The organism is Larkinella punicea, from assembly GCF_003334855.1.
Taxonomy (GTDB): domain Bacteria; phylum Bacteroidota; class Bacteroidia; order Cytophagales; family Spirosomataceae; genus Larkinella; species Larkinella punicea.
The window spans coordinates 115,343-173,013 of sequence record NZ_QOWE01000019.1 but is presented as its reverse complement, the minus strand read 5'-3'; the positions used below and the strand labels follow the sequence as shown (position 1 = coordinate 173,013).

The 57,671-nt window shown below is 52.5% G+C and carries 41 protein-coding genes and 1 pseudogene (2 of these 42 running past the window's edge); 24 read left to right on the top strand and 18 right to left on the bottom strand.

Annotation, left to right across the window (positions count from 1 at the left end):
- From DUE52_RS22095 to DUE52_RS22015, 17 genes are all read left to right on the top strand, one after another.
- A protein-coding gene (locus DUE52_RS22095; RefSeq protein ID WP_114408231.1) for an outer membrane protein assembly factor BamB family protein crosses the window boundary here: on the top strand, positions 1-620 show its 3' end. 1,504 nt of this gene lie to the left of the window's left edge; 620 of the gene's 2,124 nt are visible here — the last part of the coding sequence; its start codon lies beyond the left edge, outside the window; its stop codon occupies positions 618-620.
- Between the two features lie 24 nt (positions 621-644).
- Positions 645-2,783 carry an outer membrane protein assembly factor BamB family protein gene (locus DUE52_RS22090; RefSeq protein WP_374755917.1) on the top strand — a complete coding sequence of 713 codons (2,139 nt, stop codon included), beginning with the start codon at positions 645-647 and terminating at the stop codon, positions 2,781-2,783.
- Between the two features lie 55 nt (positions 2,784-2,838).
- The gene (locus DUE52_RS22085) at positions 2,839-4,263 is read left to right on the top strand and encodes a sulfatase (protein WP_114408229.1); all 1,425 of its coding nucleotides are present in this window, start codon (positions 2,839-2,841) and stop codon (positions 4,261-4,263) included.
- A 247-nt stretch (positions 4,264-4,510) separates the two neighbouring features.
- Positions 4,511-5,182, top strand: a complete 672-nt coding sequence (locus DUE52_RS22080; protein ID WP_114408228.1) for an RNA polymerase sigma factor — start codon at positions 4,511-4,513, stop codon at positions 5,180-5,182.
- 47 nt (positions 5,183-5,229) lie between these two features.
- Positions 5,230-6,246 carry a FecR family protein gene (locus tag DUE52_RS22075; protein ID WP_114408227.1) on the top strand — a complete coding sequence of 339 codons (1,017 nt, stop codon included), beginning with the start codon at positions 5,230-5,232 and terminating at the stop codon, positions 6,244-6,246.
- 152 nt (positions 6,247-6,398) lie between these two features.
- A complete protein-coding gene (locus DUE52_RS22070; RefSeq protein WP_229312261.1) occupies positions 6,399-9,794 on the top strand; it encodes a SusC/RagA family TonB-linked outer membrane protein in 3,396 nt (1,131 codons plus the stop codon).
- A gap of 13 nt (positions 9,795-9,807) precedes the next feature.
- A complete protein-coding gene (locus DUE52_RS22065; protein WP_114408225.1) occupies positions 9,808-11,511 on the top strand; it encodes a RagB/SusD family nutrient uptake outer membrane protein in 1,704 nt (567 codons plus the stop codon).
- 219 nt (positions 11,512-11,730) lie between these two features.
- Positions 11,731-13,947 (top strand): alpha/beta hydrolase family protein, encoded by a 2,217-nt coding sequence (locus DUE52_RS22060; RefSeq protein ID WP_165840996.1) that lies wholly within the window; start codon positions 11,731-11,733, stop codon positions 13,945-13,947.
- A 650-nt stretch (positions 13,948-14,597) separates the two neighbouring features.
- Positions 14,598-16,574, top strand: coding sequence for a cellulose binding domain-containing protein (locus DUE52_RS22055; RefSeq protein WP_165840995.1), 1,977 nt, complete (start codon positions 14,598-14,600; stop codon positions 16,572-16,574).
- Positions 16,575-16,610: 36 nt separating this feature from the next.
- Complete coding sequence (locus DUE52_RS22050; protein WP_114408222.1) at positions 16,611-20,612, top strand: cellulose binding domain-containing protein; 4,002 nt, start codon at positions 16,611-16,613, stop codon at positions 20,610-20,612.
- An 81-nt stretch (positions 20,613-20,693) separates the two neighbouring features.
- The gene (locus tag DUE52_RS22045; protein WP_114408221.1) at positions 20,694-22,658 is read left to right on the top strand and encodes a heparinase II/III domain-containing protein; all 1,965 of its coding nucleotides are present in this window, start codon (positions 20,694-20,696) and stop codon (positions 22,656-22,658) included.
- Positions 22,659-22,736: 78 nt separating this feature from the next.
- Positions 22,737-24,167 carry a sialate O-acetylesterase gene (locus DUE52_RS22040; protein ID WP_114408220.1) on the top strand — a complete coding sequence of 477 codons (1,431 nt, stop codon included), beginning with the start codon at positions 22,737-22,739 and terminating at the stop codon, positions 24,165-24,167.
- A gap of 9 nt (positions 24,168-24,176) precedes the next feature.
- Positions 24,177-26,300, top strand: coding sequence for an alpha/beta hydrolase (locus tag DUE52_RS22035; protein ID WP_165840994.1), 2,124 nt, complete (start codon positions 24,177-24,179; stop codon positions 26,298-26,300).
- A gap of 36 nt (positions 26,301-26,336) precedes the next feature.
- Positions 26,337-27,809 carry a sulfatase family protein gene (locus tag DUE52_RS22030; RefSeq protein ID WP_222930311.1) on the top strand — a complete coding sequence of 491 codons (1,473 nt, stop codon included), beginning with the start codon at positions 26,337-26,339 and terminating at the stop codon, positions 27,807-27,809.
- Positions 27,810-27,836: 27 nt separating this feature from the next.
- Positions 27,837-29,156 (top strand): glycoside hydrolase family 28 protein, encoded by a 1,320-nt coding sequence (locus DUE52_RS22025; protein ID WP_114408218.1) that lies wholly within the window; start codon positions 27,837-27,839, stop codon positions 29,154-29,156.
- A gap of 11 nt (positions 29,157-29,167) precedes the next feature.
- Positions 29,168-30,547: an FAD-dependent oxidoreductase gene (locus DUE52_RS22020; protein WP_114408217.1), complete on the top strand. Its 1,380-nt coding sequence runs from the start codon at positions 29,168-29,170 to the stop codon at positions 30,545-30,547.
- A 285-nt stretch (positions 30,548-30,832) separates the two neighbouring features.
- Positions 30,833-31,324, top strand: coding sequence for a hypothetical protein (locus DUE52_RS22015; RefSeq protein ID WP_133299909.1), 492 nt, complete (start codon positions 30,833-30,835; stop codon positions 31,322-31,324).
- Between the two features lie 184 nt (positions 31,325-31,508).
- On the opposite strand, the gene DUE52_RS22010 is transcribed toward DUE52_RS22015, so the two are convergent.
- Together DUE52_RS22010 and DUE52_RS32165 are read right to left on the bottom strand one after the other, a co-directional pair.
- On the bottom strand, positions 31,509-31,709 hold the full coding sequence (locus tag DUE52_RS22010) for a T9SS type A sorting domain-containing protein (protein ID WP_114408215.1): 201 nt from the start codon (positions 31,707-31,709) through the stop codon (positions 31,509-31,511).
- The gene (locus tag DUE52_RS32165; protein ID WP_133299908.1) at positions 31,670-31,936 is read right to left on the bottom strand and encodes a hypothetical protein; all 267 of its coding nucleotides are present in this window, start codon (positions 31,934-31,936) and stop codon (positions 31,670-31,672) included. Before DUE52_RS32165 ends, DUE52_RS22010 begins: the two co-directional genes overlap by 40 nt.
- 238 nt (positions 31,937-32,174) lie before the next feature.
- On the opposite strand from DUE52_RS32165, the gene DUE52_RS22005 reads away from it, so the two are divergent.
- Both DUE52_RS22005 and DUE52_RS22000 read left to right on the top strand, forming a co-directional pair.
- A complete protein-coding gene (locus DUE52_RS22005; protein ID WP_114408214.1) occupies positions 32,175-32,690 on the top strand; it encodes a putative immunity protein in 516 nt (171 codons plus the stop codon).
- 217 nt (positions 32,691-32,907) lie between these two features.
- Positions 32,908-33,342 (top strand): DUF1810 domain-containing protein, encoded by a 435-nt coding sequence (locus DUE52_RS22000; RefSeq protein WP_114408213.1) that lies wholly within the window; start codon positions 32,908-32,910, stop codon positions 33,340-33,342.
- A gap of 490 nt (positions 33,343-33,832) precedes the next feature.
- Here DUE52_RS22000 and DUE52_RS33180 read toward each other — a convergent pair whose 3' ends face one another.
- From DUE52_RS33180 to DUE52_RS21950, 11 genes are all read right to left on the bottom strand, one after another.
- A complete protein-coding gene (locus DUE52_RS33180) occupies positions 33,833-34,312 on the bottom strand; it encodes a DUF2490 domain-containing protein (RefSeq protein WP_165840993.1) in 480 nt (159 codons plus the stop codon).
- A 208-nt stretch (positions 34,313-34,520) separates the two neighbouring features.
- Complete coding sequence (locus tag DUE52_RS21990) at positions 34,521-35,693, bottom strand: chromate transporter (protein ID WP_114408211.1); 1,173 nt, start codon at positions 35,691-35,693, stop codon at positions 34,521-34,523.
- Between the two features lie 19 nt (positions 35,694-35,712).
- Complete coding sequence (locus DUE52_RS21985) at positions 35,713-37,962, bottom strand: DUF5916 domain-containing protein (protein WP_165840992.1); 2,250 nt, start codon at positions 37,960-37,962, stop codon at positions 35,713-35,715.
- A 61-nt stretch (positions 37,963-38,023) separates the two neighbouring features.
- Positions 38,024-38,158: a hypothetical protein gene (locus DUE52_RS32965; RefSeq protein ID WP_262511004.1), complete on the bottom strand. Its 135-nt coding sequence runs from the start codon at positions 38,156-38,158 to the stop codon at positions 38,024-38,026.
- A gap of 187 nt (positions 38,159-38,345) precedes the next feature.
- A complete protein-coding gene (locus DUE52_RS21980; RefSeq protein ID WP_133299907.1) occupies positions 38,346-38,783 on the bottom strand; it encodes a hypothetical protein in 438 nt (145 codons plus the stop codon).
- A gap of 19 nt (positions 38,784-38,802) precedes the next feature.
- A complete protein-coding gene (locus DUE52_RS21975; RefSeq protein ID WP_114408208.1) occupies positions 38,803-39,801 on the bottom strand; it encodes a DUF1259 domain-containing protein in 999 nt (332 codons plus the stop codon).
- 92 nt (positions 39,802-39,893) lie between these two features.
- The gene (locus DUE52_RS21970) at positions 39,894-40,994 is read right to left on the bottom strand and encodes an efflux RND transporter periplasmic adaptor subunit (RefSeq protein ID WP_114408207.1); all 1,101 of its coding nucleotides are present in this window, start codon (positions 40,992-40,994) and stop codon (positions 39,894-39,896) included.
- A gap of 4 nt (positions 40,995-40,998) precedes the next feature.
- Positions 40,999-44,160 carry an efflux RND transporter permease subunit gene (locus DUE52_RS21965; protein WP_114408206.1) on the bottom strand — a complete coding sequence of 1,054 codons (3,162 nt, stop codon included), beginning with the start codon at positions 44,158-44,160 and terminating at the stop codon, positions 40,999-41,001.
- On the bottom strand, positions 44,161-45,525 hold the full coding sequence (locus tag DUE52_RS21960; RefSeq protein ID WP_165840991.1) for a TolC family protein: 1,365 nt from the start codon (positions 45,523-45,525) through the stop codon (positions 44,161-44,163).
- 65 nt (positions 45,526-45,590) lie between these two features.
- Positions 45,591-46,853, bottom strand: a complete 1,263-nt coding sequence (locus DUE52_RS21955; RefSeq protein WP_114408204.1) for a sensor histidine kinase — start codon at positions 46,851-46,853, stop codon at positions 45,591-45,593.
- Positions 46,850-47,530, bottom strand: coding sequence for a response regulator transcription factor (locus DUE52_RS21950; protein WP_114408203.1), 681 nt, complete (start codon positions 47,528-47,530; stop codon positions 46,850-46,852). Before DUE52_RS21950 ends, DUE52_RS21955 begins: the two co-directional genes overlap by 4 nt.
- A 322-nt stretch (positions 47,531-47,852) precedes the next feature.
- Here DUE52_RS21950 and DUE52_RS21945 point away from each other — a divergent pair, with 322 nt between their 5' ends.
- A complete protein-coding gene (locus tag DUE52_RS21945; protein WP_229312259.1) occupies positions 47,853-48,953 on the top strand; it encodes a cytochrome-c peroxidase in 1,101 nt (366 codons plus the stop codon).
- A gap of 26 nt (positions 48,954-48,979) precedes the next feature.
- On the opposite strand, the gene DUE52_RS21940 is transcribed toward DUE52_RS21945, so the two are convergent.
- The 5 genes from DUE52_RS21940 to DUE52_RS21920 are packed head-to-tail and all read right to left on the bottom strand — an operon-like array spanning position 48,980 to position 55,556.
- Positions 48,980-49,387 carry a hypothetical protein gene (locus tag DUE52_RS21940; RefSeq protein ID WP_114408202.1) on the bottom strand — a complete coding sequence of 136 codons (408 nt, stop codon included), beginning with the start codon at positions 49,385-49,387 and terminating at the stop codon, positions 48,980-48,982.
- 47 nt (positions 49,388-49,434) lie between these two features.
- Positions 49,435-50,637, bottom strand: a complete 1,203-nt coding sequence (locus tag DUE52_RS21935) for a TolC family protein (protein WP_114408201.1) — start codon at positions 50,635-50,637, stop codon at positions 49,435-49,437.
- 8 nt (positions 50,638-50,645) lie between these two features.
- Positions 50,646-53,753 (bottom strand): efflux RND transporter permease subunit, encoded by a 3,108-nt coding sequence (locus tag DUE52_RS21930; protein WP_114408200.1) that lies wholly within the window; start codon positions 53,751-53,753, stop codon positions 50,646-50,648.
- 11 nt (positions 53,754-53,764) lie between these two features.
- Positions 53,765-55,294, bottom strand: a complete 1,530-nt coding sequence (locus DUE52_RS21925) for an efflux RND transporter periplasmic adaptor subunit (protein WP_114408199.1) — start codon at positions 55,292-55,294, stop codon at positions 53,765-53,767.
- A gap of 10 nt (positions 55,295-55,304) precedes the next feature.
- Entirely contained in the window at positions 55,305-55,556 is a 252-nt protein-coding gene (locus DUE52_RS21920) for a hypothetical protein (RefSeq protein WP_114408198.1), read from the bottom strand.
- Between the two features lie 459 nt (positions 55,557-56,015).
- On the opposite strand from DUE52_RS21920, the gene DUE52_RS32470 reads away from it, so the two are divergent.
- The 4 genes and pseudogenes from DUE52_RS32470 to DUE52_RS21900 form a co-directional block, all read left to right on the top strand.
- Positions 56,016-56,153 (top strand): hypothetical protein, encoded by a 138-nt coding sequence (locus DUE52_RS32470; protein ID WP_165840990.1) that lies wholly within the window; start codon positions 56,016-56,018, stop codon positions 56,151-56,153.
- Between the two features lie 325 nt (positions 56,154-56,478).
- On the top strand, positions 56,479-56,748 hold the full coding sequence (locus DUE52_RS21910; RefSeq protein ID WP_133299906.1) for a hypothetical protein: 270 nt from the start codon (positions 56,479-56,481) through the stop codon (positions 56,746-56,748).
- A gap of 31 nt (positions 56,749-56,779) precedes the next feature.
- Positions 56,780-57,222: pseudogene (locus tag DUE52_RS33175) on the top strand (transposase); the annotation flags it as partial.
- Positions 57,202-57,671, top strand: partial view of an ISAs1 family transposase gene (locus DUE52_RS21900; protein ID WP_445475332.1) — the 5' portion only. Its footprint extends 382 nt past the window's final position; the window shows 470 of its 852 coding nt (coding positions 1-470); its start codon is at positions 57,202-57,204; its stop codon lies beyond the right edge, outside the window. The pseudogene DUE52_RS33175 and the gene DUE52_RS21900, both read left to right, overlap by 21 nt.

Sequence of the window (57,671 nt, the reverse complement as noted above, 5' to 3'; positions counted from 1 at the left end):
ATGGATCATACCCCTCGCTGGTGCAGGTGAGCAACCGGCTTTCGCGCGATCAGGTGGTGCAGGTGTTGTTGAAAGGGCGGGGTATGATGCCTTCCTTCTCGCATATTTCGCCAGCCGAGCGCGATGCTGTTGTCGATTTTCTGTTCAACAAAACCGCAGAGAAACCGGTCGTTTCAACGCAAAAAGCGGTGATTCCCTATCAGCACACGGGCTACAACCGCTGGTACGACCGCAACGGCTATCCGGTTAGCAGTCCGCCCTGGGGAACGTTGACGGCGGTTGACCTGAACACCGGCGAACATCGCTGGCAGGTGCCGCTGGGCGAATATCCTGAACTCACGAAAAAAGGCGTGCCGATTACCGGAACCGACAACTACGGAGGCCCCCTGGTTACGGCGGGTGGGCTGGTGTTCATTGCGGCCAGTCGGGATGAGAAATTTCGGGCGTTCGACAAACAGACCGGTCAGGTGGTTTGGGAAATGAAACTACCAGCCGCCGGGTATGCAACCCCCAGTACCTACGTGGTCAATGGTAAACAGTACATCGTGATTGCCTGTGGCGGGGGCAAACTCAACACACGCTCCGGTGATCGATACGTGGCGTTTTGCCTGAGCGATTAGGAGATGATTGACTAAGAAGTACCCATGAATAACCTTATAGTTATGTTTCGACCGATTCTGTTGATGGCAATCATCCTGGGTTGTCTTGCTTTCTATCCTCGTTTTCAGGAGAGTACGGATACCGACTGGCCTGAATACCTGGGTGGTCCCGATCGCAATCACTACTCCCCACTGACCCGGATCGATACCGGCAACGTCCAGAAATTGCAGGTAGCCTGGTCGTATTCGGCTCCCGACACGGGCCAGATGCAGATGAACCCCATCATCGTCAAAGGCGTGCTGTATGGCATTTCCTCGGCTCTCCAGGTCTTTGCCCTCGATGCCGCTACGGGCCGGGAATTATGGCGTTTTGGCGACCCTTTCAAATCGAACACCAGCACTAGCCGGGGCGTAACGTACTGGACCGATGGCAAAGACGACAGCCGTATTTTGTTTACCACAGGCCCGTGGCTTTATGCGCTTGATGAGCAGACCGGCAAACCTATATCCAGCTTCGGCGAAACCGGACGGATCAGTCTTCGTACGGGTCTGGGTGAGCAGGCGAAAAACAAGTTCGTGATATCCAATACGCCCGGAACCATTTTCGAAAACGTCATCATCATGCCGATGCGTTTGTCTGAAGGCTCGGATGCGGCCCCGGGGCATATTCAGGCATTTGATGTCCGGACGGGCAAACTGGCCTGGGTGTTTCATACCATTCCGCATCCCGGTGAATATGGATACGAAACCTGGCCCAAAGAGACCTGGAAAAATACCGACGTGGGGGCTGTCAATAATTGGGCAGGGATGGCCATCGACCGCCAGAGGGGGATTGTCTACGTACCCACGGGTTCGGCGGCTTTCGACTTTTACGGTGGGAACCGCAAAGGCACAAACCTGTTTGCCAATTGCCTGCTGGCCCTCGACGCCCGGACGGGCAGGCGGCTCTGGCATTATCAGTTTGTGCATCACGACATCTGGGATCGGGATTTTCCCTCTCCCCCTAACCTGCTCACGATTGAGCAAAAAGGGGCAGATGGTAAGCCCCGACGGATCGATGCGGTGGCATTGACGACCAAATCGGGGCATGTGCTGGTCTTTGACCGGGTGACGGGTAAATCGTTGTTTCCGATCAAAGAAGTAGCCGTCGAACAAAGCACACTCCCCGGTGAAGCTACCTGGCCTACGCAGCCCAAACCGCTTGGACCCTCACCATTTTCGCGTCAATCACTGACTGAATCGGATATGAACCCTTACAGCACCGATCGGGATTCGCTCACGGCCTTATTTCGGCGGATCAAAAAGGGGTATTACGCTCCACCCGATAAACGGGGCACGCTCGTGTTTCCAGGTATTGACGGAGGAGCCGAGTGGGGTGGCTCGGCCGTCGATCCGAGTGGTATTCTCTACGTCAATGCCAACGAAATGGCCTGGATATTGACCATGATCGACGCACCCAAACAGAGCGAACTGGCTCACCTGAGTGCGGGCGAGCAGGTGTATACGCTCAACTGTTCGGGTTGTCACGGGCGCGATCGCCAGGGCAATGCCCAAAGCGGCTATCCGTCGCTGGTGGAAATCGGGCAACGACGCGACCGCGATTACGTTCGGCAGATTGTGAACAACGGCAAAGGAATGATGCCCGGTTTTACGGCGCTAAAACCGGCTGAAAAACAGGCGCTCATTGCTTTTCTATTCGGTGACGAAAAACAGGAAGTGATGGGGGTAGCGAAAACCGGTTCGGCAACAAAACCGCCATTGCCGTATAAAATCACGGGATATACCAAATTCCTGGATAGCAAAGGCTATCCGGCTATTTCGCCCCCTTGGGGTACGCTGACGGCCATTGACCTGAATACGGGTAAGCGGGTGTGGCAGAATGTACTGGGCGAATATCCTGAACTGAAAGCAGCCGGGACTCCGCCCACAGGCAGCGAAAACTACGGTGGTCCGGTGGTTACGGCAGGTGGGTTGTTGTTCATTGCGGCTACACGGGATGGCATGTTTCGAGCTTACAACAAACGGAACGGCAAGTTACTTTGGGAATACAAACTTCCGGCGGCTGGTTTCGCTACACCCAGTACGTTTCAGCTCGGCGGAAAGCAATACGTCGTGATTGCGTGTGGGGGTACAAAATTAGGGACGAAAAAAGGGAATCAGGTTGTGGCATTCGCCCTGCCTTAACGATATATTGCAATGACTAATCCTTAAATAGTCAAATTATCAATCGGTTACAGCCATGCAAATACCTGTTCTGATTTTATTTTTTCTGGGGTTGTCGATGGTTGGCTTCGGTCAGCGAAGCGTTCAACCTAATATCGTTTTTATTCTGGCCGATGATCTGGGTTGGAAGGATTTGAGTTGTTACGGAAATTCGTTCCATGAAACGCCCTATCTGGATAAACTGGCTCAAAATGGCGTGCGGTTTACCCAGGCCTATGCCGCCTGTCCGGTTTGTTCACCCACCCGGGCTTCGATCATGACGGGGAAATATCCGGCCCGTTTGCGACTGACCAATTACATTGCCGGCAGTCGGGTCGATAAAGCATCGCCCGTCATTCCGCCGAAATGGGAAGCGCAACTGGAGGCCGGAGAGACAACGCTGGCGGAGTTGCTTAAAAGCAAAGGCTACGCTACCGGCATGGTGGGGAAATGGCACCTGCATTCGAAAGAAGCAGGAAAACTTCAGACACAAGGTCCTTGGAGTCAGGGTTTCGACTATAGCCGCATGATTGGCAAAAATGGGCTGGATTATTACAACTATTCTATCCTGAAAGATTCACCCCAACAGACGGATTACGAAGACAACGGGACTACGTACCTGACTGATAAGCTGACGGATTATGGTGTAGAATTTATTCGGCAGAATGCTCAACAGCCGTTCTTTCTCTACCTGGCCTACTCGGCCCCGCATATTTTGATGATTCCCCGCGCCGACAAACTGGGCAAGTACATGCAGAAGTATGATAAATTTGGCGGTAAGTATAACCCTAACTACGGAGCCATGCTGGAAAGTCTGGATGATGGCGTGGGGCGAATTATGCAGACGCTCAAAGAGCAGGGCCTTCTGGCGAATACAATCGTTATTTTTACCTCTGACAATGGCGGACTGGGTATGCCCGAACAGGGACCGACACCAACCAGCAATGAGCCGTTACGAAAATGGAAAGGGCATGTGTATGAAGGGGGAACGCGCGTCCCGGCCATCGTAAGCTGGGAGGGGAAAATCCCCAAAGGCGTCGTTTCGGACACCTATTACAGCAGCATCGATTATCTGCCAACGTTGTGCGAGCTGACGGGAATTACGTCCCTTCCGGCTAAGGTGGATGGCAAAAGCCAGTGGGCGTTGTTTAAAGAACCGGAAAAAGCCAGGATTTCGCAACGGCCGTTGTTCTGGCATTATCCACACTTCTCCAACCAGATGGGCCGTCCGGCAGGAGCCGTGAGGGTTGGCGATTACAAACTGGTCGAACTGTATGAGACCCACAAACTGGAACTCTACAACCTGAAAGAAGATATAGCCGAAGCCAGGGACCTATCGGACCTGATGCCCGAACGAACCCGGCAGATGCACCAATTGCTGGCCGATTGGCGTAACCAAATAAAGGCCCAGATGCCCTTACCCAATCCTGCGTATGGGCAGGCTAAATCCGAAAAGAATTAACGGGTAAGATAACAGTAAGCAAGCCGGGTATCAATACGACTTCTGAAGGCTGACAAGCTGTACAATATTACCTAAAGTGACTGACTATGGCCCGATGTTAAAAGGTGTCGGAAGAGACAAAAAACCATTTCGTACTAAAAAATAATAAAATTTTTCAATAGCCTGTAAGTAGTCGGTTGGGTCTAACTTGTCTTGCATGTGAAACGGGAAAGTATTTTTCCCGGAAGCACTTTTACATTTTTTAGTTATGGTGCAAACCACTTCTGCTTTTCAACAGCCCGACGAACCCAATCGAATCGAACCCAACGTGGATCAGGATTCCCATTCCCCGCGTTCGCCGTCCAATGATGACGAGTTGTTTATTCGAAAGACGTTGCTGGAGAACCCTCAATTGGGCGTAGAACTTTTATACAAGCGATATTACCAGCCGCTTTGCACCCATACCGTACGATTTGTGGGGTCGCGTCAGGTAGCAGAAGACCTGGTTTCCGAAATTTTCTATCAGTTTTATTCAGAGGGCGTATTCGATCAAATCACGACATCGTACCGGGCTTATCTGTTTAGAACCGCCCGAAACCGGGCTTATAACTACCTGCGCTGGGAACTGAGCCGCAAATCACCGCTGGAGGAAGCAACGCCCTTACCCATCCAGGAATTTCGGCAGCCTGACGCCATTACCCAATATGAGGAATTGTGTCAGGATGTCGAAAAAGCCATCAACACCTTGCCGCTGGAACGTCGAAAAATCTACCTGCTTTATCAGTTTGAGGGCCGGAAGTTGCGTGAGATTGCAGATGACCTGCAAATTTCGGTACGAACGGTAGAAGTTCAGGTGTATCGCGCCAGCCAGGCTATTCGAAAACTCCTGAAAGACAAGTGGTTATCGATAGCGCTCATCGCTTTGTTTTGGCCGGTCTAACGGTGGGGCTGCGTATCGTTTCGGTTAACTTAGAAATATGACCTATCATGAATATCCCCATTACGAAAACGCTCCTGTTCGATTACTTTAACGGGAATGCGTCGGCACTTCAAAAACAGACCATTGATGAATGGGCGAAGCAACCGGAAAACGAAGAGTTTTTTTACAAAACGCTGGCTGAATGGGAGCTTACGCATCCTCAGTACATGGTGGATGTTTCGTCAGCCATTGCGCGGTATCACGACTACCTGGCCCAGAAAGAGGGCGAGCAACCCGTGGTAGCGATGCCTACTGAGCCAACTCCCTTTCCAGTCCGGTTTTCGGGCTGGTATATAGCCGCTTCCGTTTCGATTTTACTGCTCATGGGCTGGTGGTTCCGGTCCGAACTGGTTAATCAAACCTATGCCACCGAACCGGGTCAGATCCGGAGCTGGGTGCTAGACGACGGGAGCCGGGTAACGCTCAATGCCAACTCCGTGCTGAAAGTCCCCCGGTTTGGGTTGAAATGGGTCCTTCCGGGCCAGAAAAACCGAGAAGTTTTCCTGACCGGCGAAGCGCAGTTTTCGGTAACGCATACGCAGGATAACCGACGCTTCATTGTAAAAACGCCCAACGGACTGGATGTGGTGGTGTTGGGCACAGAGTTTACCGTGTCGAGTCGGCAGAATCGGATGCAGGTGGTTTTGAATCAGGGCAAAGTGGTGCTGCAACGGGAGACCAACCAGACGATGGCTCCCATCGTTTTGACGCCCGGTGACGTTGTGACCCTGGTCGATGAAAAAATCCAGCGAAAACACGTAGCCGACCCGGAGCGGTTTTCGGCCTGGAAAGATGAGCTGTTTGTATTTGACTCAATGCCACTGAGCCAGGTTGCCCAACTCCTGCGCGACAATTATGGTCTGCACGTTTCCATTCCTGATCCGGCGCTGGCGCACGAAACGGTTTCGGGTTCGTTCAAAGCCACCAACGCGGATGAACTGTTGATTTCCATATCGAAAGCGTTGGACATTCAGGCTGTTCGTCGGGGTAAAAAAGTGATCTTCTCGGCCCGGGCCAACGATTAAATCTGCCTCCTTTAACATCCTAATACCTTTTTTCAATGAGAACATTGATATACCTTAAATCGCTACTGGTATTGACAAACCTGTCCTTTTCAGTTTGCCCGGCCCAGACATTAGCCACTTCCCGTATTCAGAAACGTGCTCATGAACAGACAGTGGCTACGGTAAAACTCAGTCAGTTGCTTCGGAATATAAAGAGCCACTACAGTGTCGATGTGCTCTACGCCGACCGGGTGGTACGGCACATTCAGGTGCTATCGTCAACCGTTAACTGGAGCCTGAGTCTGGAACAAAATCTGACGAAACTCCTACAGCCGCACAACCTGGCATTCTCCAAACAGGGAAGCGGATCTTACGTCATTTTTGCCCTGCCGAAAGAAGCCAAAACCGCTCCCGCTCTGAAGCTGCTACCCGAAATACCGGAGGCTGGTCGGCTGGAAATGCTTTCCGTACCTGCCAGCGATAACCACCCAGCGATTCACCGACCGCTGATTTCGGAAACCGCACCGAAAGACGTACCGATTTCGGGCAACGTTACGGATGAAAAAGGCGAAGGTTTACCAGGAGTTAGTGTCGTCGTGAAGGGAACCCAACGCGGAGCGACGACTGATGTGAACGGAAAATACAGCCTCAGCGTGCCTAATGCGCAGGCTACACTCGTGTTTTCGTTCGTCGGGTACGTATCCAAAGAAGTAACCGTAGGGAATCAAACCCAGATCAATGTTTCGCTGCAAACCGATACCAAAGCGTTGGAAGAGGTGGTGGTGGTGGGCTATGGCACCCAGAAGAAAGTGAATATGACCGGAGCCGTTTCAACGATCGATATGGCTAAAGTGGCTGAAAGCCGGCCGATTACCTCCGTTTCGTCCAGTCTGTATGGTCTGGCTCCCGGCTTGTCGGTCAATCAGGGCAATGGCCGGCCGGGTGGCGATGGTGCTTCGCTACTGATTCGGGGTTCGGGTACGCTGAACAATGCCAGCCCCCTGGTGATTGTCGATGGGGTCGAGTCGAACATGAATAACCTCAACCCGCAGGATATTGAAACGGTTTCCATTCTGAAAGACGCGGCATCGGCGGCTATCTACGGGTCGCGGGCGGCCAATGGCGTGATTCTAATTACGACCAAGAAGGGGAAGGAAGGAACGATGAAGATCAACTACAATGGTTATGTAGCGGCTCAAAAAGCCACGCGTCTGGTTGAAACGGTCAGCGATTATGCCCGGCATATGGAACTTTACAACGAGTCTCAGCAGAACACGACGCCCGGTGTTAGCCCCATTTTCCCGCAGTCGTCGATCGATCTGTGGAAAAACGATGCCGGAAAAAATCCGTTGATGTATCCCAATACCGACTGGCGTGACCTGTTTGGTCAAAATGTAATATCACAGAACCACAATGTATCGATCAACGGGGGCACCGAAAAGATTAAGTTTTTCAGTTCGTTCGGGTATCTGAACAATCCCGGTATCATCGAAAATACGGGCTTTCGGCGGTATTCGGGCCGGGTAAATTTGGAAGCCAAAGTAAAACCGTACCTAACGCTCGGTTTGCTGGCCAGCGGCACCAACTCCAGCACGGATATTGGAACGGATGCGCTCGACAACAACAGTGCCTTCCGCTGGAGTGCATCCACGTCGCCGGCGATGGTCTATCGCTCTCCCGACGGACGCTACGGGGCTTCCAACAGCCCCGATGGCAGTGGAGTCACAAACAACGCGCTGGCAACGGTCAACTCCCGGAAAGGCGACATTAACCAGAACCGGTTGGCGACCCGCTTTTTCGGTGTTTTCAATCCTGTAAAAGGACTTACGCTGGAAGGCTCTTTTAACTACGAGAAAACCGGCTACCTGAAAGAACAACAACCGGTATTTCTAGATCGCTGGAGCTTCCGCACCAACTCTATTGTGGTGGCCGGAACGGGTCGTACGTATGCACTGAACCGCAGCGAACAGACGGCTCGTAAGTACATGGATGGGATCATCCGTTACCAGACCACGATTGCCAATAGGCTAAATATCCATGCCATGGCCGGCGCAAGCCAGGAGTATTATAAATCGTCGTGGTTTGAGGCCCAAAAATTTGACCTGACCGATCCGTCACTGACCGTATTGAATGCCGCTACGGTTGATGCCGATGCATCGGGTACGGCCAGTGACTGGGGAATGAACTCCTATTTCGGCCGGCTGAATCTGGGTTGGAAAGAGAAGTATTTGCTCGAAGCAAACATCCGTTACGATGGTTCATCCCGCTTTAAAGCCGGGGATACCCGCTGGGGGATGTTCCCTTCGATTTCGGCCGGTTGGCGGATTTCGGAAGAACCTTTCATGAAAGGCATCAATTGGCTGGATAACCTCAAGTTTCGGGCATCCTACGGAGCCTTGGGCAATAACAGCATCGGAAACTACGATTACCAGGCCCTGTATGCTTCGTCGAACTACGTTCTAAACGGTACGTTGCAAACGGGATTTGCCCAAACGGCCATTGCCAATTCCATCATCACCTGGGAGAGTACCTACGTGACCAACCTCGGTTTCGACTTTGGTTTCTTCCGAAACCGGCTGTCAGGCTCGCTGGAACTTTTCGACAAGGACACCCGCAATATTCTGATCAACCTACCAGCCCCTAATGTGCGTGGTACAGCCTCGCTGCCGCAGCAGAATGCGGCCCGCGTGCGGAACCGTGGCGTCGAGCTTGCCCTCAACTGGAATGACCGGATCGGAGAGGTCAGGTACCAGATTGGCGGGAACATGGCCTTTATCAACAACGAAGTAACGAAGTTTAAGGGCGATGAACGCACCATTTCGAACGAAAATCTATTGCAGGAGGGACTACCGGCTAACGCCCTGTTCGTGCTGGCAACGGATCGGATTCTGCAAACGGAGTCGGATATGGCCCTGGTAAAGCAGATGATCGATAATGCACCCGTCAATGCTTCAGGTCAGAGAGTGAACCCGTTTGCTGCTTTTGGTACCCCACAACTGGGCGATTTGCTCTACAAAGACCTGAATGGCGATGGCATCATTAATAACGACGACAAATACGTGGTGGGGCATGGCACATCCCCCCGGTTTACGTACGGGATGAACTTCGGGCTTCAGTGGAAAGGTTTCGATTTCTCCTGCCTGCTACAAGGCATCGGTGGCTTTAAAGATTACTGGCTCGACGACTGGCGGACGCCTACCCCGGCTAATCTGTATTTAATCAATAAAGACGTGGCCGACGGTCGGTGGACACCGGGACGTACCGATGCCAGCTATCCACGGTTATTGTTGTCGACGTCTATGATTAACCGGGCCATCAGTGACTTCTGGATCGTCGATAAATCGTACCTGCGGGTGAAAAACCTCCAGCTTGGCTATCGCCTGCCGAAGTCGATTACGCAAAAAATGACCCTTGAAGGGCTTCGGGTCTATTGCAGCCTGGAAAACTTCCTGACGTTTACCAACTACAAAGGTTTTGACCCGGAGACCCGGGGGGGCAATTCGGGCATTGATAGCTTTAACTACCCGACCATGAAACAGTCTACTGTAGGCTTAAGCATTGATTTTTAAACCAGAACCAACTATGAAACGCTATACAAAATTCCTTTTAATCGTGCCACTGGCTCTGCTGATCGGTTGTGTTCAGTTGGATACCGTACCGTACGACCGGATCAGTTCCGAAACATTCTGGCAAACGCCCGAACACGCCAAACAAGCCATCATGGGGGTGTATGGGGGCCTTCGTCGTGATGATTTGTACGGCAAAAAGTACATGCACGATAACATGGGTGGCCTGGCCTTCGGATGGCAGGAAAATGGTTACCTGAGCTTCATGCTGGGTACGGCTACCGAACAAACGACGTATATCGGCAATTTCTGGCGGCATCAGTACGATGAAATTCAACGGTCGAATCAGGTAATTCGCCGGGTTCCGGACATGCCTGTCGATGATGCGGTTAAAAAGCCGGTTGTGGCCGAAGCGAAATTTCTGCGGGCGCTCCACTATGCCGAACTCCTCAGCTATTTTGGTGGGGTACCGGTCTACGACGAGTCGGTTGATTTGAACGCGGATTTCAACAATCTGAAAAACCCACGTAGTTCGGTTGAAGAGGTTCGTGCTTTTATTGTGAAAGACCTGACCGACGCCATTGTGGACTTGCCGGTTGCCTGGCCGCAGGCCGAATACGGACGGGCGACCAAAGGCGCTGCTTATGCATTACGGGGCAAAGTGTATTTATATGCCAAAGACTGGAAAAACGCCATTGCCGATTTTGAGGAAATCGTTTCTAACAAGTCGAACAATTACGGCTATGCGCTTTACCCCAGCTATGCCGACCTCTTTAAGCTGGCGGGTCATAAAAGCAGCGAGATGATTTTTGCCGTCCAGACGCTCGGTGGGGTAGGGCTGGAGTATGGCATCCCGTATGCCTACAACACCGGTTTCAGAGGTTCGTTTGGAGGGGGAAACTTTGGCATGCCCACCACAGAACTGGCCGATAGTTACGAAAACAAAGACGGTTCCCGGTTTAACTGGAATGACGTTATTCCCAAATTCAATGAAGACAATGCGGTTAAGCGGAAAACTTTTTGGGCTACGCATACCAACGGCAAGCTAACGTCCATACCCGATACGGCTTTGCTGGGCAAAATATACCGGGGTCGTGATCCGCGTATGAACGCTGCTCTGATTGTGCCGTATTCCTATCACCTTGGTTTTGTGGCCAATCAGGTCCGGATGTTGCAGTTTGTGGTAGCGGCTGGAGTGAGCGAAAACTTCGGGCAATGCCGTAATAATTCGGGCTGGTTTACCTACCTGTGGCGCAAGTTTACACCGGAAGGGAACGAAAATGGAGCCATGAGCGTCCGCGAACACACGCCTTTCAACTTCCCCATTATCCGGTATGCCGACGTCCTGCTGATGTTGTCGGAAGCCTACAACGAAGACGGGCAACTGGCGAAAGCCATTATTGAACTCAACAAAGTCCGGACCCGCGTCGGAATGCCGGGTCTGAATAGTGGACCTGCCGTGTTGGCGGTTACCACCAAAGCCCAGCTGTTCGACCGGATTGCCCACGAACGAAAAGTCGAACTGGCGGGCGAAGGCCATCAGTTCAGCGATGTTCGGCGGTGGGGAATTGCGAAGGCACAACTCGATGGTACGGTTATTCGAAACCTGTTTGGCGAACCGCATTTCGTTCGCAAATTCACCGATCGCGATTACCTGTGGCCGATTCCCCGCACCGAAATAGAAATGAACGCAGCGCTGACCCAGAACCCTGGCTGGTAAGATTGAAACTATTCATCATAGGTTGGTAAATAAGAAAGCCAGCATAGCACTGCTCGCTGGCTTTCTCCCGGTATTGAGTCGACGTTTATAGGTGAACGTTTGTTAGCGCGTTTTGTAGAGAAGGCGTATTGACCTGACAGCTATGTTGTGCCTTTCTGGGAAAGGAATTAGATAAAAAGCGTTTCCTGTTCTCGAAGTGGAAAAATGAATAGACTATGTATGGCTTATCGACAACTTCGATCCGTTCGATCTGGAACGACCTGGAAGCAACTCCTGGTACTTTGCAGCCTATGTCTGCTGTTGCCGGGCCGAATCGTGGCGCAGAAAGAATACAATGTCTTGCAAAACTGGTTTCTGCTCCGTTCCGACGACAACGCGTTGTTTCGGCATCTGCTCCGGCAATCCACGAATCACCTCGAAAAACGGACCGCAACCGTTGCTCGCATCAATACCCTGAACGACTGGAAAAAGCGCCAGCAATGGGCCCGGCAAACGTTACGGGATGCCATCGGCCCATTTCCCGAACGGACTCCGCTCAATGCCAAAACCGTACGGGTGCTGCATAAAAAAGGGTACCGGGTCGAACACCTGATCTATGAATCGCAGCCGGGTTTCTATGTGCCTGCTACCTTGTTTGTGCCGGAACCGTTGACCGGAAAAGCACCGGGCATCGTGTATTGCAGCGGTCACTCGCCCACGGGCTATAAGGCGCATCCCTACCAGCAGGTGTTGCTGAATCTGGTGCAGAAAGGCTTTGTGGTGCTGGCGTTCGAAGCCGTTGGGCAGGGGGAGCGATTGGAATATGGTGATGAAAAAACGGGTAAATCGTTCGTTGGGAGTCCAACCCGTGAACACGATATGCCAGGTGTGCAGACGTTCATTTCGGGGAGTTGCCAGGCGCGTTACATGCTATGGGATGGCATTCGGGCACTCGATTATTTGCTGACTCGCCCCGAGGTCGACCCGGCACGGATCGGCATGACGGGTCGTTCGGGCGGAGGTACGCAAACCGCCTTTATCGGTGCCCTCGACGACCGGATTCTGGCAACGGCCCCCGAATGTTACATCACCAATTTTACGCGTTTGTTGCAGGCCCTCGGCCCACCCGACGCCGAACAGAACCTGCCGAATATTATTGGCCGGGCGTTTGACGAACCCGACTTTCTGCTGGCTCGCGCGCCCAAACCGACGCTGATGATCACGACGCTGAACGACTATTTCAACCATCAGGGCTCGCGCGATACCCATGCCGAAGTGTCGCGCATCTATCAGGCCTATGGAAAACCGGAAAACTTCGGCATGGTCGAAGACATTGCGGCCCACGCATCGACCCGGAAGAACCGCGAAGCGATGTACGCGTTTTTTCAGAAAACACTCCGTAACCCCGGCAACGCGCAGGAAGATTCGGTCGAGTACCTGACGACGGAAGAAATTCAGGTAACACCCACCGGCCAGGTATCGACCTCGCAGAAAACCGAAACTATCTTTAGCCTGAATGCGCGTCAGGCGGATAAGCTATTGGCTGATTTGCAAAAGGCCCGGAAAAATCCGGGTGTGCATCTGCCCAACGTGGTTCGTGAGGCCCAAAAGCTGTCGGGCTATCTAGCACCCAATCCGGACGATAAACCCGTTTTTGTGGGTGTGCTTCCGAAAAAAGGGTTTCAGATTGAGAAACAGTTTATCAAAGGCGAAGGAGATTATGTCATTCCATACCTGCTCTATGTTCCATCGAAGCCCAACGGAAAGGCGGTTATTTACGTCTCGCCCAAAGGCAAAGCTAGCCTAACCAGTAATGAGGAAGTACTGACCCTGGTCAACGGCGGATGCCACGTCCTGCTTCCCGACCTAATTGGGACGGGTGAAACCGGGCCGGGTCAATGGGCGGGCAGCAACTATTTTCAACATGTGAAGATGGATGGTCTGGGGTATGATCTCTGGTACGGCTCGGTGCTGATTGGCCGTAGTTTAGTGGGATTAAGAGCAGGCGATGTGGTCAAACTGGTGAAGTTGCTGAAAAGAAAGGGAGCTACTGATGTGGGAGGCATTGCGGTTCGGGAACTTTCGCCGGTGCTTCTCCATGCGGCAGCGTTTGAGCCGGCCATTAGTCGTGTTGCCTTGCTTAATCCGTACGTATCGTACCATTCAATAACCGCTCATCAATTTTATAACCTCGATTTCATTGAAGGGACTGTTTCGGCGGCTCTCACGGCCTACGACCTGGCCGATCTGGCGGCCAGCCTGGCTCCCCGCAAACTATTGATGACCAATGTAACCGATGGGAAAGGCAGTGAGCAAACTCAGGACGTGCTTCAGAACGAGCTGTCGTTTGTGACATCGACCTACCAACACGCCGGGTTTCCCCGGGCCTTTCATTTGACGACCGGCGACGCGAACAACGAAATACTCAACGACTTTTTTGCTGATTGGATGAAATGAAACAACCCGTCTGACAACACTTTACTGTAGTCAATCGCACGTCCGTTACGAATCTGCGAGAAAAAAGCAGATTGACCGTGAGCAGCCATCCTGAAAACAGGTTGGACTGGCTTCTGCTACCCTTTTGAAATTCCTCAACCCTCCTTTATCATGTTATGAAAGCCTTGAAACTTACATCCATTTCACTTTTTTGTGTACTCCTGTCTTTCAATATTTTGACCTATGCACAATCCTTTACACCTACTCCTGCCGTGCTGACCCAGGCGCTCAGTTCCACCCTGGTTCGTTGGTCTGCGGATCCTGCGCCCGGCACAGAGTATACGGACTATAATGTGCTGGTTACGGGCCGGGCGATGAATTACCTGGCTTTAGTTGCGTATCATAATCCTTCCAATACCACTGCCGTCAATAAGGTACTTGCCCATATTCGTTACGTTATTGCCGGTGGGCATGAGCCGACCTGTCGGGGGTCGATTTCGGGCTGGGCCGATAATTCGCTGGCTCAGACACTAACACTTGCCAAGAATACTACGGCAGTCTGGAGCCAACTTACCTCCGCTGAAATTGATAAATGTAATTGGCTGATGCGTGCTCTAACCGTGGCTGGGAACTATAATCAGAACTTTCATAATAATCCAGCACGATGCATATTGGGAACCTGGCTGTATGGCGGTAAACGCAACGCCCCCAATATTCAGGAAGGCTATGTGGGTATCATGATCGCTGCCCACAAGTATTTTGGGGGGACAGCGGCCGTCAACCAGATACTAGCGGCTTTCGACTATGATGATTATTTGGCAGCATTCGCCAGCCGGGGGTTTACCAACATCATTTACGGATGGACATATGCCTTCGGGGACACATCGACTGGCCGGGCGCAGATGGAAAGCCGCATGGAAAATGGAGGAACGGATGCCGGGGGAGGTACCATTGCGACTCAGGGCGTTCGGCGTCCATTCACTTTTGCCGACTACTACAGTTCTCCAGCCGCAGAAATCGCCTATACACCCCTGACAATCTACGAAGCACTGGCCGAGCGGATGTTCCAGCATACTACGCACAATGTCTCAACGAGTGGTGACGCCTATGTGATGAACAACCGGATTTCGCCTATGACGGGGTTAAATGGCATGTGTGCTGAGTTGCAGTTTATCGATGCCAGTGGTGAACGTAGTTCGGTACGGTATGCCTACGATGGCTGGTGCAATAGTATCCTGACTTATGCAACGTTACGATCCTTAGGTCTGTGGGGTAACACATCAGTTCATCAGGACATTGACCGGAGGATGCGCGTAGGCTCTATTGATCTGCTGTATAAATACAAGGCTGGTTATCGTAGTCGATCCAATGGTAATTTTTATAACCATACCGAATACACGGGAACCGAGTTCGGGTATGTTTTCCTGAAGGATATCTGGATCAACTATTTGTGGGATCGGAAGGATATGAACCTGCTGGAAATGATGGCACCTACCGTTAGAGAGTCTTTTAATGCGGCAAGTACGTTAACCAGTAGTTTTTCCAACAATCAGTTTACAGGCAGTGGTGGATTGCTCTGGAATTTTTCCCAAGCCCGTCGTCCGAGTAGTGATCAGGTAAAGCCGGGCGACAACGAAATTATTGCCTTGGCAGCCAATTGGCTTGGCGACCTGCGCACGACACTAACCAAACCGCTGAAAGGCGTTCGATTTAAGGTACGTCCCCGGAGTTCGTCAGGTACACCACTGGTAATTGTTCGGGTCAGCGGCACAATCGTGTATACCTACAGCAACTTTGCGTCGACGGAGGTCGAGGTAGTTCATGTGCCGAATGTCTTTGCCCTGGCCGGACAGGAACTGACGATTGAAAATACGGGAACGGTCGAATTGCTGATCGACGACGTTGAACTGGAAGATGCCAGTGTCTACGTCCTGTTAAAAAACGGCAATACGGGTTCCACGACAACAACTCAGATTAAGCCCCGCTTTCAGTTAAATAACCTGTCGTCGTCGGCCATTCCGTATCAGGAGCTAACGGTACGGTATTGGTACACCAGCGAAAACCACAATACACTCGAAACCTTTGTGGATTTTGCCAGCATGGGAGTTAACAATGTAGGTATGCAGGACTATGCATTGTCACCTGCCCGTCAGGGAGCTACTCGCTATATGGAGTATAGCTTTACGTCGGCGGCTGGCAACCTGTCCGCATCGGGCAATTCTTCCGGGATCAATACCCGGTTTCGTAAAGTCAATCAAAGCAACTTTAACGAGGCTGATGATTACTCCTTCACAAGCAATACAAACTTCGAGCAAACGAAGAAGGTAACGGTCTATCGCAACGGAGAACTCATTTGGGGCAGAGAGCCCGCAGTAGCAAGCGCACGCGTGGCTGTTGCAAATTCGGAAGAAGTTACGAAAAACTGGTTTGCGTATCCCAATCCAGTTGGTGAAGAGCTGATGCTGGGTGGGGGTGATCCTGACCAGCCCATCAAGGTAACAATTCGGGGTGTAAATGGCCAGGTTCTGGTGCAGTCACGATCGTATTTCCAGAGGCCCGTCCGGGTGGACAAACTTGCTACCGGGATTTATCTGCTGGAGGTACAGCAACATAATACGGTGAAGCATATTAAACTTCTCAAACAATAAACCCTTCCATCATCAATTTCAAAACGTTTACGATTCATGAAGAAAGTTCAACTTCGATGGCTTTGGCTCATTATTCTTATTCTTTGGGGCCAATTAACGTCCAGAGCACAAACTTTTACGCCTACACCCGCCGTGCTGACGCAGGCCCTCAATGCCAACCTGGTACGCTGGAAAGCCGATCCGGCTCCTGGTACCGAGTATATTGACTATAATGTGCTGGTTACGGGGAAAGCCATGAATTATCTGGCTTTAGCAGCGTATCATAATCCAACGAACACGACGGTGGTCAATCGGCTACTGCAGCAGATTCGGAGTGCCATCGCGGGCGGCAACGAGCCGACCTGTCGGGGGTCGATTTCGGGCTGGGCCGATAATTCGCTGGCTCAGAGTTTGACGCTGGCCAAGTACACGCCCGCCGTCTGGAATCAACTTACCCCTGCCGAAATCAATAAATGCGACTGGCTGATGCGCGCCCTGACTGTGGCGGGTAACTACAACCAGAATTACTACAATACACCCATACGGTGTATTTTGGGTGAATGGCTGTATGGAGGCAAACGAAACGCTCCCAACATTCAGGAAGGCTACGTCGGTATTATGATTACAGCGCTCCCTTATTTTGGGGGAACAGCGGCTGTCAATCAGATGCTGTCTGAGTTTAACTACGACACCTATCTGGCTACCTTCGAAAGCCTCGGATTTACCAACATTGTCTATGGCTGGACGTATGCCTATGGCAACACGCCCGAAGGGCGCGCCCAGATGAAGAACCTGATGGAAAACGGTGGCACTGACAAAGGGGGTGGCACCATTAATTCGATGGGTGTTCGTCGTCCATTTACGTTTGCTGACTATTATAGCTCGCCGGTCGCAGAAATCGCTTATACACCCCTGACAATCTACGAAGCACTGACTGAGCGGATGTTTCAGCATATTACCCACAATCGGTCGAACAGTGGAGATGCGTACGTGCTCAACAACCGGGTCTCGCCCATGACGGGACTGGATGGCATGTGTGCCGAGTTGCAGTTTATCGATGCCAGTGGTGAACGCAGTTCGGTGCGTTATACCTATGACGGATGGTCTAATAGTATGTTGACATACAGTACTTTACGGGCGTTGGGGTTGTGGGGTAATACGCCGGTTCATCAGGAAATTGACCGGCGAATGCGTGTAGGGTCCATCGATTTGCTGTATAAATACAAGGCAGGGTATCGGGGGCGCTCCAATGGCGAATTCTTCAACCAGACCGAATTTGCGGGAACTGAATATGGGTATGTGTTTCTAAAGGATATTTGGCTCAATTATCTATGGGATCGGAAAGATATGACAGTATTCGAGCTGATGGCACCTACCCTAACTGAGTCATTTTCAGACGTAACGCTCGGTAGCAATTTTTCGGATGGGCAATTTACCGGGGTTCAGGGATTGGTATGGCAGTATACCCAGGCTCGTCAGGAGGGTACCTCCGGCGTCAAACCCAACGATACCAGGGTTATTGCCCTGGCGGCCAACAGTACCGGCACACTCCGTTCAACGTTAACCAAGCCGATTACAATCGTACGATTTAAAATCCGTAACCTGTCAGGAACGGGAACGGCCTCCGTGACGGTGCGACTAAACGACCAGGTGCTGCGTACCTACACCAGCTTTGGCAGCGATGAGACCGAAGTCGTTACCGTGGCGGGGCAGACGACAGCCATTGGAGATCAACTGGTCATAAGCAATTCGGGCTCTGTAGAGCTCATCGTTGATGATGTGGAACTGGAACAGGTTACAACGCCCGCAGCACCCGTCAATCTGGCCGTGTCCAACATTCAGATGCAGGAGCTTACGCTAACCTGGACCGACAGCGCAACGACCGAAACCGGTTTTCGGCTGGAGCGTCGGGAAATGCCAGCTGGCTCGTTTCAGGATGTTCAAAGCAACCTGCCTGTTAATACCGCCCGGTATACGGATCGGACGGTGAGTGCAGAAACCGTGTATGAATACCGCTTGACGGCCATTAACCAGGCAGGTCCCTCACCGGCGATTCTTACGACTGCCGAAACTCTGCCGTTAGTGGCGCAGGACTCGGTGAGTCTTAATCCGGTGGCCGATGCGTATGTCAATGCAGGTACCCTGGCCGGTACCAACTACGGAGCACGGAACTTCATGAACGTGAAGTACGCCGGCCCTAATAACAGCACGACCCGGGAGGCCTTTACGCGATTCGACCTGAGTAGCGTCACCCGGCGCATTCAGCGGGCCAAGCTACGAGTTAATGCCATTTCGGTAGAGGCCAATACCCTTAATCCGCTGACACTCCGTCTGGATGCGATGCAGCAGGACGATTGGGAGGAGACGACTATCAACTGGACCAATAGCCGTTCCTTTACCTCGCTGGGTGAACTGCATCGCTGGGACCCGGTTTCGGGTAGTAATACGGTTGATTTGGAAACCGAATTGTTGCGGGATCAGGCAGGAGGACTGCTGACCTTGAAGATCAGCACATTGGAGGCTCCATTGGCAACATTGTCCAGCAAGGAAGCGACGGCTTCCAGTCAGCGACCGCTGCTGACCATTTACATGGACCACCTGACGGCTCCCACCAACCTCACGCTGTCGGGCAATGGGCAACCGGTGCTGACCTGGAAAGACAACGCCGACAACGAAACCGGTTTTACGGTTCAGCGCAAAGCGGCCGGGGCCAGCTTCACCGATCTGGCAACCGTTGCGGCCAACGTCACTACGTTTACCGATCTGACTGCCCAACCCGGTATAACTTATACGTATCGCGTCTATGCCTCGAATGAGCGGGGCAAATCAGCTTATTCCAACACCATTGAACTGACGACACCCACGTTGCAGGTGCTGCACAAAGACGGTGATAACGGGCAACTGACCAACAACCAGCTAAAACCGGAGCTGCAAATCAAGAACCTCGGTTCCAGCGCGGTTTCCTACCAGGAACTGACCGTTCGCTACTGGTTCACCAGCGAGAATCACGCGTCCATCAATACCTTTATCGACTGGGCGCAACTCGGTACCTCACAGGTTAAATCGCAGTATGTGCGGCTGAGCGAACCGCGGCAGGGAGCCGATGGCTACGTCGAGTATCGCTTCGAATCCGGGGCCGGTCAACTGACCGCTGGTGGCCAATCGGGACCGATTCAGTCGAGAATCGCCAAGCAGAACTGGACGGTTTTCAACGAAGCCGACGACCATTCGTATGCTGGCAATACCGATTATGCGACCACCAGCAAGGTGACGTTGTACCAGAATGGGGTGCTGATTTGGGGTGTCGAACCGGCGGCTGCGAATTCCTTGACGCAGGTGGTGGCCGAGTCGGAAAATAAAAACCAGGCGACCAATTCCAACACCATCAGTACGTATCTGCGGCTTCAGAACACGGGTAACGTGGCCCTGGCTTACAAAGATCTGAAGGTTCGTTACTGGTTTACGGCGGAAGGCAGTCAGCCGCTGAACTACTGGATCGATTACGCGGTGCTGGGCAGCAACACCATCACGGGTCAGTTTGTGAAGCCAAGCCCGGCGTTGGCGGGTGCCGACACGTATCTGGAGTTTAGTTTTGCGGAGAGTCTGGGAAATCTGGAACCGTCGAGTTCGACGGGTAACATTCAATACCGGATCGCTAAACATGACTGGTCGGCTTTCAATGAGTCCGACGATCATTCCTACAAAGCTGCGGGGCCGCTCGGTGCCAACAGCAAGATTACGGTCTATTACAAAGGCCAGTTGCTAGCCGGAACAGAACCCCAGCCGGGCGGGGCAAGACGGGCGGCTGTCGATGCAGAAGATGGGACGAAAAACTGGTTTGTCTACCCCAATCCCGCTAAAGATCAGGTTGTTCTGGGCGGTGGCGATCCAGAAAAAGCCATCGATGTAACGATTCTGGGGCTGACTGGTCAGGCATTGCAACAGAACCGGACGCGTTTCAGGAAACCGATGCGGGTAGAACACCTGCCGCCGGGTACTTATCTGTTACGGGTGGTGCAGGACCAGCACGTTCGGCATCTGAAACTCCTGAAACAGTAACCCGTATAGTAACCGGACGTAGCATTGACCTGAGGTTGGTGCTACGTCCGGTTTACGCACGCGTTGAAGAATTAATAAAAAATGATGAGGTATACGCTACTCTTTTTGTTGGTATTCGCCTGGGAAACCGGGTTTTGTCAGGCAAAGCGAAATCTGCTTACCGGGAGCTTTTCGCGCAAACAGGTCAGTACATCGGTCATGAAGGGGAGGGGATGGGTAGACTTTCCGGCCTACGGTGACCGGCAGGGCTGGGCCAGTCTCCCCGACGCGGTGAAAACCCAGGCCATCCGGGAAGGTGAAAAATACCTTGGCTATGGCTGGCCCCTCACGAAGGCATCGCTCTACCTGACCTACAGCCGAACCGGCAACCGCGAGGCCGCCGATACGGTGAACCGGGCTAAACTTGATGCGTTGCGGTCGCTGGCGTTGGCCGAACTGGTCGAAGGCAAAGGCCGCTTTCTGGACGATCTGATCAACGGCGTATTTGCCTACTGCGAACAAACCGTCTGGAGTTCGCCCGCCCATTTTTATATGTACGGGTACGAAGGCCAGATTGCCAACATCACCACGCTGTTGCCCGATAAAAACAACCCGATCATTGACCTGGTAACGGGCGATACGGCCGCTGATCTGGCCTGGATCTGGTACTATTTTCACGATGCGTTCGATAAGGTTAGCCCCATCATTGCGCAACGACTTGAACAGGAATTACGCGCCAAAGTGCTGGAACCGTTTTACCAGCGCAACGATTACTGGTGGATTACGGGCTGGGGCGAAGGCCGGGTCAATAACTGGACGCCCTGGTGCAGCTACAACGTTCTGACCTGCGTGTTGCTGCTGGAAACCGATCCGCAGAAACGCGAAGACGGTATCTACAAAACCATGCAGGCCGTCGATCTTTTCATCAATTCGTACCCCGAAGACGGCGGGTGTAGCGAAGGTCCGGGCTACTGGGGAGCGGCCGGGGGGCGCATGTTCGATTACCTGTCGCTGTTGCAAAAAGCCAGCCGGGGCAAAATTGACATTTACAGTGATGAACTCGTCCGGAATATGGGGCGGTACATCTATCGGGTCTACGTCGGCCAGGGCGAATACTACGTCAATTTTGCCGATGCACAGGCAAAACTTCGTCACGATGGCGGACGAATCTACCGGATTGGCAAAGACATTCAGGACCCGGTCATGCAGGGTTTTGGGACCTATTTACTGACCAGAAACAACCGGACCGAAGCGATGACCGGCGGACGGCTGGGAAGCAATCTCGTGAATCTGTTCAGCCCCGCCGACTGGCGCACGGTTCCTCCGACCGAACCGTTAGTAAAGGAATTTTATTTCCCGAATCTGGATGTAGCCATTGCCCGCGACAAAGAAGGCTCGGAGCAGGGATTTTATTTTGCGGCCAAAGGCGGTCATAACGGCGAGCAGCACAACCACAACGATGTGGGTTCGTTTATCCTGTTTTATAACGGCAACCCGGTTTTGATCGATGCGGGCGTGGGGACATACACCCGCGAGACGTTCAGCAAAGACCGCTATAAAATCTGGACGATGCAGTCCGACTACCACAACGTCCCGCACATCAACGGTTTTGCCCAGCACGAAGGGCGAAACTTTACCGCCCGGCACTCGATTTTCACCCCCACAAAAACCGGTGTTCGCTTTTCAACCGACATCAGCGGAGCTTATCCGAAAGAGGCCGGGGTAAAAAGCTGGGAACGGGCCTATCAACTGGAACGCGGCAAAAAGTTTGTCGTCAGCGATGCCTACCAGCTATCGGCCCGAACGGGCGAAACCCGGCTGCATTTTCTGACCACTTTGCCCAGCGAGCAACCCAAAACCGGCGAACTGGTGCTGAAGGGCAACGGGTTTAAATTGCTCATTCGCTACGACCCGAAAACCCTGTCGGCCACGGTCGAAAAAAAGGAGATCGACGATCCGAAATTAAACCGGTCGCTGGGTAATGTCGTGTACCGCATCGTGCTGGAACTAAAATCAACGGCTTTGGCGGGGAAAAACGCGTTGGAAATCGTAGAAATAAAGCAATAGATTGGGGAGGTTCAATAACCAGGAACGCAATCGTGTCATGAAAAAAAAGCCCCAGCTGCGTCTGGCTGATACAACGATATGAGTTGCTTGAAAATAAGGAGTTTATTGATCGGGTTTTGGTTGAGTGGTGTTGCAACAGCGGTTTTTGCCAATGTTACATTGCCGCCCCTGTTTGCGGATCACATGGTTTTGCAGCGGGAAACCAACGTAGCGGTTTGGGGCCGTTCCGACAAAACGGTCGTAACGATTACACCATCGTGGAATGAGAAACCGGTTTCCGTCGCTGTCAACCCAGACGGAAGCTGGACAACGGCCTTGAAAACCCCGGCAGCGGGTGGGCCGTACAAGCTTACATTTGACGACGGAGAACGACGGATTCTCAACGACATCCTGATTGGTGAAGTCTGGGTTTGTTCGGGACAGTCGAACATGGATATGCCGGTGCGCGGGCTGTCGGCCAAAGATCAGGTGTCGAACAAACGGGAAATTCTGGCGTCGGCCAATCAGCCCCAAATCAGACTGATTAAAATTCCGCATACCGCATCCGGGAAGCTGGAAAGCGATACACCGGCCCGCTGGCAACATTCGGATACGGCAACGGTCAACCGGTTTAGTGCGGTGGGCTATCAGTTTGCCCAACTGCTCCAGCAGAAATTCAATGTGCCGGTGGGTATGATTCATTCGGCCTGGAGCGGCACCCGCATCGAACCCTGGATGAGTCCCGAAAGTCTGGCGGCTTTTGACTATCCTAAGCCTAAATCCGATACGGCGAAGGTAACCCGCACCACGGGTTCGGCGCTGTTTAATGGCATGATCGGCCCACTGTTGGGCTATGCCATCAAAGGCGTCATCTGGTATCAGGGTGAATCGAATCTGGCCCAGCATGCGGTTTATGATACCCTGATGGCGGCTATGGTGGATGGCTGGAAAAAGGCCTGGCAGCAGGATAAATTGCCGTTCTACTACGTCCAGATTGCGCCATTCAATTACGGGAGAAGTTCAAACGCTTCGGCTTACCTGCGCGAGGCTCAGGAAAAAGCCATGAAACTGATTCCCGATGCATACATGGTCGGTACAGTGGATATTGGTTCGGAGAAAACGATTCATCCGGCTGATAAACAAACCGTCAGCCGCCGATTGGCAAACGCGGCCCTGTCGCGAACCTACGGGTTGACCGGTGTTTTTTACGAAAATGCCCGCTTTGAATCGATGAAGTCGAAGGGCGCTAAAGTCGTGGTTCGGGTCGCCAATGCCCCCGGCGGACTGATCGCCAACCAGAACCCGACCGGCTTTGAAGTGGCGGGTGACGATCAGGTTTTTCATCCCGCAAGGGCATTGGTTCGAAAAAACAGAATAACCGTTCAGAGCGACAAGGTGGCTGCGATTCGGGCGGTGCGGTATTGCTTTGGCGGATGGGTTCCCGGTACCATTCACAATCGGGAAGGTCTGCCGCTGTTGCCGTTCCGAACCGATAGTTGGCCGCTAAATAAAGAAAACAAGGCGAAATAAATGCAATCCATGAAACCATCGACGATCACGATTCTATTGTGCCTAAGCCTTGGTCTGACCACGTTCGTACAGGCGCAGGACGACCTGGCCGTATTGCCGTACTGGAAATACTACAATGGTCAGCCGGGCGCTCTCTACCGGCATCTGTGCGAACAGGCCTTCGGACAATTGGAACAGCGCAAAAAGGCAGTTCAGGCGTTGAGAACGCAACAGGACTGGCAGAAACGGCAAACCGTGGTCCGGCAAAAATTGCAGGAAGCTTTTGGGGTCTTTCCCGAAAAAACACCCCTGAATCCGGTCGTCACCGGCAAACTCGAACGGGATGGCATCACGGTTGAGAAACTCTACTTCGAGTCCCTGCCGAAGTATTACGTAACGGCGGCTTTGTTCATGCCTGCGGGGAAACGCGAAAACCTGCCGGCCATCGTATTCTGCAGTGGGCACGGTGTTCCGGCCTTTCGGAGCGGGGTCTATCAGCAGATGATTCTCAATTACGTCAAAAAGGGCTTTGCGGTTCTGGCTTTCGACCCGATCGGGCAGGGCGAACGAATTCAATACGGAGAGTCGGAGGGAAAGCGATTTGCCGGACTAAAACCCACGCTGGAACACTCGTATCCCGGCGCGCAAGCCTTTGTGGCCGGTGTTACACCGGCCCTGTATTTCGTTTGGGATGGCATCCGGGCCGTGGACTATCTGCTGACCCGACCCGAAATTGATGCTGCCCGGATTGGCGTAACGGGCCGGTCGGGGGGCGGCACGCAAAGTGCGTATCTGGCCGCGATGGACCCCCGGATTCGGGCGGCTGCGCCGGAATGTTATCTGACGACCTACGATAAACTGTTGCGTTCCAACGGGCCGCAGGACGCCGAACAAATCCTGACCGGGATGCTGGCGAAAGGGCTGGATTTGGGCGATCTGGTCGAAGTGCGCGCTCCGCGTCCGACGCTGATGGTGACGACCACCCGCGATATGTTTAGCATGGACGGTGCCCGCGAACTGTTCGACGAAGCCAAAAAGGCGTATAAAGCCCTCGGTGCGGAGTCGAATCTGGGGCTGGTCGAAGACGATGCTCCCCATGCTTCCACGCAAAAAAACCGGGAAGCGACGTACGCTTTTTTTCAGAAACACCTCAACAACCCCGGCTCCAGTGCCGATGAAAAAATTCCGGCATTTCGGGCTGAAGAACTCAACGTGACGCCGACCGGCAACGTATTTACCGCGCTGAAAGGCGAAACCCTGTTTTCGCTAACCCAAAAGCGGGCGTTGGCGGTTGCACCCCAAATTACGGCTGGTAACTCATTGCAAAGCCTTACCAAACAGGTAATTGCGTTGACTGGATACACACCGCCAACGCTGGGCGAAGTAATTTTTTCCGGTAAGTTTCCGCGTGAGGGGTACGATCTGGAGCGGTATTTAGTGAAAGGGCCTGGAGCGTATTACCTGCCTGTTCTGTGGTTCAAACCGGAAAAAGATACTGGTAAAACCGTGCTTTACATCGACTCAAAAGGCAAAGCCGGAGCCGCACAAAAAGGGGGTGTCGCCGATCAACTGGTACAGGCCGGTTACAACGTGGTGTTGCCTGACCTGAGCGGAGCGGGTGAACTGGCCCAGACAGATTTGCCCGGTGGTGATTCGCAGCTTGACAGCACATCGCTGAACCTGTGGTTTGCGGGCATCCTGACCCGGAAAAGTCTGGTGGCCGTTCGGATGGAAGAGATTCAGTTACTGACCGAATTTATTAAAAGGAAAACCGGTACTTCGACGATTTCGGCGGTGGGTGTCGGCACGTTTGTGCCTGATGTCCTGCACGCTACCTTGCTGACACCGGCCATCGGTCGGCTGGCGCTGCTCAACGGGCTGGGTGCGTATCGTTCCCTGATCGAGCAGGAGCAGTATCTGCCCCGGTACGTACCGTCGGTTGTAGCCGGAGCCATCAACACGTATGATCTCCCCGATCTGGTAGCGGCCCTGGTGCCCCGGCCCGTCTGGCTGGCCGGTGTTGTGAACGGAGCCGGGCAGCCGGTTTCTCCATCGGAATTGGAGAGATTATATCCGACGGAAGGAAAACACCTAAGACTGTCGTCAACGGCTGAACATACTGCGTTGCTGGCGTGGTTGAAGACGGAAAAGTAGGCTTGTCATAAACCGTGATTGTTTAAAAAACAACTTATGGATACAATTCAAAAGTTTCTTTTAATGGTCATTGTTGGGTTTTTGCTACCCGTTTTCACTTGGGCGCAATCACTCGGTAAGCCCAATATTGTCCTTATTGTTGGCGACGACCATGACCGCACGGCGGCAGGCTGTTATGGAAACCCGCAGATCAAAACGCCGAATCTGGATGCGCTGGCGGCTGAGGGTGTACGGTTTACCCGTGCTTATGCCACAACGTCCAGTTGTAGCCCCAGTCGGTCGGTATTGCTGTCGGGACGGCACAACCACAACAACGGTCAATACGGTCTTCAGCAGGCCACGCATCATTTTCATTCATTCGAGGGTATGAAAACCCTGACACATTTTTTAAGTGGGGGCGGATACCGCACGGCCCGCGCCGGCAAGTTCCACCTCGAACCCACCAGCACGTATCCATTTGACGTACGGATTGATGATAACGGAAATAACCCTGTCAGGATGGCGGAGAAATGCGCTGATTTTTTGGAAAGTACTAAAAATCAGCCCTTCTTTTTGTATTTCTGCCCTACAGATCCGCACCGGACGGGATTCCGCCGGGACTTGCCGCTCCAGCCCAACGCCCACGGTAACCGAACTAATGGACAGGAAGGAGTTATAGAAACGCTGTACGGAGCCGATTCGCTGCGGGTGCCCTACTTTCTGCCCAATACGCCCGAAAGCCGGGCCGAGCTGGCACAGTATTATCAGTCGGTTTCCCGGCTCGATCAGGGTGTGGGAAAACTCATGGCGCAACTGAAACAGAAAGGGTTGTGGGAGAAAACCATCGTGATTTACGTATCCGACAACGGAATGCCCGTGCCGGGAGCCAAAACAACCCATTACGAACCCGGCGTCCGGTTGCCGCTCATCGTTCGCAATCCGTTTTCGAACCAGAAAAACAAGACCTGTGACGAACTGGTTTCGTGGGTCGACATGGCACCTACGATCGTGGATTTTGCCGGTGTACCAACTCCATCTCAACCGGGCCGTGGTACGTCGTTGCGTAACGCGAACGAAGCGCCAGGGCCAACAGCCTATCTCCACGGAAAATCCTGGAAAGCGGTTTTCGATCATCCCGGTTCGTTTCGCTCCGACACGCTGTTCCTGTCGCATTCGTTTCACGGCCTGACGCAGTATTACCCGATGAGAACCATCGTGACCCGGCACTATAAACTCATCTGGAACATTGCCCATCCGCTGGAATTTCCGTATGCGTCGGATTTGTGGGATTCGGCCACGTGGCAGGCGTTTCTGAAGTCAGGGCAAACGACATTCGGTGTGCGCGAGGTCAAGGATTACAAGCACCGTCCGGCGTTTGAACTCTACGACCTGACCCAGGACCCGCAGGAGTTGGTCAATCTGGCCAATGACCCGAAACACAAGCCCGTTTTCGACAAACTGCTCACCACCCTGAAAGAATCGCAGCGAAAAACGGGTGATCCCTGGTCGGGGAAATGGGTGCATGAATAAAACTTTTCAACGTTTACGTATTTCATTTTGAAAAAGCAATTGCTAACCATCGGGTTTCTACTCGTCCTGTTTGCGATGAGTCCGGCGCAAAACCCACCTCCCAGCAATACCTTTGACCGGCAGGTGGCGGCTGTTCTGTCCCGGATAAAAACCCCAACCTTTCCCAAAAAGGATTTTCAGATTGAGCATGCAGATAATTTTCAGAACGCTGTCAATCAGACGATTGTGGCTTGTCATAAAGCGGGTGGGGGACGCGTCGTTATTCCCAAAGGCGAATACGTCTGCAACGGTCCGATTCGGATGCTGTCGAACGTCAATCTGCACCTTTCCGAAGGCACGCTCATTCGGTTTGGGACGAATCCGGCGGATTATTTACCTGTTGTGAAGGTGCGGTGGGAGGGAACGGTTTGCACCAATTATTCGCCCCTGATTTATGCCCACGGACAGAAAAATCTAGCCATTACCGGAAACGGAACGTTGGATGGTCAGGCTGATAAATTCTGGTTTGCCTGGAAAAAACTACCCAACGGCGACGATCAGGAAAAAGCCAAGACGATCCTGCGGAAAATGGGCGAAACCGGCGTTCCCGAATCCGAACGCGTGTTTGGAGCAGGCTATAAACTACGGCCTACTCTGCTGGAATTGTATGACTGCGAAGGAATTCTGCTTGATGGGTTTACGGCCCGGCGAAGCCCCTTCTGGACAATTCACCCCGTCTTCTCGAAAAACATTACGATTCGGAACCTCAAAATCGGGCACGGAACCACCAATGACGATGGCATCGACCCGGATTCGTGCGAAGACGTCTTGATTGAAAACTGCCGGATCAGTACGGATGATGACCCCATCTCCATCAAGGCCGGGCGTGATCAGGATGCCTGGAAACGCCGGGGAACCCGCAACGTCGTCGTTCGGAAATGTACGCTCCAGTCGCGGATCGCCAACGGTTTTTGCGTCGGTTCCGAAATGTCGGGGGGCGTCGAAAACATCTGGGTCGATGACTGCACCATGCCGAACGTAACGCTGGGGATCACGCTGAAAGCCAACCTCGATCGGGGTGGTTTCGTGCGCAACGTGTGGGTGCGTAACGTAACGATCGATAGCTGTCGGCAGGCGGCTATCCGAATGCAGATGGATTACCACAGCTATAGGGGAGGCAATTTTCCGCCTGATTTTGACCGCATCTCGCTTGAAAATATTCACGTTCGCTCGGCCCGCGATTACGGCTGGTGGCTGGTGGGCGTCCCGTCGAAACCGATTGGACTGATTACCATGCGAAACGTCGCGATCGACCGGAGTGGCAAAGGAAACAAGACTGAGTTAACCAATTTACGTATAGAGCACTAACTTTTTTCGATATGCAACGCAGAGACTTCTTATCAACAACCCTGGCTGCTGCTTCGGCCTCGTTACCACTTTCCGGTTTGTCGCAGACCGTCAATGCTCCGTCAGCGAATATGCTCAGCGAACCCGCCCGTGAGATTCCGGTGGTCGATACGTTTGACGTCATTGTTTGCGGTGCCGGACCCGCTGGGGTAGCGGCCGCCATTGAAGCCGGACGTACCGGAGCGAAAACCCTGCTGCTGGAGGTACACGGTTGTCTGGGTGGCGTCTGGACGTCGGGCTGTCTGACGTGGATTATTGACAACAAGAACAAGAAAGGACTGGTGGACGAAATCAAGGACGGGCTTCGGCTGAAGAAAGGAGCCGCGACCGTACCGACGGGTAATACGTTCTCATTCGATGTCGAACAGATGAAAATTCTGTTGGAAGAACTATGCCTGAAAGCCAATGTAACCGTCCGGCTTTTTACCCGGCTGGTGTCAGCATCCACCCAGAATGGCCGGCTAACCCACATTATTACCGAGTCGAAGTCTGGACGGGAAGCCTGGGGTGGCAAAGTCTTTATCGATTGTACGGGTGACGGTGATCTGGCCGCTCGTGCGGGTTGCCAGTTCGATTATGGCGACAGCGCCAAGCAAGGACAACCCATGAGCATGCTTTGCCTGATTTCGGGCGTTCGGTATAACGAAATTAAGGAGTTTATCCGTGACGAAGCCGATAGCAAAATTGGCTCCCCCTCCAAAAAGCGGCTGGAAGAAGCCATTATCAAAGGCGGTCACAAGCCCTCCTACGCCCGGCCCAGCCTGCACCCGATTTACGACGATTTGCACATGCTGATGGCCAATCACGAATACGGCTACAATGGGAATGACGCTCGCCAGGTGACCGAAGCGACACTGAAAGGGCGAGCCGAAGTGCACCAGATCATCCAGAGTCTGCAATCATTGGGCGGGCCGTGGGAGAATCTGCGGCTAATGGCTACCGGTGAGCAGATTGGCGTGCGGGAAAGCCGTCGGATTCATGGCCTGTATACGGTTTCCCGTCTGGATTTGATCAAAGGATCGCGGTTTGAAGATGCCGTTTGCCGGGTTACGTTTGGGGTGGATGTGCATTCGGTTAAAAAGGAGGATGAATCCACGACGGCCTACAACCGGGGTACTGCCAGCAAACCGTACGACATTCCGGTGCGGTCGTTGATCGCCAAAGATGTGCAGGGGCTGATGATGGCGGGTCGTTGCATCAGTGGCGATTTTGTGGCCCATTCGAGCTACCGGGTTACGGGTAATGCCGCCTACATGGGCCAGGCCGCCGGTCGGGTAGCCGCACTTGCAGCCAAAAAGAATCTATTGCCGCAGGATGTAAACTGGTCGGAGGTAAAGTGGTCGGTAGAGTAGGTGAGTAACGATTTTAAGGCACTAGGGCAAAAAAACATTCCCAACAGACGGGTGCAAATTGGGGCTAGCCTAAATTACCAGTCGTATCAAAACGATTCGAATTATACTTACGACCTAAGCTCATCGTTTAGGCGACATCTTTTTGACACAGCTTTTTTAAACTAGGGCAGTCGTCCAGCCGTAGGCTGGACACAAAGTTGTTGTCATGTATCTAACAAACCAGCCTTTATTTCCTCAACACACCGACAGGCATATTAACTCACACAGGCCGCAGGTTCTCTCCCTATGTACGAGAATTGCTCTTTTTCTTATATGTACGAGTCTGGTAACGAGGAAGTTAAACTAGTGGATGGTGGCAGAGATTATAGTGATTGGCAACGGTTGATGGAGAAGGTAAAACAGGGGACCTTCTACGAGTATTTGCTCCAGGAAGCCGTCAAGGCGACTGGCAAAACAAAGCTAACCCGGGAGCTGATGAAAAAAACGGTATTTACCGTTTTCTTTTCAGAGAATGAGACCACCAGCCGCTTGATGCAAAAACGAAAGGAAATCTTTCGGGACTTGTTTCCCAATGTGATGCGGCTGTTTGAACTCATCAAGTCGCAGCAGCACCGAACGCTGGCGTTGTTGCTCCAGAACATCGAATCTGAAATCTTCCTCAATCGCATTGCCCGTCGTATTGCCCGGGAACGGCCCGATCTGCCTATTTTCACCATTCACGATTCGATCGTCACCACAGTGGGTAATGAGACATATGTGAAAATGATCATGCGTTAGGAACTCGAAAAAGCCATCGGTATTCGCCCTTTTCTCAAACGGGAGTACTGGCAAGAAGAGGTGTTGGAAAACGCTATTGATTTCTTTGTAATTCAGTAATCACTTGCTTAATCTGGTTACAAAAATAGAAATAAACTCTTCATAAGAATGCCAGTAAAAAGCCGATTTAATATGGGATAGCTTTTCAAAAGTAGTTGAGTTGACCGTCTAGCTTCTTAACCGTGACAAAGCGGGAAACCGTAGCAAGCTGCTGTGTGGCCAGCATCAATTCCTGCGTGGTGGTTTCTACGCCATTGCTGATTTCAACCTGGTACACCCCGTCGGGAAGGGCACTGACATCCAGGCTCAGCCGGGCGGCTTCCTGGCGTTTGCCAACTTGCTGCACAAAGAACGCCTGCCCCGCGCATTGGTCAATCGAACTTCAACCGTACCACCGGTTTGTTTCTTGATGGCAATCTGAACCTTGCCTTCATTATTGGTGTACATGCTGCTTTTGAAGGCGGCTGCATTCTTAGGTTTTCCAATGGGTTTATGGCTTTCAGCTATCGAAGCAGAGAAGGTAACAGCAGTTAAGGTAAAGGCAACGAGCAGGGATTTGATGAGCGTTTTCATGGCGTATGACGTTTGATTTTTGTGTCCGTTTGAATGAGTCAAAGGTCGGGATCATCGTCTGAAAAGACTGTCACAAATGAGTCGATACCTGTTACTTTTGGGAAAGGGTAGGAGGGAACCATTTCTGAATCACCAGATGAAGATGTCCAGACAATTAACGAACGAATAGAAACGGCCTACCGCTGGATAATCATCCCAAAGCAAGGCCGGTCATCGCTAAATTTTTACTGGTTAGACTATGATACTACCAAAAGAAAGAGACCCCAGATTCATAACATTACGGCGGGGTGGAACCTTAACAGACTCTATGCATCATCAACTGGCTTTATGGGCTGCTACTTGTGCGGAACATGTATTGCCGCTGTTTGAGCAAGCCGATTCAGAGGATGAACGACCCCGGAAAGCGATCGAATTGACCCGAGCCTGGGTAAAAGGAGAGATCTCCATGAAACAGGCACACCAGGCGGCATTTGCGGCCAATGCTGCGGCAAAAGGAATGCCTGATGCGGCCAGATTTGCCGCCCTGGCCGCCGGACAAGCCGTGGCTGTAGCACATGTTGCGGCCCATCAACTGGGTGCGGCTGCCTATGCCATCAGAGCGGTCAGGGAGACAGTTGCAGAAAACGAGAAGGAGCAAATGGGGCGAAGTGAATGTCAATGGCAGCGCGATCAACTGGAGGATGCTATTCGCGACCTGGTTCTGGATGATCAACGGGTACAAAATTACCTTTGTTGGTTTGTGTTCAACGGTTGAAAAGTCACTTGATCAGTAGTCCACGGTTGGGATAGTGCCAGCGTGGTTTTGAGTAGGGAAGATAATAGGGAGCAAACCCAGATTGAAAAGTTTGAGAAAGAAGTTGCCCGGTGTCTATGAATGATTTAACAGATAAAGAAAAAAGTCGTTTATACGGTCATTGAGGTCTTTCCATTTCCACTCCTGGGCCGATGTGTCGGCCAGAATACTTATTCCGATGAAAGCTGATGACAATTTAAAACGGTTTCTGGACGCTCAACAACCGGTTTATTTCCAAGCCCTGAGCGAAATCAAAAATGGCCGGAAGCAAAGCCACTGGATGTGGTTCATTTTTCCCCAACTTGCGGGCTTGGGCTTTAGTGAAATGGCCCGGTTTTACGCGATTCACAACCTGGAAGAAGCCCGGGCGTATCTGGAACATCCCGTTCTGGGTGATCGGTTACTGGAGATTTCCAATGCCCTGCTGGGGGTAGTCGGAAAAACCGCTAACCAGATTTTGGGCAGTCCGGATGATTTAAAACTTCGGTCCAGTATGACCTTGTTCAGTTTGCCGAAAAATACCAACCCCGTCTTTCAGGCGGTTTTGGACAAGTACTTCGACGGCTTGATGGATCTACGAACCATTGAACTGGTTCGGGCCAGCGAAGGATAGCCATGACCGCAACGTTTCATACCTTACTGGCTTTACAACCCAGTGTCACTCCCTACATCCGCTATGTCTCTTCCTAAAATCACACGATTGTGCACGGACCATTGAATACCAAGGACAATTTGAAATGGACGGCTTGTGGCATTTTCCTATCTTGTCAGAGCTGCTTTGGCAGTCCGATTCAGTCACAAGCCCCTTAACATTATTGGTACTCATTAGTCCGTCCGAATAACTGGGCTGGAAGGTAGTATGCCTGGGTGAGCCAATCGTTGAATTCACAGGTGATCTCCCACAAAAATCCCGTATAAAATTCCATTGACCGTTTTAATGATTGTTACTTTTTTTGTGGGAAATGATTTGTCCTGAAAACTGATTGGCCGATAATGGAACCAATTAATCCTGGTTAAGCCCATAAAATTATTCCGGTTTAGTAAAATTGAGATTGTGAAACAGAAATAGCCGGATCGTGTGATTGTTGACAAAATTAGTGCTGCTAGTCTGCTGTTGAAACAAGTTCATATAGCCCAACTGCGCCGTAAACTTTTGCTGAAGGGGTAGGCCAGTCCCACAAAAAAGCGGTTTTGGTCAAAATAATTATAGGTAATGTGCTTGCCGGCATTGATGTGAATTTCATCCTGAACCACGAAGTTGGGAACACCGGGTTTGGGGTATCACCTTTCAGCGGCACCTGCACCGTAATCATGTACCGAAACCGGTAATTGAATGAGTACCCATCGGCCAACTCGTTGCCCAGCGTTTTGCGAACGTTTCGTTCTTCGGCTCTGATCCATTGATTGAGGTGCAGGCGTTTGAAATGACCTTGCCAATTAATTTGTTGCCAGAAACGGTGTTCCGGTCTAACCAATGGATCGGCACCAGGCGTCGGCGGAAGTGCCGGGTAGAGACGGGCATAAGCATACCCTGCGGTGAACCGGACCTGATCGGACACGTAATAGGTAAGGCCGGGACGCACGATCAGGGTACTCCAGCGGTCCAGAAAATCATCGGTACGGCGGCATGGAGATCCAGCCCGATTCCCCAGCGATTGCTCAAACGGGTTTGGTTAAAGTAACCCAGCCAGGCTTGCTGCTGAGTCCGAACTTGTTTGGTGGGTACGGATTGCGCCGTCAGATCGTGACTGAATCCGATGGAAACTAAAAGCAGGAGAGCAATGGTACGAATTATAAAAGTGCAGAGAAAATACCAGATCGAAGCAACAAGCCCAGGATGGCTGCGGCTCCAATCAAACCTAATTCCGATAATTTTTTAAAGCGATATAATAAAATGGTGGCGGTTAATGCAATGATGATCGCTGGCAGATCCACCAGTTGACGCCGGGCCAGAACGACGACTGCACCAGCGATAGCGCCAACAGCCGCGATGGTGATCCCATCGACGAAAGCCTTCAAACCGGGGTGTTTGCCGTACTTTTTGAAGTAAGGGGCTGGCAGGATGGTGAGCAGGTAACAGGGTAAAAACGTGGCGGCTGCGGCTACGCACGCACCGGGCAACCCGGCCACCAGATAGCCGATAAAAGCGACCGTAATTACCACCGGTCCGGGCGTAATCATAGCCACAGCCACAGCATCCAAAAATTGCTGTTCCGTCAGCCAGCCGTATTCTTTGACAACACCACCATATAGAAAGGGCACGATGGCCAGACCACTACCAAACACGAAGCTACCGGCCTTGGCAAAAAACAGGGCCAGCTTCCACAGAACGGAATCGGTCGGTACCGCCGCTAACACCTGCGTGAGAAACGGCCAGCTAGCCTGGCTCACTTTTGAATCCAACCGAAGCGGTGGCGCTTTGATTAGCCAATAAATCCCCCCCGACCCGATGACCAGCCACAGTAATTCGGATTCTGTCAGGATGGTGGCTATGGCCGAAATAGAGAAAAGCAGCCAGCCCAGCCAGTCTTTCCCAATCGTTTTGGTGGTTAGTTTATAGGTACCCATCGTAATGATGCCAATGACTGCGGCTCCAATGCCGTAGAAAATAGCCTGCATCCACGGCAATCCGTCAAACTGCACGTAAGCCCAGCCCAGCCCTAAAACCATCAGGAAGGATGGCAGCACAAACGTGAAGCCCACCAGGGTGGCACCACAAATGCCGTAATGAACATACCCCAGGTAAATCGCTAATTGAGCCGCCAGTGGCCCCGGAGCCAACTGAGCGAGTGCCATGCCTTCCCGGTAATCTTCTTCGGTGATCCATTGCCGGTTCAGCACCAGATCCCGGTGCATGGCGCTGACTAATGCAGGAGGACCGCCAAAGCCAAAGGTTCCCAGGCGCAGAAAGTAACTCGTGAGTTGCCGGAGAGAATACGGGGGTGTGAGAAGTTCAGAGTTCATAAATGTAACCAATAGAGTATCAGAGGTTCAGCCAGTACGTTAGCTTGACGACCAATGCCCGGTTTTTCGGTTGCCAGGCTTGCATCAATCGATTTTTGCTGTCGAGCGCTTCGTAGGCGAAATAGTTATCCGTATAGACCACAAACAGATCCGAGACGGGCTTGTACCGCCACTGAAACCGGATGTTCGTGTTGACGTTGTTGATCTGATTATTGTACTGTGCGTAGGCCGTTAGAAACACCGACCGCGTAAACGACAGATCGACCTTAGGCCCAATCAGTAACAGGTCGGATTGGCTGTAGGGAGCGGGTAAGCGAATACCGTTGTAAGTGAAATCAAGCGAGAAAATGCCGTAAGGCTGCTGTCGGTAACTCAGAATGGTGTGCAACTGCGTAATCCGACCGTTGAAGTACTGCCCATATCGACCGTTGAAACTAAAGAAAAAAGGCTTTCGGACATTGGACACGAAGCTCAGGCGATGGCTGAAATACAGGTATGATGTGTTGGCAGGAAGGGTAGCCCCGCCCGTGTTGCTTGGGTCGAAGGGAGAGAAAAGGTAGGTATAATCCCAACGCAGAAACGCGAACGTAAGCTGCGACTGGTTTTGCAGCGTGATGCCCCCAAACAGGCCCGCGTCCCAGTCGATCAGGCGGTTTTGCCGTTTCCCATAAATAAAATCCCAGTTTGGACCCAGGTAAAACCGGTTGATATGCCGACTCAACCGACCTTTCGGGAAAATGACCCGAAAGGTCTCGCCATGAAATTTCATCAGGCTCGTGCGGGGTGCGTACCCCACGTCGGCCCGAAAGTTATCGCCAATGTCGTAAACGCCGATCCGCCCATTGACCGCCGGTTTATCCACGAATAGTAACGCGCCCATCGCGTAAGGCTGCGCCAGTCGATCCGGGCTGAACGAACGGTGGTAAAATGCTTTACCCCGCCACTGATTATTGGCCGAAGCCAGCGAATATTCCAGACCGGCAACCCGGTTATACGATTGGTCGGCACCAGCGGGTACCGTCCCGACGGGGTCTTTATTAACCAGCATGGCACTCACAAACGAACGGGTCGAGATTCGGCGCTGCACGGCTAGCATTCCGTAGTTAACGGGTAGAAGCGTAAGCGTATCGGACAGCGACCGTCGACCCGTCTGCGTGTTCAGTACGCCAATGCGCCAGTTTCGGTCTAACCGGCCACTAAGTCGTACCCCAGCCAGAATGGGAACCTGCTCGTTGAACCCCGTGCGGGGGTTTCGGGCCAGGCCGATGCGCCGGGAGAAAAACGGGTTGGTGACGCTAGTACCGAACGAGCCGAAGAGATCGCTATTTTCCAGGAAAAACTGCCGCCGTTCTGGAAAGAACAACTCAAACCGACTCAGGTTAGTCACTTGCTGGTCAACCTCAACCTGGGCAAAATCAGGGTTTACAGTCAGGTCGAGGTTTAGCGAGGGTGTAACGGCAACTTTCGCATCGAAGCCGACATTCACCCCTTGTCGGGTGGGTATATCGGACTGAAAATCGTGTCCGGTTTCCACCAGGGTGTAGGGAATCAACGAAACATTTGAACCGGGGCGGGGTGGTGGCTCTGCCCAGACGAGCCGTCCTGAAAAGGCCAGTGCCTGCCCGTTGAAGTTGCGCGGGATGGGTGCCCAGGCCGATATTTCGTTGCGCGTTATATCGCTACGGATAAAATTGATCAACCACACGTTTTGCCCGTCCTGTAGCTTATACCGCAGCGTTTTGAACGGAATTGCCATCTCAACGGTGTAGCGGTCGTCGTCGTTTGTTACGCGCACGTACCATTTATTATCCCAATCGGTCGTGAATTCCTGCCCGTTGGTAATCAGTCCTTCGCGCTGCACACCGTAGGGCGACACGGCAAAATTGACCCCGTTCAGTTTGTCGCGGAATGGGTCGAGGTTAACCTCAAATAGGTCCGACTGCCCACGTAGAAAGTCGCGTTTGAGGGACGTAACGACGTAACGACGCGGTTGGTAACAAACAGCACCCACATATAGAAAATTTCCATCGAACAACACCCGCACGACGGTCCTGGATTCAGCGTTGGCTGTGTCATAGGGGAAAAACTGTCGGAAGTTGCCCACTGAATCAGCCAGTTGCCAGTCGGCTTCATCGAGTTGTCCATCCAGCTTAACCGGCTCCGTTGCCCGACGAATAGTCAGGGCGTAGTCGGTTTCGTTCACACTAAGAGGCTGGGCAACCAGGCAACGGCTCAGCAGCAGGAAAAGAAATAGGAAAACGTTTTTCAAGTTCGTTCGGCAGGCGTTTCTAGTCTCTTTTACAAACATCAGGGCCGCTTCGGCGATACTATCAAAAGCTCGTAGCCAGCATCAGCCCGTACTGAAAACCCGGACCGCGTTTTGCTACGCCCAGAATTTTCCCGTCATACCAATACGCACCCACTTCGGTGAGCAGGGCCATGTTGGGCCGGATATCTTTTTTCAACCCCAACGACACGCTCGTGAGGTTGAAAAAATTAGCCTTTGCGCCCTCAGTGGCTGTCGGGATTCCGAGGTGAACGTTCCCATGATGGTCAGTACGGTGGTACCACCCAGATGGTAGGAGTTCAGCAAGGCTACGTTTGGGCTGTAAGCCAGCCGGTTCCGATCTTCGATCAGGACGTGCGCTCCGCCTAAGCCCAGCACGATCCCCCAATCAACCTTGGTGGTGGTGGTGGGGGTAAGTAGTATTTCGCGTCTAAGTTGATACCAAAACCTGGCCCAACCGACGCGAAAGGTAGCGGAATAGGTGCCAGCCGAAAGCCTGCGTGTGGAATGGTGAAAAACGCACTGGTTTTCCGGGGGTCGCCGAGGACAACCACCTGCCCACCCATACCGGCGGCAAAGCCGATTTTTTTGGGAGACAACGTCCGGGCTGTACCAAAGTTGACGACCCAGAACAGGGGTTTCTTAGGATGTTGAGGAGCAAGCGTGATTAATTCAGGTGCAACCCAGTCAGCGAAGGCTACCGATACTGAATCGGGCCGGGCCGTGGCGGTGGAGAAACACGCCCAGACAATCAGGCAGGTTAAAAAGACAGGTTTGACAGAGCAATGTTGTAAAAAAGGCATATCCTGTAAGTTTGTCAAATTAGTGTTTCATCCCATCGCTGCCCGTTTTCTTTCCCCCGCGACCCAGTTGTTCCAGGGCCGCCCGAAACCCTTTCGCCAATTCCGGGGCCGGACCGCGCCCGTAATAATGCAGGAAAATGGTTCGGGGTTGTTCCCCCAGCATGTGGTGATGCAAAGCAACTACTTCCAGTTTATGTTGCCGCAGCGTTCGAACGACTGCATTGACCTCACCTTCCAACATGGCAATGTCACCGGCAATATGCGCATCAGCTTGCTTTCCGGCAAAAGAAGCCCAGGAGTTCAGGCCGATAGCCGCCGTCATTTCTGCACCCATCGCGATAATTTTTACGTCATCACGACCCACGGTGTATTTGTAGGTGGGACCATTGACCGCCCCGGTGTATTTGACGATGGCATCCAGTGCGGGCAGATCGAAAAGGTCTTTTCCGGTTGATGGCGTCGTGCCACTTTGCGCTACGGGCGTGGGTTGATTTACCGGAAACAATTTGGTGTTGCCAATCGCCTGAGCGTATTTTTTGGCTAAATCCGCCACCGTTCCGACCCCATGCAGGTGCATATAGAAGATGCGCGGTTGTTCGTAGAAAAAATGATTGTGAATGGCCGAGATTTCCAATCCGGCCGCGTGCGTGGCATCGATGAGGGGATTGACTTCGGTTTCCAGCAGAACCGTATCGCTCATCATGACCGTCTGCTGGCCATCCACGGTTTTCTTAAACGACACCCAACCACCAAATCCGAAGGGGATGGGTACGGCTTCCCCTTTGACGGTGACTTTCAAATCATTGCGTGGTAGTGGCACGGAATAGGTTGCCTGCACTTCGTTGTAAGTGCCTTTTTTGCCCAGGACGGTGGCAATAGCATCCTGTTCTTCTGCCGACAACGCTGGAGTTTTACCCAGGGTTAGCCTCTCCATTGGGACGATCTCGCCAGTTGACGTACAGAGTGGAATGGTGCCGGTAACAAGAACGGCTGAGCGAAGAAAGTTTCTGCGTTGCATACAAAAATAGGGTCTTGTTGAGTTCAAAGCTAAGCGCCAATTGTGAATAAAAACTGAAGTACGGAAGGTTGCCCATCAACGGCTTCTTATGATTACGGCTTATCAACACGGGCCACGACCTTACTATCCGGTTTGAGTTCTTCATTCCCCTTTAACACCAGCGTATCGCTCTCGTTCAATGCACCAAAAATTTCTACCTTATCCGGCAACGTCAGTCCGGGCCGCACATCCACCCACTGCGTTTGTCCTCCCTTAATCCGAATGACGAATTTTCGCTCCAAGGTGGTAACGACCGCCGAGAATGGCACGGCAAACGAAGGTTTCGTCCGACCTAGGTCCAGGACGACATCGGTATACATCCCTGACTTCAACTGATGATCGCCATTATCGACAGAAAACTCCCAGATTTCAGAGCGCGTATCGACATCGATTCGATCCGTTTTCCGTACCAGAACAGCATCGTACTGTTGATTGGGTACCGCGCGGGTCGAGAAACGGACTTTATTGCCCGTGAGGTGACTCCCCGTGAGTGCTTCGGGAACGGCCACCCGCAGACGGAGTGTGCGGTTATTCTCCATTTCCAGCACGGGCTTATCCGTCGGGTTTCCCACGTAGGCACCGGGATCTACGTTGCACCGGGTCACGACACCTCCGAACGGAGCCCGAAGCACTAAATAATCCGCCATGTCTTGCAGCGCCTGAACGGAATAGTGAGCGACCTGAACATCAGCGCTATCGGCACGCATTTGATTACGCCCTCGTTCCAGTTCACTGGCCGACACCACACCGGGGGTGTTGGCGGCTCTCCGCAACCGTTCGTAAGCGTCCCGGCTGGTGCCGAGTTTTGATTTGGCCGCTTCCCAGCGGCTCCGGGCTTCGGTCAATCGCGCCTGCTGTTCGGGGGCATCGAGAATGGCCAGTACCTGGCCCTGCCGAACGACCGAGCCAATGTCCACCGCCACTCGGCGCACGAAACCGGGCAGTTTCGCGTAGATCTGCACCCGCTGATCCGGAAACAATTCACCCGGCAGCGTAACCTGTTTAGCGATCGTAGAAGTTTTTAACACAAGCGTATGAACGGTGTCCGGTTTTGAATCGACGGTAGCCGGGGTGTCTTTTTTTTGCTGCGGGGCTTCATTACAAGCGGTCAAACCACTCAACAAGGCCAGAAAAAAATAAGAATGTTTTATCATGATGTCAGGCCGTGGCGGTTGGTGGTAAGGTATATTGAGGGCTGGTCGGATCGTCCGGGTCAAGCGAATGACTGGCGTATTTCTGGCGACCGACGGTAGACTGGTACAAGAGCGGCAATACCAGCAGCGTCGCTACGGTCGAAGCGATCAGGCCGCCGATGACGGCAATACCCAGCGGAGCCGTTTGCTGACCGCCTTCCCCCAGCCCGATGGCCATTGGAATCATGCCGACGATCATGGCCAGACTGGTCATCAGGATAGGTCGCAGGCGGCTCCGGGCGGCCGCAAAACCAAGGTTCTTCGGCGGTTGGGAGTGTTGCCGAAGCGTTTCTGCATTCGTTACTAACAGAATTGCATTGGCCACCGCTACGCCGATGGCCATGATGCAGCCCATGAACGACTGAATATTGAGTGTATTCCCCGTTAGAAACAGCAGGGATAAAGCCCCCGCCAATACCGCCGGTAGCATAGACAAGACCACCAGCGATAATCCGAACGATTGAAAAGCGGCCGCCAGCAACAGGAAAATCGCCACGACGGCCAGGGCTAACCCCAGCGACAGTTCGCTTAGCGTTTGGGCCAACAGTTCGGCCTGACCCCGCAGGGTAATTTTTACACCCTGCGGCAACTCTCCGAGGTTGTGGATGACTTGGTTCAGGTCGCGGACGGCTCCACCAATATCTTTCCCTTGCAGATTTGCAGTCAGGGTCACGTACCGCTGTTGATTCAACCGGTCGTATTCGCCCACCGTGTTTAGTTTTTTCCAGTCAGCCACGTCACGCAGGTAAATCCGGCGATCCGTATTGGAGGCAACCGGAAGTTGTTCCAATTGATCGGGGCTGTTCATGCGAAACTGCGGATACTCGACCTGTACCTGATACGAATTGCCCGATGCTTTATCGAGCCAATACAAAGGCTGCGTCAGGCGGCTCGACGACGTTCCGGCCACCACCGACCGACTGACTTCGTCTACCGTCAGGCCCAACTGCCCGGCCCGAACGCGATCATAGGTAATTTGCAACGTCGGGTAGTCGAGCGGTAAACCGTACTGTAGATCCCGCAGATAGGATAATCCCGCCATCCGATGTCGGAGCCGTTCGGCTAATTCACGCCCCTGTGCCAGGTTTTTGGCCTGTACGCTCACCTCCACCGGGGTGTTGGCACCCAGGCTCATCACCTGATCAACCAGATCGGCTGGCTCAAACGAGAGCTGCATACCGGGAATCTGCCGACTCACTTCAGCCCGCAATTGCTCTTTGAAAGTATCCAGCGGCAGATCAGCATCCGGGCTTAGGTTCACTTTTAGTACCGCTTCGTGGGGACCACTCGTCCACAAAAAGATGGGGCTAATGGCATAGGTCTGAGGTTGTAGGCCAACAAACGCCGAACTGATGGCGACGTTTTTGTCTCCGGCTAACTGGTGAACAATGGAAAGAACTTTCTTCGTGGCGTCTTCCGTGCGCTCGACCCGGGTACCTGCCGGTAATCGGAGTCGTACCTGAAACTGGCCGGTATCGACTCTCGGGAAAATTTCGGTACCGATCAGACGGTAAACCGATAAGGCCAGCGCAGTGGCCAGTACTAAATATAACCCAATAATGAGTCGGCTGCGCGGCTGAAAACGAGCCGTAAAGTGCTGGTATTGGTTCTCAAAACGTTCGAACCGGGTACTTCGAGTTGGGTGATTTCCCGATTTTAGAAAATAATTGGCCGCGACCGGCACCAGCGTTTGTGACCAGACAAACGACGCAATCATGGCGAAACCAACCGACAGCGACAACGGAAAGAACATGGCACCCGGCACCCCCGTCATGAACAGCGCGGGCACGAATACCGCCAGAACACAGAGCAGAATCAGTAGCTTAGGCCGGGCGATTTCCCGGCAGGCGTCCGCAATCGCCCGCGCTTTGGGCTGGCCCGCTTCCAAGTGCCGGTGGATATTTTCGATGGTTACCGTCGCTTCGTCCACCAGAATCCCCACGGCTAGCGCCAGCCCGCCCAGGGTCATGACATTGAGACTTTGACCGGTCAATTGTAAACCGACGACCGCCGATACTAAAGCGACCGGTATGGTAAGCACTACGATGAGCGCGCTGCGTCGGTCACGCAGGAACAGCAAGACCATCAGTCCGGTCAGCACGGCTCCCAACCCACCCTCAATCAGCAGGTTCCGCAGCGAATTAGCCACATACGTAGACTGGTCAAATTCGTAAGAAACGTGGATATCGTCGGGAATGGCGGCCTGCATGTCGGGCAGTGCTTTCCGAATGCGTTGCACCACGTCCCAAGTTGAGGCATCGGCCCGTTTGGTGACCGGAATATACACGGAGCGCTTCCCGTTGATGAGGGCATAACCTGTCGTAATGTCGGCACCATTATCCACACTGGCAACATCGCGCACATACATGGCCGGGCCGTTACCGGGCTTGATGGGAATGTTTTCCAGTTCTTTTATCTGGTCAACGACGGTGTTCTGGGGCGTAATGAGCATCTGATCTCCCACCCGTAAATTACCGGCGGGTGTCAGGGTGTTGCCTTTCGCAATGGCCGTCACTAACTCGTCGGGGGTTAGTCCGTAACTGCGCATCCGTTCGGGATCGGCCCGTACAACGACCGTCCGCTGGTTACCTCCAAACGGTGGGGGTGCCGATACGCCCGCCAACGAAGCAAACATCGGACGAACCTTAAATAAGGCCAAATCCTGAATTTCGTTGAGCGACCGGCCTTCACTACTGAAGGTCAGTTGTCCGACGGGTACCGATCCGGCGTCGTAGCGCATGATGAAAGGAGGTTGCAGGTTGGGCGGCATAAAAGCCCGCGCCCGATTGACATACGAAACGACCTCTGCCATCGCCTGCGCCATGTCGGTGCCTTCATGGAACTGGCATTTTAGGAGGGATAAGCCCTGGATCGACTTGCTGTCAACGTACTTAATGCCCGTAATGTACAAGAAGTGGTATTCGTAGTAGGAGGCAATAAAACCCTCAACCTGCTGGGGCGATAGTCCGCCAAATGTCTGGGCCACGTAAATAGTCGGCGTCCCTAAGGTCGGAAAAATATCGATGGGCATTTTTCGGATCGCCAGGATCGAAAAAAGGATCGTCGCAAACAGGGCCGCCAGCACGGTGATGGGCTGGCGCAGAGCCGCTTTGAGTAAATAAATCATTCAGGGTAACTGGTTAAGAAATGGAGACAAATCGCCGTTGGCCGCAGCTTGTCCAAGCCAGGCTTTCCACACGCTCCAGTAGGACTTTTTATAATCAACTTCCGCTCGAACCAGCCCATATTGGGCTTGGGCAAAATCGGCAAAGGTCGTTAGACCTTCGTTGTAACGGGTTCGCAGGACGGTGAAAGCAGATTGGGCCGCCTGCTTTTGGGCGGGTAGTTCGCTCGCAATCAGTCGGGCACTTTGCAGAGCCGTTTCGGTGCGTAGTCGCTCACCGGTCAGTTGAAGCTCTGTTTGCCGAATGTCCTCCTGATACGCCTGGTTGATCAGTTGCTGCTGCTGACTCCGTAACCGAACTTCCGGCCCGTTCAGCAAGGGCACGGAAAACAACAGCCCGGCTCCGTAGTTAAAGCGGCTGAATAGCAAGCCTTCGGCGGGGTTAACCTCGCCGGAAGCCGATACGCCAGAACCGCGTCCGTAGGCAATGGCCCAAAAGCCCAGGCGTGGCAAGCGAGCTTTGCGGATCAACGCTTCCCGATCCTGGCCCTGCCGGACCTGTTGCTGGGCCACCCGAAACAGGGGATGATGGTTCACAGAGTCCACTTGATTAGTGGCGGTGGGGAGCCGAATAAAAACCAAAGAGTCCCGGACGGCGATGGGACGATCACTACCCACCAACTGAGCCAACTGGATTTGACCTTCCTGCCACGCCTGCCGGGCTTGTAGTAACTCCACATTGGCGCGGGACAATTCACCGGCAAACAAGGCCGTGTCCGCGCCCGACCGCAACCCCGTACCGACCAGAACCCGACTTTGGGTTAGGTTAGACTGGGCGCGGGTCACGTTCTGTTGATAAACACCGACGAGTTCGGCCAGCAGCAGCCCATCCAAATAGGCATCAATGACCCGTACTTTGTGATTAAAAAGGGTAGCCTCGAGCTGATTTTCGCCGAGGCTGATTTCGGCTTTGGCCACCGTTCGTTGCGCTTCCCGTAACCCAAAGGTGATGGGTTGCCAATTCAACAAGAGGCTGGCCGCACTGCCACTAACGGGTTGGTAGCGGTTGCCGATCGAAGGTGGCCCGCTGATGGGTAGAAGACCCTGGGGATGAAACAATCCGGTTATGTTGTTGTAGGTAGCCAGATTAGCCTGATAGGATCCCTCGAGCGTTGGCAGCGCTGCGTTCTGAATGAGGTCAATGTTTTTTTGTTGGGCGTCGATCCGAAGTCGGCTGGCCCGGAGTGCGGGGTACGTTTGTTCCGCCTGTTGGAGCAGTTGAACGAGCGGAAGCGATTGGGCCTGAAGGACACGTGTAGGCCCAATCCAATAACTGAGGATGCAAACGAGTAAACAGCGAATTTTCATCGAAAAACGGGTTAGGATCAACCTGAGAGACAAACCTATTATCCGATTGTGAATTAATGCTGAATTTACGCGTAGGTTACTGTCAGTCGGTGAATGCCATTCGCAAATTGATACGTCACGGCCCATCCATTGACGTCGGCAATCGTCTTGACAATGGCCAGGCCTAATCCCAACGTCTGTTTTTGCCGCGAGGCCTTGCGAAAACGCTCGAAAAGCTGATCGGTCGGCACATCGGGGGCATCACCGGTGTTTTCTACCGTCAGCGTCTGCCCCTTGACATCAACCCGGACAAAGCCATTGGAGAGATTATGCACAAAGGCATTTTTAAGCAGATTGGTTAGCAAAATTTCCGCTAAAACCGGGTGCGTATGGAGCGTGGTATCGGCAGGAATCGTCAACTCCACCCGCAATGCCTGCTGTTCGATCTGTTCTTCAAAATAGGGAAGCATACCCTCTACCAACGGTTTCAGGGGAACTGGGGTACGCTCGCGGAACTGGTTATTTTCAATTTTGGATAAAAGCAGCAGCGCCTGATTTAGTCGTCCTAATCGCTCGGTTTGCGTCAGAATGGACTCTAAGGGTTCGGCCTGCCGGTAATCTAATTCGGCCTGTTGCAAAAGGACTTCGATGTGCGATTGAATCACGGCCAGGGGCGTCTGCATTTCATGAGATGCATTCTCGATAAACTGTTTCTGTTGCATGAACAGTTTCCGGTTCCGTTCCGTTAAGTCGGTCAGCCCCTGCTGCAATTGACTAAATTCATCAATGGAGGTCGGTTCGGTTTGAAATGAAGTGGTTTGATCAACCCGGAACTTACCCAGTTGGTGGAGCATGCGGTAGAACGGTTGCCACAGAATCCGGTTTAATCGCCGGGCCGTCAAGGCCAACCCCACACCCAGTACCAAAAAAAGTGTGGGAAGCGTAATGGAAACCGTATTAATCATCTCGGTGCTTTCCAGTCGGGGCTTGACAATAGTCAGCTCGTAAGGGTTTCCACTCACCCGTACCTGCGTTCGAAGTTGGCGGTATTCGTCATATTCCTGATCGACCGGTTCAAAAACCAGCGTATCAGCGTATTGATCGGGTTGAAACACATGGCCAGGAGGAAGTGGGCGAAGCTTGAAATCAGTATAGGGATCACCCGTTGGCAGGCTGCGCTGGGGTTGATTAAGTAGGACAGAGATTTGCTGTTTGCGATTGAACAGAATCTCATCGATGTTCTGGTAGACTTGCTGGCGGAGTACCGCATACAATACCAGTGACCAGACTGCCAGAATCAGCAGAAACAGGACCAAATAATAACGAGTAGTCAGTGTCAGTAATCTCATGCGTTTACCAGGAGTTGATAACCGACCCCGTAGATATTCCTAATTTCGGGTGTGGCCCCGGCTTCCAGCAGCTTCTTCTTTAAATTCTTGATGTGCGCAAACAAAAAGTTAAATGAATCGGCCTGGTCGATGTGGTCACCCCAGAGGTGCTCGGCTAAGGATGTTTTGGTTACTACCCGTTCCTGGTTGGCCAGCAGATGCAACAGAATATCCAGTTCCTTACGGGTCAGGGTGATGGCCTGTTGATCGACCCATACCCGACGCTGGGTCATATCGACCCGCACATTCCCGGCATCGATAAAATCATGTGTATTAAATGCTTTCCGGCGAATGACGGCTTTAATTCGGGCGTTTAATTCCGAAAGGTGGAAAGGTTTGGTCAGGTAATCATCGGCCCCTAAATCCAGTCCGGCGATTCGATCGTCCAGTGAGTTTTTGGCGGAAATTATAATGATGCCCGCTTTTTTTCGGAGTTGTTTATACGCTTCCAGCAGTCGCAGGCCGTTTCCATCGGGTAAGGTAATATCCAATAATAAGCAATCGTACTCGTAGAGGTGAATACGCTCCAGAGCCGCCACATAGGTCGTGACGCCTTCACTGATGAATTGTTCACCCGTCAGGTAGCCTAGCATGTTATTCAACAGCGGTTCTTCGTCTTCAACAATCAGCAGTTTCATGGCCAACGAAGGTAAGAAGCGAATTGTGAAGAAAGACTGAAGTCTGTTGAATAGTGTTTTATGGATTAACAATCATTTTTGGTTTCACAGGAAGAGCATTTCGTTTTAGTAGTTCCTGTTTAACCCACTTTATAGAGTAAAATTTTTATTCATGCCACAGTCCATTTAATTTTGATGAATCGTAGTTGCTCTGGTATACCTAAAAGAAAATTCCGACAGGTTCGTTATAACTTGTAATTAATCGTTTGACGTCATTTGTATCAATCAGACTACAACGAAATCCCCTTCAACGGTTTCAAATGAATTAGCCACACTCTGTAACGTGATAAACCGACCAACACTGCTGGCTTTATGGATCGTAGCGGGGTTATATTATAGCCTCATCGCCTGTCAGAAGGGTGGTTCCCCGGATGTCATTCCAGTCGATCCCAATCCGACCGATTCCGTCGTCTACAAAACAACCCCCTACCCCTGGAAAAAACCGGCCAATTTTCCTGATCCGGCTTATAACTTTGCCCAAAACCCACTGACCCACGAAGGCGTTTTATTGGGCAAAAGCCTGTTTTTCGATGCCAGCCTATCGAAAAACGGTACGATTAGTTGTGCCTTTTGTCATCAACAGGAAGTGGCTTTTGCGCACACCGATCATATTTTGAGTCACGGTATTCACGATAAAATCGGGCCACGCAACACCCCCGGCATTCAAAATGTGGCCTGGAGCCGGGTCTTTTTCTGGGATGGTAAAATTCTTGATTTGGATCAACTGGCAATCGACCCCATCCAAAACCCTATCGAAATGGGTGATTCCCTAGCCAACGTTTTGCAAAAAGTGCAAAGTAATGGACACTACCGCAGTCTTTTTAAAGCCGCTTATGGTTCGGAAAACGTTACCGCTGAACGGTTTTTAAAAGCACTGTCCCAGTATTTGTTAACGCTGGTTTCGGCGACCTCCAAATACGATCAATTCATTCGGAATGAAGGCGTTCAATTCACTGAACAGGAACTTCGCGGATTGCAACTCTTCAAGACCCATTGTTCAGGCTGTCATAGTGGTGAACTCTTTACCGATGAGAGTTTCCGCAACAACGGTTTGTTACCCAACCCGTATGTGCCCATACCCGATCTGGGACGCTATGGCATCAGCCAAAAGCCGGAGGATAAAAACAAATTCCGGGTGCCGAGCCTGCGCAACATCGCCATGACCACGTACTACATGCATGACGGTCGTTTTAAAACGCTGGATCAGGTGCTCAATCACTACACCACGGGTATTCAGGACAACCCCCAACTCGACCCGCTTCTCAAGAAAAACGGTACCCCCGGCATTCCCTTGAACCGGCAGGAGCAGCAGGATATTGTTATGTTTCTGAACACGTTGACCGATTATGACTTTATCACCAATCGTCAGCATCACCACGATTAAGCCCCTTCTCCATTGTTCGTTGGCGATTATGGAATGGATTTTTTAGGCTCCAAAAGAGTCAGATACTGCGCAAACTCAGCACCGGTCATGTCCGAAATTTTCATGGCAAATAATTTCTCTTTCAGGGCCATCTGTTCGATGGCCCTATAGTGGGTTAGTAAATTTTGAATCATTTCGGGGTTATTGACGGTCAGACCAAAGAGAAGCATGGGGCTCCCCTGACTGTTGGTGTAATAGAGTTTGTAATCGTGTGGCGCATTATTGACGTGTTTCGCGCCAAATTCCAGCAGTTTTCGAATGGCGGGAAAGACCCGGTCGATATCGTCTTGCGCATAATCGCCGGTTTGTAGTTGTTGATGTAGTTTTCCCTGGCTGGCCCGCGCCATAAAGTGTTCAATGGCCTCTAGTTCTTCACGATTGATTTTAGATTCCATACGGGATCTGTTTTATTGGCTGAATGGTTGAGTCTGTCTTACGCATTTTACAATTGATAGCGCAACAATTCCGCTGCCGCTAACTGGACGTCCCGCTCCAATTGCTGGTAAGTATCCTGCGCAGCATACAGGTAGGTGGTTTCCAGGAGGTATTCGACCGTCGTGATCTGGCCCAATCGCAGGGACGTATCCAGCAGGGTCAGTGTACTGAGCTGACTGAAGAGCTCCCGGTATTGATTCAGGCTGGCTTGCTGCGTCTGGTATTGTTCGTAAAGCCGCTGATTTTGGGCGTAATGCTCGGTTCGGTGCTGAGTTAACCGGGCCTGGCTTTCGAGCACGTTGGCCTTTCCCAGATTGACCGTCTGGGCCTGTTGCCACAGCGGCAGCGTCAATCCCAGATGCACGCCCTGATAACGCTGTCCGAGAATGGCCTGGTAATGATACCCCACTTCCAGTTTGGGCAGCGTCAAAGACCGGCTGAGCGCAACCTGGGCCTGCCCGATCCCAATTTGTTGTTGCAAAACCGAAAGGGTCGGATCACCCGCTTCGATCAGGCTATCGAGCGTAGGAAAATTCGCCAGAGGAGGTAACGCCGGATAAAGGGTATCCCGCAAAGCGATGACAGTACCGCCATTGAGTTCCGCCAGCCGCTGCAGCCGTTGGCGCTGCTCGCTTTGATTCAGGCGCAATTCGTGTTCGGCACCCAGGCGCTGCAACCGGACTTTGTTGAGATCCAGGGCCGTGGCCTCGCCCTGTTGTAGCTTTTTGCTCCAGTCGCGGACCAACTGCTCGGCCCGGCCCAGCCGCCGTTGTAATTCCAATTGCCGCCGGTTGTAATAAATGATTTCCAGGCTCGTTTGCTTGGCTTCCAGCAGAATGCTCTGACGAATAACGCGAAACCGGGTGTCGGTTTGCCCGGTCAATTGCCGGGCAACGGCCCGACGCCGGGCGTAGACGGTGGGAAAATCCAGCGCCTGGGTCAGGCTGATCTCCTGCTGAATACCGGCCGTTTCGGGTCGACCCGGCAAGCGGTCATATTCCACAAACGGATTATCGGGATTGAGGCCCGTCCGGTATTCCACCTTTCGCGCAGCACCGTATTGCCGTTCGGCCAGCAGCGTTTTGTTCGTTTGTTCAACCGATTGCAAGACCTGAGCCAGTGTCGTGCCGGGTGGCACAGATTGAGCCCAGGCGTTGACGGTAAGGCCCATGAGCAGCTTGAATAGAAAACAGGTGCGAAAGCGTTGCATAGCGTGTATCAGGATGAGGTAGACGACGTGCGCTGTTGCCGAGTGCGAACCCGCAAATAGACCACTGGGATGATAAACAGGTTCAACAGGGTGGAACTGAGCAAACCGCCCAGGATCACTTTGGCCATCGGACTTTGGATTTCGTTGCCCGGTTCGCTGCCCGCCAGCGCCAGCGGAATCAGCGCCAGTCCCGCTGTCAGGGCCGTCATGAGAATGGGACTCAAACGATCCACCGACCCGTGGATCACGGACTCGGTCAGAGTTTGTCCCTCCTCCAACTCGACGGTTCGGTAATGGGACACCAACAAAATGCCATTGCGGGTGGCAATACCAAAAAGGGTGATAAACCCGATCAGGGCCGGAATGCTGATGACCTGCCCCGTCAAAGCCAGACTCACGACTCCACCGATCAACGCCAATGGCAAGTTCAACAGAATAATTCCGGCCAGGGATGCTTGTCGAAATTCACCCAACAGCAGCATAAAAATCAGCAGCAATGAAACCAGCGACGTCACGCCCAGAATACGGGATGCACTGGCCTCGCTTTCGAACTGCCCACCGTACTCGATCCGGTAGCCTTCGGGGAGTTTGATTTGCTGGTTAATGGCCGCTTGCACGTCTTCCACAACGCTGCGCAAATCCCGTCCGGCCACGTTTGCCGATACCACCACCCGTCGTTGGACATTCTCGCGGTTAATCGTGTTGGGACCGCTGGTAGAAACCACATTCGCCACCAGCCCCAGCGGAATTTTTTCGCTACCCGGCGTATCGATGAGCGTGTTTTTTAGGGCTTCCATACGGCCCCGGTTGGCATCGTTATAGCGCACCACCAAATCGTATTTCCGGTTGCCTTCAAACACATCGGCCACTTTTTCGCCCGCAAAGGCAACATCGACAAATTCGGTAAACGCCCCCATCGTAATGCCATAGCGGGCCAGCATTTCCCGGTTGGGTTGAATCTGCACCTGGGGAATATCGATTTGCGGCTCGACGGTTAAATCAACCAATCCCGGTGTCGCGGCAATTGCCGTTTTGATGGTGTTCGATAACGCAAATAGTCGCGGCAAATCCGTTCCAAAGACCTTGATGGCCAGATTCGCCCGGGTTCCCGACAGCATGTGATCGATGCGGTGACCGAGGGGTTGCCCAATGGTGATGTTCACGCCCGATAAGGTGGCCAGTTTCGCCCGTACCTCTTCCATGAATTCGTCCCGGCTTCGTGTTTCCAGCACAAACGGCGCATCGATTTCGGCGGCATTGACGCCCTGCGCGTGTTCATCCAATTCCGCCCGACCCGTCCGGCGCGTGGTGACCCGGATTTCCGGCACCGTCAGCAACGTTTGTTCCACCAGCGTGCCAATTTTGTTGGACTCTTCCAGGGATATGCCGGGTAAACTCACCGCACTGACCACCAAAGAGCCTTCATTAAATTCCGGCAAAAAGCTGCGGCCCATGGTACTCAATAGCCACAATGCCGCGATTAACATGATTATACTGATGCCCAGTAACCAATTGCCATAAGGCAATACGCGCTCCAGCGTGTGTCGGTAGGCCCGGTTGAGGTGTTGGACCAACCAGGAATCGTGCGATTTCCGGTGCAACATCCGCTCCGAGGTCAATAAATAACTGCACAGCACCGGCGTAACGGTTAATGCCACGAGCAGCGATGCCAGCAGCGAAACCACGAACGCAATTCCGAGGGGTTGCAGGAGCCGCCCTTCCATCCCACTCAGAAAAAACAGGGGTAAAAAAGCGGCAATGATGATAAACGTAGCGGAAATGATCGACGCCCGGATTTCGACCGAAGCGTGGTAGATCACATCGATGACGGGCCGTCGTTCGGCGACCGGAAGCCGTGCATTTTCCCGGAGCCGACGGTACACATTCTCGACGTCGATGATGGCATCGTCCACCAAATCACCGACCGCAATGGCCATGCCACCCAGCGTCATGGTGTTGATGGAAAACCCCAGCCACCGCAAGGTGATGATGGAAGCCAACAGGGAGAGCGGTAACGCGACGAGCGACACCACCGTGGTCCTGATGTTCATCAAAAACAAGACTAAAATCACCACCACGAAAACGGCTCCTTCCAGCAAGGTCCGCTGAATGTTGCTGACGGATGCGGAAATAAAATCTGACTGGCGAAAGATGCGGGTGTTGACGGCTACATCGGGCGGGAGGTTTTTCTTTAACTCCAACAGGGCGACATCCAACCGCTCCGTCAGTTCCAGGGTGTTGGTGTGAGGCTGTTTCATCACGGTTAGGATGACCGCCAGTTGCCCCTTGAGCGACCCGGACCCAATTTTGGGGGCGGCACCAATTTGCAAATTGCCCACATCGGATAAACGCAACGGATTAGCTCCCACCAGTTTGACCACACCGCTGCTCATCTCAGCGGGATTGCTGGTGCGTCCCATGCCCCGGACCAGGTACTCATTGTTGTACTGGTACAAAAAACCGCCCGCAGCGTTGCGGTTCGAATTTTGCGCAGCCGCCATCACCTCCGGCAACGTCACCCCGTAGTTTTTCATTTTCAGGGGATCAAGCAACAGTTGATACTGTTTGTAATCACCGCCAATGACGATGACCTGCGAGACGCCCCCGGTGGCCAGGAGTCGGGGGCGGATGGTCCAGTCCGCCAGGGAGCGCAGTTCCATCGGGGTGGTTTGTTTTGCTGTCAGGCCAATGAGCATAATTTCGCCCATGATGGAGGATTGCGGAGCCAGGGTCGGTGCGCCGACCCCTTGCGGCAACTGGGTCGCAACGGTTTGGACTTTCTCGTTGACAATCTGCCGGGCCTGAAAAATATCCGTGCCCCATTCAAACTCCACCCAGACGATGGAAATACCGGCGGAAGATGAAGACCGGACCCGCCGAACGCTGGTCGCTCCATTCACGGCGGTTTCCAGTGGAAACGTGACCAGCCGTTCAACTTCTTCGGGGGCCATGCCGTGGGCTTCGGTCAGCACCGCGACGGTCGGTGCCGTCAGATCCGGAAACACATCGATGTCGGTGGTCTTAGCCGTGTACCACCCACCCACCAGGAGCAGCAACGCAGCGACCACTACCCCGAAACGATTGTGTAAAGCGGTATAAATAATTCGGTTCAGCATGTGAAGGGGAATTAATGTTCGTGGCCGTGCGCGGGCAAGGTGCCCGATAGGGATGATAACCGAATCTGGTAGCCGCCTTTGGTCACCACCCGTTCGCCGGGCTGGACGCCCGACAGGAGTTGCACCAACAATCCATCACGAACTCCGAGCCGGACTTCCCGTTTTTGGAAGGACTCTCCGCCGGTTTGGACGTAGACGTAATAAATGCCCTGCTCTTCGATCAGTGCCGATTCCGGAACGGCCAGGACCGACTGTTGTGGGCGGGTTTTCAGCCAGACATCGACAAAGGTGCCGGGCACCAGTCCGCCGACATTGGTCACTTCCATCAGCAATGGCACAAAGCCCGATTGGCCCTCCGCGCTTCGACCATAGGAAAGTATCCGGCCCTGTAACTGCTCCAGCGAATAGCGTTGGTTATCGGATGGGGTGCGGATGGAAGCCGATTGAATTTGGCTCAGCAAGCGCACATCCTGCTGCGAGACATCCGCCCGGATCACCAATCGCCGGTTGCGCGTCAGGGTCAAAAGCGGTTGGCCGACGGAGACGTATTGCCCCGGTTCCACCAGCACATTTTTGATATAGCCACTGATGGGAGCCGTCAGGCTTTTTCCACCCGCCCGGTAATTGGCTGACAGGGCCTCCAGGGCTGTTCGCGCATTTTCGAGTTCGGCCTTGCGGACTTCAAAATCGCGGCTGGTGATTAACTGGTTCGTGATCAACTGTTGCGCCCGTTCAAAGTCGGTCCGGGCGCGTTCAAAGTTGGTGCGGGCCTGAACCAATCGGGCATCTAGGTTGCCTTCGGCCAGCGAACCGCTGGTGAGGGTCACGAGTGGTTCCCCGGACCGGATGGCCCCTCCAACCAGTAACGGTCTATTTTTAAGCTGAACAATTCCATCGAGCGTGGCTGCTACGACCACTTCATCACCGGGTGCGGGCTGAATTTTTCCCGTGGTTTGGATGATTTCGCCAAAGGGCCTGGGCTGAAGAGGCTCCGTGGCAAACTCCACTTTCCAGGCTTGTTCTTTCAAATAGGTGATATCAATACCGGCAGAGGCTTCCTTCGGTTGCTGGGCCAGAGCGGTTTGTTCATCGGCAAAAACCCGGACGCTATCGATGATGAGTTGATCGGTCGCATTCTTTGTTTTGATATCGAAAACCAGTTTGCCAATCCCAGCCATTCCGGGAGTGAGCGCTAACCGGTAAATGCCCGGAACCGTAGGGGCATCCGCCTGTTGGCGGATGCCTTTTTCTTCCACCAGTAAACTCACCGTCACTGTTCCTGCGGCAAGTGCCGTGAATTTTTCACCCAGAACCGTGAAGTGAGCCGCAAACTTTGACTGCTGTCCCACAATCAGCGGTTTGAACTCGACAAAGAGTTCGAAATGATCGCTGTAGAGGGTATAGGCCAGTGGCTGCAATCCCGATTCATCATGCGAATGACCATGTTCTTCGGCTCCATGTTCATGGCTGTCCGATTGACGGTTACAGCCCGAGAGAAAAAGCACGGCTAATGTGATGGAAAAAATAATTTTAGACGTCATCAGAAATGGATCAGTGCTTGTGGGGATGGGCATGCGGCTTTTCGGCTTTCGAAGTGCTATCGCTGCCTACGGTAAATTCTTCCTGGTGCTGCGTGCTGTCCGATTTCGCATGATCGGCATGTTCGGTTCCATCTTCGTGTTTGTGCGTACCGGCCTCATGATCGTGAGCCTTCCCATCATGGGTGTGTTCTTCTGAATTATTGCCTGAGCATCCGGTGAAGAGAATGGAAACGACGGCCAAAGCAAAAAGTATGTTTTTCATGGGTGATAAATTGGAGTTGTAGAGACTGAATACATCCGACAACTGGCAGAATAGTCTGTCAGGCGACATAGATAGGACTGGAAAACGCAGCATTAGCCTCGTGGTCTATATGACCAGCATGGACAATCCGGGTTATCCTGTACGAAAGGATTCAGTAATGTGAAAAAGAGAGAATAGAAAGCGGGCTAGCAGATAGCCAAAAGGAAACTGACTCCAGGCAAAAGGTCAGCAGGAAGGAGAAAATGCAAAAGGGGGAGCACGAAGCAGCAGCGAACTAAAGGCCGGTGGTGGTGCCTTGGCACAGGCATAAGTGAGCCAGGCGGTATGGGTTACCCAGTGAATGGATAAAGCATGAAAAGTAAAGAGGCAATTCTCACTAATTTCCGAAGTCGTTACCTGAACGTGATCGGCCTTTGCAGCAGCTACATATACGAACCCGGTTTGAACAGCTCCATGCGTGTGCGAGGTCCAGTCCAAGTCATCGGACTTAGTGGCCTGATCTTCGTGATGGTGGTGGCCTATTCCCTCATGATCATGCTCATGGGTGTGATGATGCGGCAACCAGTCGTGAACCAACACCAGGGTGTAAGTCAGTAGCATTAAAGACGTTATGCAGGTCCGCCAGATCATTCACGGGTAAAGGTATGGAAAGAATGGTTTGGGGGCAAGCGGGATTTGTTTCAATCGATCTGTTTAGGTCAGTTCTTAAACCGAAGCCTGAACTTTTCAGCATTATTTCATTAAAAAGGATATTTCCATCAAGCGAACCACTATAGAATCGCTGTATGTACAATAATTCCCCGTAATTGTCTAATTATTTAATTGTGAGCATGTTAATTCTTGAAAACCCCTATTTTTAAATATTGGTTTTCATCATTCACAGCGCTATGGTCCGTTTTTTGCGTATCTTTGTTATAGAACAATGAAAATCTTTCGGACATATTGGTTGCAAAAAACATTGCTTTGGCTGATGCTGCTCGTCGTCATTAACCAAAGTATCAATGCTCCTGATGTTTTAGAAAACCGCGATAGCAATCCTTTTACTTTGGAAGAAGATCTATCCATCAATGAGATGGAAAGTATTCTCGAATTGGTACTGGAAAAATGCCTGAATGTCGACAACGCTTTTCCCGAAGAGGAAGAAGAAGATTCATTCGAATTGAGACTGCTCGCTAAACTGTGTCAAGGGTGAATAGAAAGAAAAAAACCTTATTTTCACTATCATGACCAACTCCAACAACGACTTCGATTTTGAGTCTTTCAAACAGGCCGCTATTAAAGGCCTTTATGAAGGAAAACCCCTGACTGGGGAAGACGGCCTTTTCGCTCCTTTGCTTAATCACTTCCTGAAATCGGCCCTAGAAGGTGAAATGACTAATCACTTGTTGGAAACTCGGCAACGGAACAAAACCGCCGAAATGGAAAGACCACTAAGCAGGTTAAAAGTAGTGCAGGACTGATCGATTTACAAACACCCCGAGACCGCATAGGCAGCTATCAGCCTCAGATTGTACCTAAGCGGCAAGTCGTACTCACAGCCCAACTGGAGCAAAAAGTACTGTCTCTCTACAGCGTAGCTATTGCCTACGCTGACATCAGCCACCACCTATCCGAAATGTACGGTTATAGCTTATCGGACAGCGAGTTGACCGCTATCACTGATAAGCGGGGCCGCCCTTTAGGTTTGAGGGTTGGTAAGAAACCAAGATTGGGTAGCTTGCCAACAAGTGAACAGGGTGGGCTACCTGTCAGAGTCCCTAAATCCGCCATTCATCTGGTCAGTGCCTGGGCCACTGCCAACAAGGTCGTCTTGGGACAGGTCAAAACGGCTGAAAAATCGAATGAAATTACAGCTATCCCTAAATTACTGGGTGTATTAGAGCTCACGGACTGCCTTGTTACCATTGATGCCATCGGCTGTCAAACCGCTATTGTTCAACAAATTGTGGCGGGTGGCGCTGATTATGTGATTGCTGTCAAAGGCAATCAGGGACAGTTGCAAGAGGGCTTGGCCGACACGTTGCGCTTTTGCCCACCCGTATCGATTTGGAAAGAGGTAGACAGCGGACACGGTCGGGTTGAAACCCGGACGTGCTCGGTGTACACCGATTTGGC

What these genes read in the sequence shown, in the direction of transcription:
- DUE52_RS22090 (WP_374755917.1), top strand. Translation starts at nt 645, where the DNA reads ATGAATAACCTTATAGTTATGTTTCGACCGATTCTGTTGATGGCAATC.
- DUE52_RS22085 (WP_114408229.1), top strand. Translation starts at nt 2,839, where the DNA reads ATGCAAATACCTGTTCTGATTTTATTTTTTCTGGGGTTGTCGATGGTT.
- DUE52_RS22080 (WP_114408228.1), top strand. Translation starts at nt 4,511, where the DNA reads ATGGTGCAAACCACTTCTGCTTTTCAACAGCCCGACGAACCCAATCGA.
- DUE52_RS22075 (WP_114408227.1), top strand. Translation starts at nt 5,230, where the DNA reads ATGAATATCCCCATTACGAAAACGCTCCTGTTCGATTACTTTAACGGG.
- DUE52_RS22065 (WP_114408225.1), top strand. Translation starts at nt 9,808, where the DNA reads ATGAAACGCTATACAAAATTCCTTTTAATCGTGCCACTGGCTCTGCTG.
- DUE52_RS22060 (WP_165840996.1), top strand. Translation starts at nt 11,731, where the DNA reads ATGGCTTATCGACAACTTCGATCCGTTCGATCTGGAACGACCTGGAAG.
- DUE52_RS22050 (WP_114408222.1), top strand. Translation starts at nt 16,611, where the DNA reads ATGAAGAAAGTTCAACTTCGATGGCTTTGGCTCATTATTCTTATTCTT.
- DUE52_RS22045 (WP_114408221.1), top strand. Translation starts at nt 20,694, where the DNA reads ATGATGAGGTATACGCTACTCTTTTTGTTGGTATTCGCCTGGGAAACC.
- DUE52_RS22040 (WP_114408220.1), top strand. Translation starts at nt 22,737, where the DNA reads ATGAGTTGCTTGAAAATAAGGAGTTTATTGATCGGGTTTTGGTTGAGT.
- DUE52_RS22035 (WP_165840994.1), top strand. Translation starts at nt 24,177, where the DNA reads ATGAAACCATCGACGATCACGATTCTATTGTGCCTAAGCCTTGGTCTG.
- DUE52_RS22030 (WP_222930311.1), top strand. Translation starts at nt 26,337, where the DNA reads ATGGATACAATTCAAAAGTTTCTTTTAATGGTCATTGTTGGGTTTTTG.
- DUE52_RS22020 (WP_114408217.1), top strand. Translation starts at nt 29,168, where the DNA reads ATGCAACGCAGAGACTTCTTATCAACAACCCTGGCTGCTGCTTCGGCC.
- DUE52_RS22015 (WP_133299909.1), top strand. Translation starts at nt 30,833, where the DNA reads ATGTACGAGAATTGCTCTTTTTCTTATATGTACGAGTCTGGTAACGAG.
- DUE52_RS32165 (WP_133299908.1), bottom strand. Translation starts at nt 31,936, where the DNA reads ATGAAAACGCTCATCAAATCCCTGCTCGTTGCCTTTACCTTAACTGCT.
- DUE52_RS22005 (WP_114408214.1), top strand. Translation starts at nt 32,175, where the DNA reads ATGATACTACCAAAAGAAAGAGACCCCAGATTCATAACATTACGGCGG.
- DUE52_RS22000 (WP_114408213.1), top strand. Translation starts at nt 32,908, where the DNA reads ATGAAAGCTGATGACAATTTAAAACGGTTTCTGGACGCTCAACAACCG.
- DUE52_RS21990 (WP_114408211.1), bottom strand. Translation starts at nt 35,693, where the DNA reads ATGAACTCTGAACTTCTCACACCCCCGTATTCTCTCCGGCAACTCACG.
- DUE52_RS21980 (WP_133299907.1), bottom strand. Translation starts at nt 38,783, where the DNA reads ATGCCTTTTTTACAACATTGCTCTGTCAAACCTGTCTTTTTAACCTGC.
- DUE52_RS21975 (WP_114408208.1), bottom strand. Translation starts at nt 39,801, where the DNA reads ATGCAACGCAGAAACTTTCTTCGCTCAGCCGTTCTTGTTACCGGCACC.
- DUE52_RS21970 (WP_114408207.1), bottom strand. Translation starts at nt 40,994, where the DNA reads ATGATAAAACATTCTTATTTTTTTCTGGCCTTGTTGAGTGGTTTGACC.
- DUE52_RS21965 (WP_114408206.1), bottom strand. Translation starts at nt 44,160, where the DNA reads ATGATTTATTTACTCAAAGCGGCTCTGCGCCAGCCCATCACCGTGCTG.
- DUE52_RS21960 (WP_165840991.1), bottom strand. Translation starts at nt 45,525, where the DNA reads ATGAAAATTCGCTGTTTACTCGTTTGCATCCTCAGTTATTGGATTGGG.
- DUE52_RS21955 (WP_114408204.1), bottom strand. Translation starts at nt 46,853, where the DNA reads ATGAGATTACTGACACTGACTACTCGTTATTATTTGGTCCTGTTTCTG.
- DUE52_RS21950 (WP_114408203.1), bottom strand. Translation starts at nt 47,530, where the DNA reads ATGAAACTGCTGATTGTTGAAGACGAAGAACCGCTGTTGAATAACATG.
- DUE52_RS21940 (WP_114408202.1), bottom strand. Translation starts at nt 49,387, where the DNA reads ATGGAATCTAAAATCAATCGTGAAGAACTAGAGGCCATTGAACACTTT.
- DUE52_RS21935 (WP_114408201.1), bottom strand. Translation starts at nt 50,637, where the DNA reads ATGCAACGCTTTCGCACCTGTTTTCTATTCAAGCTGCTCATGGGCCTT.
- DUE52_RS21930 (WP_114408200.1), bottom strand. Translation starts at nt 53,753, where the DNA reads ATGCTGAACCGAATTATTTATACCGCTTTACACAATCGTTTCGGGGTA.
- DUE52_RS21925 (WP_114408199.1), bottom strand. Translation starts at nt 55,294, where the DNA reads ATGACGTCTAAAATTATTTTTTCCATCACATTAGCCGTGCTTTTTCTC.
- DUE52_RS21920 (WP_114408198.1), bottom strand. Translation starts at nt 55,556, where the DNA reads ATGAAAAACATACTTTTTGCTTTGGCCGTCGTTTCCATTCTCTTCACC.
- DUE52_RS21910 (WP_133299906.1), top strand. Translation starts at nt 56,479, where the DNA reads ATGAAAATCTTTCGGACATATTGGTTGCAAAAAACATTGCTTTGGCTG.